Annotated in this window: 48 protein-coding genes (2 of these 48 running past the window's edge); 17 read left to right on the forward strand and 31 right to left on the reverse strand. The window is 53.0% G+C overall.

Annotated features, from left to right (window positions below; genetic code table 11):
• The 5 genes from AC07N2_RS13695 to fdxA form a co-directional block, all read right to left on the reverse strand.
• On the reverse strand, positions 1–162 hold the beginning of the coding sequence (locus AC07N2_RS13695; RefSeq protein ID WP_494778734.1) for an ABC transporter permease. The gene continues 600 nt to the left of window position 1, outside the view; only the first 162 of its 762 coding nucleotides appear in the window; the start codon lies at positions 160–162; the stop codon falls past the left edge of the window.
• Between the two features lie 10 nt (positions 163–172).
• Positions 173–1099 carry an ABC transporter ATP-binding protein gene (locus AC07N2_RS13700; RefSeq protein ID WP_494778735.1) on the reverse strand — a complete coding sequence of 309 codons (927 nt, stop codon included), beginning with the start codon at positions 1097–1099 and terminating at the stop codon, positions 173–175.
• A 90-nt stretch (positions 1100–1189) separates the two neighbouring features.
• Positions 1190–1849, reverse strand: a complete 660-nt coding sequence (locus AC07N2_RS13705; protein WP_494778736.1) for an NAD-dependent epimerase/dehydratase family protein — start codon at positions 1847–1849, stop codon at positions 1190–1192.
• 187 nt (positions 1850–2036) lie between these two features.
• Entirely contained in the window at positions 2037–2795 is a 759-nt protein-coding gene (gene fnr / locus AC07N2_RS13710) for a fumarate/nitrate reduction transcriptional regulator Fnr (protein ID WP_494778737.1), read from the reverse strand.
• A 90-nt stretch (positions 2796–2885) separates the two neighbouring features.
• A complete protein-coding gene (fdxA, locus tag AC07N2_RS13715; RefSeq protein WP_494779256.1) occupies positions 2886–3230 on the reverse strand; it encodes a ferredoxin FdxA in 345 nt (114 codons plus the stop codon).
• Between the two features lie 518 nt (positions 3231–3748).
• Here fdxA and AC07N2_RS13720 point away from each other — a divergent pair.
• The 4 genes from AC07N2_RS13720 (at position 3749) to AC07N2_RS13735 (ending at position 9045) form a co-directional block, all read left to right on the forward strand.
• The gene (locus tag AC07N2_RS13720; protein ID WP_494778738.1) at positions 3749–5482 is read left to right on the forward strand and encodes an ABC transporter permease; all 1734 of its coding nucleotides are present in this window, start codon (positions 3749–3751) and stop codon (positions 5480–5482) included.
• A gap of 10 nt (positions 5483–5492) precedes the next feature.
• Positions 5493–6794 carry an ABC transporter ATP-binding protein gene (locus AC07N2_RS13725; RefSeq protein ID WP_494778739.1) on the forward strand — a complete coding sequence of 434 codons (1302 nt, stop codon included), beginning with the start codon at positions 5493–5495 and terminating at the stop codon, positions 6792–6794.
• A 118-nt stretch (positions 6795–6912) separates the two neighbouring features.
• Positions 6913–7728 (forward strand): DODA-type extradiol aromatic ring-opening family dioxygenase, encoded by an 816-nt coding sequence (locus tag AC07N2_RS13730; RefSeq protein WP_494778740.1) that lies wholly within the window; start codon positions 6913–6915, stop codon positions 7726–7728.
• A gap of 66 nt (positions 7729–7794) precedes the next feature.
• The gene (locus AC07N2_RS13735; RefSeq protein ID WP_494778741.1) at positions 7795–9045 is read left to right on the forward strand and encodes a hypothetical protein; all 1251 of its coding nucleotides are present in this window, start codon (positions 7795–7797) and stop codon (positions 9043–9045) included.
• Positions 9046–9071: 26 nt separating this feature from the next.
• Here the strand turns inward: AC07N2_RS13735 and AC07N2_RS13740 are convergent, their stop codons facing one another.
• Together AC07N2_RS13740 and AC07N2_RS13745 are read right to left on the reverse strand one after the other, a co-directional pair.
• Positions 9072–9440 carry a DUF1304 domain-containing protein gene (locus tag AC07N2_RS13740; RefSeq protein ID WP_494778742.1) on the reverse strand — a complete coding sequence of 123 codons (369 nt, stop codon included), beginning with the start codon at positions 9438–9440 and terminating at the stop codon, positions 9072–9074.
• A gap of 111 nt (positions 9441–9551) precedes the next feature.
• Positions 9552–11054 (reverse strand): hypothetical protein, encoded by a 1503-nt coding sequence (locus tag AC07N2_RS13745; protein WP_494778743.1) that lies wholly within the window; start codon positions 11052–11054, stop codon positions 9552–9554.
• A gap of 424 nt (positions 11055–11478) precedes the next feature.
• On the opposite strand from AC07N2_RS13745, the gene AC07N2_RS13750 reads away from it, so the two are divergent.
• The 6 genes from AC07N2_RS13750 (at position 11479) to AC07N2_RS13775 (ending at position 16392) form a co-directional block, all read left to right on the forward strand.
• A complete protein-coding gene (locus AC07N2_RS13750) occupies positions 11479–11943 on the forward strand; it encodes an Rrf2 family transcriptional regulator (RefSeq protein ID WP_494778744.1) in 465 nt (154 codons plus the stop codon).
• Positions 11924–12823 carry an NAD(P)/FAD-dependent oxidoreductase gene (locus AC07N2_RS13755; protein ID WP_494778745.1) on the forward strand — a complete coding sequence of 300 codons (900 nt, stop codon included), beginning with the start codon at positions 11924–11926 and terminating at the stop codon, positions 12821–12823. The genes AC07N2_RS13750 and AC07N2_RS13755 overlap by 20 nt, the downstream gene beginning before the upstream one ends.
• A 241-nt stretch (positions 12824–13064) precedes the next feature.
• Positions 13065–13748, forward strand: coding sequence for a LuxR C-terminal-related transcriptional regulator (locus AC07N2_RS13760; protein WP_494779257.1), 684 nt, complete (start codon positions 13065–13067; stop codon positions 13746–13748).
• 23 nt (positions 13749–13771) lie between these two features.
• Positions 13772–15610: a sensor histidine kinase gene (locus tag AC07N2_RS13765; protein ID WP_494778746.1), complete on the forward strand. Its 1839-nt coding sequence runs from the start codon at positions 13772–13774 to the stop codon at positions 15608–15610.
• A gap of 332 nt (positions 15611–15942) precedes the next feature.
• Positions 15943–16167 (forward strand): YMGG-like glycine zipper-containing protein, encoded by a 225-nt coding sequence (locus AC07N2_RS13770; protein ID WP_494778747.1) that lies wholly within the window; start codon positions 15943–15945, stop codon positions 16165–16167.
• Between the two features lie 30 nt (positions 16168–16197).
• Positions 16198–16392 carry a hypothetical protein gene (locus tag AC07N2_RS13775; RefSeq protein ID WP_494778748.1) on the forward strand — a complete coding sequence of 65 codons (195 nt, stop codon included), beginning with the start codon at positions 16198–16200 and terminating at the stop codon, positions 16390–16392.
• A gap of 202 nt (positions 16393–16594) precedes the next feature.
• Here AC07N2_RS13775 and AC07N2_RS13780 read toward each other — a convergent pair whose 3' ends face one another.
• The 7 genes from AC07N2_RS13780 to AC07N2_RS13810 all read right to left on the reverse strand — a co-directional run bounded on the left by AC07N2_RS13780 (position 16595) and on the right by AC07N2_RS13810 (position 21712).
• Entirely contained in the window at positions 16595–16804 is a 210-nt protein-coding gene (locus tag AC07N2_RS13780) for a hypothetical protein (protein WP_494778749.1), read from the reverse strand.
• 47 nt (positions 16805–16851) lie between these two features.
• Positions 16852–17130 (reverse strand): hypothetical protein, encoded by a 279-nt coding sequence (locus tag AC07N2_RS13785; protein ID WP_494778750.1) that lies wholly within the window; start codon positions 17128–17130, stop codon positions 16852–16854.
• Positions 17131–17387: 257 nt separating this feature from the next.
• Positions 17388–18086, reverse strand: coding sequence for a hypothetical protein (locus AC07N2_RS13790; protein WP_494778751.1), 699 nt, complete (start codon positions 18084–18086; stop codon positions 17388–17390).
• Entirely contained in the window at positions 18083–19144 is a 1062-nt protein-coding gene (locus tag AC07N2_RS13795) for an LLM class flavin-dependent oxidoreductase (protein ID WP_494778752.1), read from the reverse strand. The genes AC07N2_RS13790 and AC07N2_RS13795 overlap by 4 nt, the downstream gene beginning before the upstream one ends.
• 3 nt (positions 19145–19147) lie before the next feature.
• Complete coding sequence (locus AC07N2_RS13800) at positions 19148–19627, reverse strand: nuclear transport factor 2 family protein (protein WP_494778753.1); 480 nt, start codon at positions 19625–19627, stop codon at positions 19148–19150.
• Positions 19628–19632: 5 nt separating this feature from the next.
• Positions 19633–20607, reverse strand: coding sequence for a nuclear transport factor 2 family protein (locus AC07N2_RS13805; protein ID WP_494778754.1), 975 nt, complete (start codon positions 20605–20607; stop codon positions 19633–19635).
• Positions 20597–21712 (reverse strand): alkene reductase, encoded by a 1116-nt coding sequence (locus AC07N2_RS13810; RefSeq protein WP_494778755.1) that lies wholly within the window; start codon positions 21710–21712, stop codon positions 20597–20599. The genes AC07N2_RS13805 and AC07N2_RS13810 overlap by 11 nt, the downstream gene beginning before the upstream one ends.
• A 154-nt stretch (positions 21713–21866) precedes the next feature.
• Here AC07N2_RS13810 and AC07N2_RS13815 point away from each other — a divergent pair, with 154 nt between their 5' ends.
• The 3 genes from AC07N2_RS13815 to AC07N2_RS13825 all read left to right on the forward strand — a co-directional run bounded on the left by AC07N2_RS13815 (position 21867) and on the right by AC07N2_RS13825 (position 25974).
• Positions 21867–22790, forward strand: coding sequence for a LysR family transcriptional regulator (locus AC07N2_RS13815; RefSeq protein WP_494778756.1), 924 nt, complete (start codon positions 21867–21869; stop codon positions 22788–22790).
• 287 nt (positions 22791–23077) lie between these two features.
• Positions 23078–23293, forward strand: coding sequence for a YMGG-like glycine zipper-containing protein (locus AC07N2_RS13820; RefSeq protein ID WP_494779258.1), 216 nt, complete (start codon positions 23078–23080; stop codon positions 23291–23293).
• 257 nt (positions 23294–23550) lie between these two features.
• Positions 23551–25974: a penicillin-binding protein 1A gene (locus AC07N2_RS13825; RefSeq protein ID WP_494778757.1), complete on the forward strand. Its 2424-nt coding sequence runs from the start codon at positions 23551–23553 to the stop codon at positions 25972–25974.
• A gap of 76 nt (positions 25975–26050) precedes the next feature.
• On the opposite strand, the gene AC07N2_RS13830 is transcribed toward AC07N2_RS13825, so the two are convergent.
• Entirely contained in the window at positions 26051–30415 is a 4365-nt protein-coding gene (locus AC07N2_RS13830; protein WP_494778758.1) for a GLUG motif-containing protein, read from the reverse strand.
• 15 nt (positions 30416–30430) lie between these two features.
• Positions 30431–32170 (reverse strand): ShlB/FhaC/HecB family hemolysin secretion/activation protein, encoded by a 1740-nt coding sequence (locus AC07N2_RS13835; protein WP_494778759.1) that lies wholly within the window; start codon positions 32168–32170, stop codon positions 30431–30433.
• Positions 32171–32184: 14 nt separating this feature from the next.
• Between AC07N2_RS13835 and AC07N2_RS13840 the strand changes: the two genes are divergently transcribed.
• Entirely contained in the window at positions 32185–34038 is a 1854-nt protein-coding gene (locus AC07N2_RS13840; protein WP_494778760.1) for an ATP-binding response regulator, read from the forward strand.
• A 30-nt stretch (positions 34039–34068) separates the two neighbouring features.
• On the opposite strand, the gene AC07N2_RS13845 is transcribed toward AC07N2_RS13840, so the two are convergent.
• The 3 genes from AC07N2_RS13845 to AC07N2_RS13855 are packed head-to-tail and all read right to left on the reverse strand — an operon-like array spanning position 34069 to position 37108.
• Entirely contained in the window at positions 34069–34716 is a 648-nt protein-coding gene (locus AC07N2_RS13845; protein WP_494778761.1) for a response regulator, read from the reverse strand.
• A gap of 12 nt (positions 34717–34728) precedes the next feature.
• The gene (locus AC07N2_RS13850; RefSeq protein WP_494778762.1) at positions 34729–35499 is read right to left on the reverse strand and encodes a PA4824 family protein; all 771 of its coding nucleotides are present in this window, start codon (positions 35497–35499) and stop codon (positions 34729–34731) included.
• Between the two features lie 43 nt (positions 35500–35542).
• Positions 35543–37108: a sensor domain-containing diguanylate cyclase gene (locus tag AC07N2_RS13855; protein ID WP_494778763.1), complete on the reverse strand. Its 1566-nt coding sequence runs from the start codon at positions 37106–37108 to the stop codon at positions 35543–35545.
• A 192-nt stretch (positions 37109–37300) separates the two neighbouring features.
• On the opposite strand from AC07N2_RS13855, the gene AC07N2_RS13860 reads away from it, so the two are divergent.
• Positions 37301–37642, forward strand: coding sequence for a hypothetical protein (locus AC07N2_RS13860; RefSeq protein WP_494778764.1), 342 nt, complete (start codon positions 37301–37303; stop codon positions 37640–37642).
• 86 nt (positions 37643–37728) lie between these two features.
• On the opposite strand, the gene AC07N2_RS13865 is transcribed toward AC07N2_RS13860, so the two are convergent.
• From AC07N2_RS13865 to AC07N2_RS13895, 7 genes are all read right to left on the reverse strand, one after another.
• Positions 37729–39231 carry an argininosuccinate lyase gene (locus AC07N2_RS13865; protein WP_494778765.1) on the reverse strand — a complete coding sequence of 501 codons (1503 nt, stop codon included), beginning with the start codon at positions 39229–39231 and terminating at the stop codon, positions 37729–37731.
• A 136-nt stretch (positions 39232–39367) separates the two neighbouring features.
• Positions 39368–40027: a dihydrofolate reductase family protein gene (locus tag AC07N2_RS13870; RefSeq protein WP_494778766.1), complete on the reverse strand. Its 660-nt coding sequence runs from the start codon at positions 40025–40027 to the stop codon at positions 39368–39370.
• A 26-nt stretch (positions 40028–40053) separates the two neighbouring features.
• Positions 40054–40566, reverse strand: a complete 513-nt coding sequence (def, locus tag AC07N2_RS13875; RefSeq protein ID WP_494778767.1) for a peptide deformylase — start codon at positions 40564–40566, stop codon at positions 40054–40056.
• A gap of 64 nt (positions 40567–40630) precedes the next feature.
• On the reverse strand, positions 40631–42058 hold the full coding sequence (locus AC07N2_RS13880; RefSeq protein ID WP_494778768.1) for an efflux transporter outer membrane subunit: 1428 nt from the start codon (positions 42056–42058) through the stop codon (positions 40631–40633).
• Between the two features lie 17 nt (positions 42059–42075).
• Positions 42076–45165 (reverse strand): multidrug efflux RND transporter permease subunit, encoded by a 3090-nt coding sequence (locus tag AC07N2_RS13885; protein WP_494778769.1) that lies wholly within the window; start codon positions 45163–45165, stop codon positions 42076–42078.
• A complete protein-coding gene (locus tag AC07N2_RS13890) occupies positions 45162–48338 on the reverse strand; it encodes an MdtB/MuxB family multidrug efflux RND transporter permease subunit (RefSeq protein ID WP_494778770.1) in 3177 nt (1058 codons plus the stop codon). Before AC07N2_RS13890 ends, AC07N2_RS13885 begins: the two co-directional genes overlap by 4 nt.
• Before the next feature lie 9 nt (positions 48339–48347).
• Positions 48348–49727 carry an MdtA/MuxA family multidrug efflux RND transporter periplasmic adaptor subunit gene (locus AC07N2_RS13895; protein ID WP_494778771.1) on the reverse strand — a complete coding sequence of 460 codons (1380 nt, stop codon included), beginning with the start codon at positions 49725–49727 and terminating at the stop codon, positions 48348–48350.
• 204 nt (positions 49728–49931) lie between these two features.
• Here AC07N2_RS13895 and AC07N2_RS13900 point away from each other — a divergent pair, with 204 nt between their 5' ends.
• Positions 49932–50303: a hypothetical protein gene (locus AC07N2_RS13900; protein WP_494778772.1), complete on the forward strand. Its 372-nt coding sequence runs from the start codon at positions 49932–49934 to the stop codon at positions 50301–50303.
• Positions 50304–50316: 13 nt separating this feature from the next.
• A complete protein-coding gene (locus AC07N2_RS13905; RefSeq protein WP_494778773.1) occupies positions 50317–50880 on the forward strand; it encodes an isochorismatase family protein in 564 nt (187 codons plus the stop codon).
• 35 nt (positions 50881–50915) lie between these two features.
• Here the strand turns inward: AC07N2_RS13905 and AC07N2_RS13910 are convergent, their stop codons facing one another.
• The 5 genes from AC07N2_RS13910 to AC07N2_RS13930 form a co-directional block, all read right to left on the reverse strand.
• Positions 50916–51263 carry an antibiotic biosynthesis monooxygenase family protein gene (locus tag AC07N2_RS13910; protein WP_494778774.1) on the reverse strand — a complete coding sequence of 116 codons (348 nt, stop codon included), beginning with the start codon at positions 51261–51263 and terminating at the stop codon, positions 50916–50918.
• Positions 51264–51297: 34 nt separating this feature from the next.
• Positions 51298–51945, reverse strand: coding sequence for a glutathione S-transferase family protein (locus AC07N2_RS13915; RefSeq protein WP_494778775.1), 648 nt, complete (start codon positions 51943–51945; stop codon positions 51298–51300).
• A 117-nt stretch (positions 51946–52062) separates the two neighbouring features.
• A complete protein-coding gene (locus AC07N2_RS13920) occupies positions 52063–55149 on the reverse strand; it encodes an efflux RND transporter permease subunit (RefSeq protein WP_494778776.1) in 3087 nt (1028 codons plus the stop codon).
• 10 nt (positions 55150–55159) lie between these two features.
• Positions 55160–56338, reverse strand: a complete 1179-nt coding sequence (locus AC07N2_RS13925; RefSeq protein WP_494778777.1) for an efflux RND transporter periplasmic adaptor subunit — start codon at positions 56336–56338, stop codon at positions 55160–55162.
• Between the two features lie 63 nt (positions 56339–56401).
• On the reverse strand, positions 56402–57671 hold the 3' portion of the coding sequence (locus tag AC07N2_RS13930) for an efflux transporter outer membrane subunit (protein WP_494778778.1). 287 nt of this gene lie beyond the right edge of the window; the window shows 1270 of its 1557 coding nt (coding positions 288–1557); its start codon lies off the right edge, out of view; it ends in the stop codon at positions 56402–56404.

The raw sequence follows: 57671 nt of genomic DNA on the forward strand, positions 1-57671 counted from the left end.
GCTGACGCCGTTGACTTCGACCATGCGCGAACCGATGGCCGCGCCAAACACGACGAAGTAGAGCGAGGTAGAAATAACCGGCGATGCAATACTTTGCATCAGCGTGCGCCAGGTACGCGCCAGTTCGAATTTATAAATAGCTTGGATTGCGTAAATGTTCATGGTTTCCTTCTCAATCCTTGCTGTGCACTAGGCTGACAAAAATCTCTTCCAGCGAGCTTTGGCTGGATTGCAGATCCTTGAAGTCGATGTTGTGCTCACTCAATTTCTTCAACAGTTCGGCGATGCCGGTTTGTTCACTCTGCGCATCGAAGGTGTATGTCAGTTCGTTACCGTCTGTCGAAAGCTCCAGTTGCAAATGAGAAAGCTCGGCAGGAATGATTTGCAAGGGATGCTGCAATTGCAGGCGTAATTGCTTCTTGCCCAGCTTGGCCATCAAAGCTGCCTTGTCTTCGACCAGGATCAGTTCGCCTTTGCGGATGACGCCGATACGGTCGGCCATCTCTTCGGCTTCTTCAATATAGTGCGTAGTCAAGATGATAGTCACGCCGCTCTCACGCAGGCCGCGCACCATTTCCCACATATCGCGGCGCAGCTCAACGTCGACGCCAGCCGTCGGTTCATCGAGGAAGAGTATCTGCGGTTCGTGCGAGAGTGCCTTGGCGATCATCACGCGTCGTTTCATGCCGCCGGACAAGGCAAAGATTTTCGAATCTTTTTTGTCCCACAGCGAAAGAGAGCGCAAGACTTTCTCGACGTACGCATGATCTTTCGGCTTGCCGAATATGCCGCGACTGAAATTGACTGTGGCCCATACCGTTTCAAATGCGTCGGTCGATAGCTCTTGCGGTACCAGTCCGATCTTGGTGCGGGCAGCGCGATAGTCGGTCACGATATTGTGACCATCGGCCAGTACGGTACCTTCACTCGGATTGACGATGCCGCAGATGATGCTGATCAATGTGGTTTTGCCGGCACCGTTCGGTCCGAGCAGGGCGAAGATTTCGCCGCGACGGATATCGAGATCGATGCCTTTGAGCGCCTGAAAGCCTGACGCATACTGCTTGGTCAGACCCTTGACGGAAATAATCGATTGCAAACTGCCTCCGTAATAGATGGATGATGCCAACTCGCGTATGTTGCGAGTGACTGTCAGTTTTTTAGAATGCAGAAATGCTGCAGATACGCATTATCGCAGCGTAGCGATATCCTTGCTTTCCAGTACGTGTTTATCTGCGCCATGCCTGGCAACAGTCAGCATCGCCTTGCCCAATGCTTCGGTGGTGGTGATCTGCTCGGGGAATATGGCGCGCAGAATCGGGAAAAGTGGTGCGGATAATGCGTAAAGCAGACGGTAAGACCTGGTTTTTGATTTTATTCCGTGTAATGGCTGTATCACGCCCGGACGGAACATATAAGCGTTGAAGGGCAGGCGCAGCAAGGCATTCTCTGTTTTTCCCTTTACGCGCGCCCACATCACGCGTCCCTGTTCCGAGCTGTCGGTACTGGCACCAGATACATAGATGAAGGTCATATTCGGATTGAGTCTGGCCAATGTTGTGGCTGCCGCCAGCGTCATGTCATAGCTGATACGGGTGTAGTCGGCTTCGGTCATTCCAACGGATGAAATGCCAAGACAGAAGAAACATGCATCGATATCTCTCAATTCATCTTCGATGGCCGTGTAATCAAACAAGTCGGAATGAACGATGTCCCGCAATTTTGGATGTTGTTGCCCAGTGCTGCTGCGGCCTATGGTTTTTATCAGCGTGACATCGGGATCGAGCAGGCATTCTCGCAATACGCCCTGGCCGACCATACCGGTCGCACCGAATATCAATATATTCATTTCATCCTCTTCGGTAAGCCCAACGTTAAACGCGCGAGTGCATCGTGCATGCGATCACTGAATAGCCAACGCATGAATAGAATCAGCTTCCTTACGCCAATTTTTTACTTGAATGGCTAAGTAAAAATGGCTAAGTCAGAACGTGTGCTCAAGGTAGGGGCGCCTTGAATAAAATCAATACCTGGATTTAACGGCAACTGGCGCTGCCAGCAGCCATTTCTTTCAAAATTGCGGGGTCGAGTAGCTCAATCTCGCGATTGCTCACTTTAAGCAAGCCTTCTTTCTTGAACTTGGAGAGCAAGCGGCTGATGCTTTCTATCGTCAGGCCGAGATAGTTGCCTATATCTTCACGCGACATACGCAGTTGGAAGTTGGTGGAGGAGTAGCCACGCGCTGTATAGCGTGAAGCCAGATTCAGCAAAAAGGCCGCAAAGCGTTGTTCAGCACGCATGTTGCCGAGCAGTAGCATGACGCTTTGCTCACGCGTGATTTCCTGGCTCATCATGCGATGGAAGTGACGCAGCAGCGTTGGCATGGTGCTGAATAACTCTTCCAGTCGTGGGAATGGGATTTCGCAGACTTCACTGTCTTCCAGCGCAATCGCATCACAGTGGTGGAGATCGGTGCTGATTGCATCCATGCCGAGCAATTCGCCCGTCATCTGGAAGCCGGTAATCTGCTGTTCGCCGCCAGCATTGATCTGGCAGGTTTTGAAGTGGCCTACGCGCACCGCATACAAGTTAACAAAGGGATCGCCCATGCGATACAGATACTCATCGCGCGACACTTTGCGCCGGCGGCCGATGATTTGATCCAGACGCTCCATATCGTTTTCGCCCAAGCCCATAGGCAGACACAACTGATGCATGCTGCAAGTGGAGCAACTGGCACGCAAGGCGTTGACGTTCAATGCTGTATCAACGGTAGGGGAAGAGGGCTGGCTCATATTCTTTGCTTAGTCGAACCGCAATGCGGCATGGGTGCGGTGACTGGTTTGATTAACGGTGAGAGGCTCAGTCTTGAAGACTGAGGCGACTCATGTGATCTTGTCATCAATCTGTAACAAGGGCAACTTATCCTTCACCTGCGCCCATTTTTCATGTTCAGGCATAGGTATCTTGGCCTGGCTGATACGTTTCCAGTCCGGGCGCGTGGATAGTTCACGATTCAATGCGACGAAATGCTGCTGTTCGGGCGAAATTTCAGCCGCGTTAACGATGGCATTGACGGGGCATTCCGGTACGCATACGGAACAATCGATGCATTCATCTTGATTGATCGCAAGAAAGTTGGGGCCTTCAAAAAAACAATCCATCGGGCAAACCACAACGCAATCGGTATATTTACATTGAATACATGCTTCAGTGACGACAAACGGCATTTTCCTTGTTCCATTTTTGCGATCAGATGCGCCATTGTAAACGCTGTCGCCGGAATTGCCTTTTTGAAGGTGCGCCGAAATGACGGCGCTCATTGCAAGATGGGAAGGCGAGTGGTAAAGTGCGTCGATTATTTTCCGATGGGGTTTTTGAATGGGCAGTTCCAGTTGTAGTTCTCATACCGATAGTATGCTGGCAAGGTAGCCCACGATTTCTCATCGCTACCTTGCCGCAATGGCGGGTAGTGGCTTTAAGGCAATCGGTCCTCGGTTGTTCTTTTTCTACTCCCTTAGTTTTTAAATTGATTGCATATATCGCTCTGGCGGTGTGATCTTGTGTCCACCTGCACGAGCTTGAGTGCGTTGTATCTTGCTGATGACTCGCAAGCATGGTCTGACTGTTGACGTCGCTTCATCGCGCCTTCATACACTCGGAGCAGCATGCGTATTCCTGCCGGCGAAGGTGATATGCCTTTTCCCGGTGTGCTCAGACTGGATAATCATGAATACAAGGTGTCACCATGTTTGAGTTGTTTGCCCCTCGTCGGGCAGATCAGTCCTTGCTTGCGATTTCTCCCAATCGCTGGGATTGGGCATTGTTGCCGCTGGTGCTGGCCGTGTTTGTTGCGGTGGGCTTTGGCGCGATGCAGATGACCAGGCCGTTTGTGGTCGGCGAAGTAACGCCGATCTCGCTTGATCCCTCCAATCTTCCTTATTACTTGCTGCGTACGATTTTGCGGATGTTCATAGCGCTGGCTTTTGCGCTGCTGTTCAGCTTTATCTTCGCTGCGATTGCGGCCAAATATCGCGCTGCCGAAAAGGTCATGATACCGATGCTGGATATCCTGCAATCGGTGCCGATTCTCGGCTTTCAGGCGATTGCGATTGCGCCGTTCATAGCATTCTTCCCCGGCAATCTGCTGGGCGTTGAGTGTGCGGCGATTTTTGCGATCTTTTCTTCGCAGGCGTGGAATATGGCGTTCAGCCTGTATCAATCGATACGAACTGTGCCGGCTGAACTGAGCGAAGCTTCGCGCGTGTTCCGTCAATCGGGTTGGCAGCGTTTCTGGCGTTTGGAATTGCCTTATGCGATGCCGGGCTTGTTGTGGAACATGATGATGTCCATGTCCGGCGGCTGGTTCTTCCTGGTGGCGGCAGAAGCGATTTCCGTTGCAGGACAAGATATCAAGCTGCCCGGCATAGGCGCTTATATCGCAGTCGCGATTGAAGCCAAGGATCTGCATGCGATCGGCTGGGCGATAGGTGCCATGTTGGCCGGGATCGTCTTGTATGACCAATTGTTCTTCCGGCCTTTGCTCGCATGGGCGGATAAATTCCGTTTTGAAGAGTCACAAGGCGAAACCGAACAGCGTTCGTGGTTATTGAATTGGGGACGCCGCAGCCGCTGGATGCGTGCATTTACGGATCGTGTCTGGACTATGTTGCGCAGCACCTTGGGTTGGTTCAGCGTGCGCTACGACGGTACCGCGCCGCAAGCCAGTGCGCGTGTCATTCATCCTTTATGGTCGCGTGCATGGAGCGTAGTGGTCTTGCTTGCTACCGCGCTGGCGATCTATCGATTAATTACTTTCGTACATAGCGATGTCGGTTGGCCTGAAGTAGTCCATGTGGTGTGGTTGGGCCTGATTACACTGACACGCGTGTTGGTGCTGATTGCCCTGGCATCGCTGATCTGGGTGCCGATTGCAGTCTGGATCGGTTTGCGTCCCAAGTATTCGCAACGTGTGCAAGGTGTTGCGCAATTCCTTGCTGCGTTCCCGGTTAACTTGATGTTTCCACTGGTGGTGTATGTGCTGCTGACGATGCAGCTCAATCCAAACATCTGGCTCAGTCCCTTGATGGTGTTTGGCACGCAGTGGTACATCCTGTTCAACGTGGTGGCTGGTGCCTCGACGATTCCAAATGAATTGCGTTTGGCATCCGACAATCTAGGTTTGAAGGGTTGGCTGAAATGGAAGCGTGTCTATCTGCCTGCCGTATTCCCTAGTTATGTGACGGGTGCGATTACGGCTAGCGGTGGTTCGTGGAATGCCAGCATTGTTGCCGAGTATGTGACCTGGGGCAAAACGACGCTGGTCGCTGAAGGATTGGGTAGTTACATCAAGCAAATGACCGATGCCGGCGACTTCCATCGCATTGCGCTCGGTATCGGCGTGATGTGCATATTTGTTATGTTGTTAAACAGATTTTTCTGGCGCAAATTGTATTTGCTGGCAGAAGACCGCAGCCATTGAGAGGGCCGTCATGAGCCAAAATGTATTGATTGAATTGACCGGTGTGGATAAATCCTTCCAGACCGCAGACGGCACACCTTGCAGCGTGTTGGAGAAAGTGGATTTCGCGTTGGCAGAAGGAGAGATTGTCGCCTTGCTGGGTAAATCCGGCTCGGGTAAGTCCACCTTGCTGCGCATCATGGCGGGCTTGATTCCCGCGGATGAGGGCAGTGCAAAGTATCGTGGTCAGGAAATCTATGGTCCGGTTGCCGGCATTGCGATGGTGTTCCAGTCATTCGCACTATTTCCATGGCTGACCGTGCAGCAGAACGTGGAACTCGGACTGGAAGCGCAGGGCGTACCACCAGATGAACGCGAGAAGCGTGCAGATGCCATGCTTGATCTGATTGGCTTGGCCGGCTTCGGTGGCGCATTGCCGCGCGAATTGTCAGGCGGGATGAAGCAGCGTGTCGGTATCGCACGCGGCCTGGTCACAGGGCCGGATGTCTTGCTGATGGATGAGGCGTTTTCTGCATTGGATGTGTTGACCGGCGAAACGCTGCGTGACGACATTTTGGAAATGTGGGAAGAGAAGCGTATTCCTACCAAAGGCATTTTGATCGTTTCTCACAATATTGAAGAAGCGGTCATGATGTCTGATCGCATCCTCGTTCTGTCCAGCAGCCCGGGACGCATACGCAGCGAGATCAAGATCAATCTGCCGCGACCACGCAATGTGGATTCTCCTGAAGTCAGAGCCTTGATCGATGAAGTGTACGCGTTGATGACGATGCGCACGCCGCAAGAAGCAACGACAGGTGCTGCGCTGCATGCCAACCTCAGTTACCGTTTGCCGGAAACCGACGTTGCGCATATCGAAGGTGTGCTCGATCTCTTGGCTGCGCCACCATTCAACGGCCGTGCCGATTTGCCGGAGTTGACCGAAGAAGCCAAGTTGCCGGACGAAGAACTGTTCCCGACTTACGAAGCACTCGGCTTGCTGGGATTGGCACAGGTAGAGAAGGGCGATATCACGCTGACTGCGTTAGGACACAGCTATGCGCAAGCAGCGCACATGCGCAGAAAAGAAATTTTCGGCCAGCAGTTGTTGACGCATGTGCCATTGGCCGCGCATATCCGCAACAGTCTGGAGCAGGAAGCAGCGGGTTCGCTGTCGGAAAAAGGTTTCCTCGATACGCTGGAAGAATTCTTGAAAGAAGAAGAGGCCAAGCGCGTGCTGGAAGTGGTGGTTGAGTGGGGCCGTTATGGTGAAGTCTATGAATACGACTACCACACCGGACAACTCAAATTGCCGGAAAACGAAACCGAGTAAGCGTGTCTTGCGAGCGGCGCAGTGATGTCAAAAAAACCATTGCACAGCTCGCCAGCAAGAATTTCGCCGCGGCAGCACAATAGTGTCTTGAAAAATTCAATCGCTAATGGATAGCATCATGGCCAACTCTACTCGTCTTCCTACCTTCTTCATTCCGCACGGCGGCGGCCCTTGTTTTTTCATGGACTGGCCGGGCGATCCACACATGTGGGATCGCATGGCAGACTTTTTGCGGAATATGCATACCTATGTCGGCGAAAAGCCGAAGGCGGTTCTCGTCATCTCCGGTCATTGGATGGAAGATGAGTTCACCGTCATGACAGGTGCGCATCCACCGCTGATCTATGACTACTACGGTTTTCCTCCACACACTTACGAACTGACGTATCCGGCACCGGGCGCGCCGGCATTGGCAAAGCGCATAGTCGATCTGCTGGGTGCGGTGAATATTCCCGTCAAGACGGATGCAAAGCGCGGCTTCGATCACGGTGTCTTCATCCCGTTCAAACTGATTTATCCGGATGCTGACATCCCGATTCTGCAACTCTCAATGAAAACCGATCTTGATCCGGCTGAGCATCTGCGCGCTGGCGCAGCTTTGCAGGCATTGCGCGATGAAGGCGTGTTGATCGTCGGCAGCGGCATGAGCTTTCACAATATGCGTGGTTTCAGTCCGGCATTTACTGAAGCGTCCAAACGTTTTGATACATGGTTGAGCGACAGCATTTCCGCTCCGGTAGAAGAACGCGATGCATTGTTAACAGCATGGGCGGAGGCGCCAGATGCCAAGCTGACTCAGCCATATCCGGATCACTTGCTGCCATTGATGGTTGCAGCTGGCGCGGCGGGTGATGATCTGGGACGCAAAATATTTGAAGACAAGGTGATGGAAGTTGTGGTGTCAGGTTATGTATTCGGTGATAAAGCTGTCTGATGTTTTAGGTGCGCCAAGTTATCTCGCAGGGATGAGCATTGTTACTAGAAAAAACGGAGATGGTTCGTGCCACCTTCAGCCTATGAACAAATAACAATAAATAACATGATGATCTACAAATCTATTTGCGGTCGATTCTCTCTGCTTGTTAGTTTGGCGCTCATTGCCTCGATATTAGGTGGATGTGCACATGCTCCGGCATCGGTAGCATTGGACGACGATCATCGAAAAGCAATAAAGAAAATAGCGATACTCACGATCGAACAACCCAAGCAGATAAAAATAAGCAGTGCATCTGGAGCTGGCGTGATAGCTAGCTCTATACCTGGATTGGGTGTGCTCGGTGCGGCATTGGTAGCAGGGACAACTGCAGCAGTAGGGCAAGCTGCAGATGGCACGCTGATCGGCGAAAAGCAAACAGAGTACAACGAGCTGTTTGCTAAAAATCCTTATGATTTCGCAGCAAAACTCCGGAGCGAATTAAAAACGCAGATGGAGTCGAAGGGCTATGAAGTTATTTTCATCGACGATCCAAAGATAGCAATTCCAAATGCTCAGGGTGAATTCGATTTTGGGAAAAATGATATCCATGCAGATGCAGTCTTGCATGTGAAATACACCGTATTTGGCTATACGTCAGCAGCGTTTTCTACCACCTTCAAGCCGCAGATAGTACTGACTGCCAAATTGATGGATGCCAAGAACAATGCTTTGTTGTTCTCCATGCCAGTTCGCATTCCTGTGCCCTCAAAAAATGGAGAAGAAGTGGTGGGCTTTGACGGCTTTGAGTCACTCAAGACTGAATATAGAGAGTCCTATAGTGTTTTGCTCAATTACCAGGCATTGATGGCGAAGCTGCTAGCAAAACAACTTGCAGGAGAAAAAGACACCGCGATTTCAGTAGCAAATCAAAATGATGCGCTAGCCAAAGTGCAAAACAAGCAAGCGCTGGTCGACGAGAACGCTGAGAAGTGGAATGGTCTGATGTCATGCGGCGCGCGTCAAGATAAAAGTACACGCAAGGCATATCAAGCTAAATTCGCTATGGAAGTCAAAGGCAGTTCGGTGAATGTCCATCGGCAGTTGCCACAGGTAGCGGAAACGTTAGCCGGTCAGATCGCCGAAAACATGCTGGTCTTGCTTGGTGAGGGATATCTAACGAATACCCCGAATCAGAAATGGCAATTCAGAATCAGTGGTGATTTTCAGCCTGGCGTGCCGACTTATTCTGGTAAGGGCAATATGCTTGCAAACGGACATGCAATTCGCGCTTGCGAATTGACGATGACGCGCGCCGCTCTTGCACCAAATCGATAATGGCTAGCTAGATAAACTCGATCGGCTCACACCTGAGATTTAGCCAAGAGCACCAATGCTAAAGCGATGGCACCGGGAAGTGCTTGAACAAACAATATCTTTTTGCTTGATGTAATCGCACCGTAGATGCCCGCCACAACAACGCAGGCCAGGAAGAAGACTTTGACTGAGTCACCGGCTGCGCCTAGCCAGATGCCCCAGATGAGGCCGGCAGCCAGAAAGCCGTTGTACAGACCTTGATTGGCAGCCAGGACTTTCGAGGCAGCTGAAAATTCCTTTGTCAGGCCAAAAGCTTTTCTGCCCTTGGGCGTATCCCACAAAAACATTTCCAAATACAAGATATAGACGTGTAGTGCAGCCACAAGTCCTGTCGCAACGGTCGCTATGGTATGCATGTCTTGGCTCCTCTTGTGCCGGTCTATAGTGCGCTGATCAATTTGATGACCGCATTTGCTCAATAGTAGACCGATTGCTTGCAAGCCGGGTAGCGGTGAGAGTTCTCTTCGTCAAGACACGAGAAGCGCCAAGTCTTTTTCCCTTGATTGCTCTTCTAATTGCGTCGGATTGGGCTGCAAGAACACCAGATCATTGATGGTCGATAGTGCCTGTTGTCCAAGATAACTATCCAGCCAGGCTTTAGCATCGTTGCCCTGGCTGCTCGCTTTGAACAGCGCCAGAAAATCTTCTGATTGTGACGCTTGGCGTGACGTCGTTTTGTCTTCTGTGAGCTTGCCTGCTACGAATTTTTGTAACTGCGCAGATTGGCTCGCTGACTGGATAAGTGATGCATGGACCACTGCTCCCTTTTCATAACTGATGGCGGCGGCGCTACTGGCCTCATCTTTTATCTGGTGATAGTAGTAGTTCTGCGACTTGATTTCAGTTGATAGTTCCAATTTTTGATTGGCTGTCAGCGGTTCGTGATAGCTGGCAGTCAGATTCGATTGCTGCTTTTGCGTGATCGAACGGTCCAACTGGTTGCGTCCCTTGATGCTGCTGTCCTGCGATAGCTGATAGGAAAATGCATCCCGTTCGTTTGGACGATACGGATTGCTTAATTCTGAATTTTGCGTGACCGATGCAGAGAAATCAGCGAGTCCCGTCAATACGCTGCGATCGAGTTGGTTGAGTTGTATCGTCGGCGTCGTAACTGCTTCCGCACGCTGTTGCGCCGTTAGTGCAGGGTAGTTACTGTTGAGTCCGACAAACGCATCCTTGAACATGGTCATCAGCGTAGCGTCGCCATGTCCACGTTTTTGTGCAGCGTCAAATTGCTTCAGATAATTATCGACGGCTTTCGCCTGTTGCTTGGTGTTACCAATAATAGTGGGATTGCTCAGATCGACGTTGACCTTCATGCTGCCGATAGGACCACTGGTGCTGACGCTACGCTGCTTGCTGTCGGCATGAAAATCAAGGATTTGATTTTCGCCCTTAACCGTTGTTAGGCTTGTATGCAGACTCACCGATGACAGCACGGTCGAATCGAACTGCATCAGTCCGGTGAGATTAAGCCGTGGTGGATTACTCGCAAGTCCATCGATGGCATCCTGAAATGCGCCTGACAGCTTGGCCAATGCATTGCGATCAGCCTCGGTGAGAGTGCCACCAGTCACTTGTACTTGCACTGCCATGCCATTTTCTTGCGAGCCTAGCGTCAACTCGACTTGTGCGCCGCCTACGGTTTGGATTTTCAGAGAAACTTGATTGTCAGCCCGCGTATGCAGTTGCGACCGCGTAATGGTTTCAAGAATTTCGCTAGGTTCGCTGTCCGGTGCGAATTGAATTATCGATTGCGAGAAATTATCGCTATCTTCGGTACTGTTCTTGAAACGCTCCAACAACGCGGCACCAAGATCCTTGAATCCAAACGATGACGAGCGCGAGGCAAAATTCGTCGCCATCAGCGTGGTCAATGCATCGGTAGAAGCGCGCTCCCATATCTGTATGGGCTTCAACACGGATAGCAGTGAACCGCTCGGAGAATACATCTGATCAATTGCCGTCATACCCGTTTGGCCAAGTGTGACAGACGTCACTGATTGTGGCGCGATAGAGCTGATCGAAGTTGTGCCAGACGATACAACGCTCTTGCTTGAGGATGGCGAGGCGGGAAGGCTTGTTGATCCAACGGTTGCTAAGGTCACCATGGCAGCAATATCACTTGGATGAATTAAAAGGTGCAAGCCACGAGAAATCAACGATGTCTCGTAGGCCAAAAAATTTGTAGTACTTGTTATTGATGTAACGGCTGATTGCCGGGAATCTTTAAAGAATGGGCGGGCGCGCTATCAATCTCGCTTTTGTTCTGCTTTTAGTTCTTGGCAGACTGACTACTTTCGATTCAAAGCTGACATGCGAAGCATCGGCGAGTAAAGGTAGTTGTAATTCTGAAGCTTGATATGTTTCGCATCATGCACTATCATTAGTTACATGAGACAAGACAGCAAACTTTCTTCCGTGTTGCATGTGCTTTTGCACATGGCACACATCGAACGACCCCTTACCTCGGAAGAGCTCGCGGGATACCTGCACACGAATGCAGTACTGGTAAGGCGTGTGTTGGCGGGTCTGCGGACTCGCGGTTATGTCGCATCAGATAAGGGGCATGGTGGTGGCTGGTCTTTAGTCTGTGACCTTCAAAAGGTAACTCTACGAGACATCTACGAGGCAGTAGGCGCACCTACTGTCTTTGCAATGGGAAACCGAAATGAAAACCCTGCATGCCTAGTAGAACAAGCGGTCAACAATGCTTTGAGCGACGCATTTCGTGAAGCGGAGCAGTTACTCATTAGCCGACTCGGTGATGTCACTCTAGCGGATTTGTCAGCGGACTTTAGTCTTCGCTACGCAAAGCATAAACATTCAAAGGATATACATGAACATCATGACTTATGACGTCATTGTTGTCGGAGGAAGCTACGCAGGACTATCCGCCGCTACTCAAATAGCGCGCACAAGACGCCCTGTGTTAGTCATTGATAGCGAACAGCGTCGCAATCGTTTTGCTACACATTCACATGGTTTTTTGGGACAGGACGGACGTGCGGCTGCGGATATTGCCGCCGACGGTAAAGCGCAATTGCTTCGCTATCCAAATGCTGCTTGGTTAGCTGCAAAGGCACTTAATATCGAGGGCGAAGAAGGTGCGTTCTTGATTCAAGCCGACAATGAACTGGTGCGTGGTAAGCGCGTTATTCTCGCGACCGGTGTCGTCGATGAGTTACTTGCAATCGAAGGACTGAAGGAGCGCTGGGGCCAAAGTGTCTTTCACTGTCCTTATTGTCATGGCTATGAATTAAACGCAGGTCGCATTGGCGTTATAGCAAGCAGTGAACTTTCGATGCACCATGCTCAGATGCTGCCTGATTGGGGGACTGTCACTTTGTTCACCAACCAAAGCTTCGTTCCGGATGAACCTCAACGTAAATCTCTGTTCGACCGGGGTGTCACGATAGATGAAAATCGCATTCGTCGTATTAGCGGTCAAGCGGACGTGGAACTGGAAGACGGCTCTACGAAACAGATGAATGGTTTATTTACGCTTTCCCGCACGCACATGGCCAGCCCATTGGCCGAACAGGCGGGATGCGTTTTTGATGCAGGACCGCTTGGGGAATATATACAGGTCGACCCAATGACCAAGAAGACCAGCGTCCCAGGCATTTATGCCTGTGGAGATGCGGCACGAGCAATGGGCAATGTAGCGATAGCCGTTGCAGACGGCGCGCAAGCTGGCGTAGGTGCTCATTTTTCTTTGCTCTTTCCAGAGCATTGATCGCCTTGGTTGCCTAGCTTCCAAGGTCTTGCCGATAATAAAGGCGACCTTTGGGTCGTCTTTATTTTTTCATAAAATGTCTGCTTTTGACCAATTGCGGACACATACAGTGAGTAGCTACCTGACTCTTTACTTGCTGTAGACACCTCTTCACCGCAAAATACCAGTTTTCAAGGATGTTCAATTGCACCTTGTTCGTGCACAGTACGGCCTGGATAATCCTGTCATGATGTTTTCTCCTATGCCTGCTAACACTCTTTCTCCCGAACCTATTCTGCCTGCGCCAGTTTTGCTGGTTGAGGACGAACCTCTGATTTGCCGTCGGCTGGAGGGATTGTTGCTGCAGTTGGGCTATACATCTGATGCCTTGGTGATTGTTGGCTCACTTGCCGAGGCGAGGGCGCGCCTTGCGGATCAGCCGATCGCGCTTGCTTTGGTTGATCTGGGCTTGCCCGATGGTAGCGGGATCGATTTGATCGCCGAGATGCATACTGCCGATCCAGGTTTGGCTATTCTCGTCATTTCGGCGTGGTGTACCGAGGATGCGATTCTTGCCGCATTGCGTGCGGGTGCCACTGGTTATGTGCTCAAGGAGCGTGACGATCTGGAAGTCTTGCTCTCGATACGCAGTGTTTTGCGCGGCGGCGCACCGATTGATCCATTTGTTGCTCGACGCATCATCGAAGAATTGCGACCTAAGACAGCGCAGTTGGAAGACAACACAAATAACGAGAGCTTGAGTCCTCGTGAAAATGAGATTCTCGGTTTAGTGGCGCAAGGCATGGGCAATCGCGAAATCGCCGAGCAACTGTTTATCTCACGCTCCACCGTCGAATGCCATGTTAAACACATTTACCGCAAACTCGCCGTCTCCTCACGGATGCGTGCAATTAATGAGGCCCGCGCGCGTGGTTTGATCGCTTGAAGTGGCTCGCGGTTCTATGCTGGATGGCACTGCTAGTGCCTGCTTGGGCACAATCAGTTGAGCCTGCGGCTTGCACTGTGCGTGTGTTGAGCGTTCATTCTGCACAAGGCGATGACGATGGTGTCAGACCCGATGCAAGCCAGTGGCAACGCGTCACACTTCCCGATAATTGGAGCGCACGATGGCCCGGTTATAGCGGCACAGCTTGGTACCGAGTTGACTGGCAGCGCGATTGCACGCACGCAAATACAATGGACGTTGCGCTGATGCTTGAGTCAGTAGTTATGGCGGGGGAGATCTACGTCAACGACAACTTGATCTGGCGCGATGCGCATCTAACTGAGCCGCTATCGCGCAGTTGGAATATGCCGCGCTACTGGCGTCTTCCCGAAGCGATATTAAAAGATGGCGTCAATACATTGTGGGTGCGCGTTGTCGGCGTTGCAGGACAAAGCCCTGGACTGGGCCCTGTGCATTTGGGCGAAGCGCAAGCCATGCTGCAGCAGTACGACGATTTGTGGTGGCGCAATAGAACTCTGTTCGTCGTGAACATCGTTGTTTCTGCCGTCATGGGCGGTTTGTTCTTCTGCATCTGGCTAAGTAACCGCAAACAGAGCGCCTATGGCTGGTATGCATTGATGGTCCTGTTCTGGGTGCTGTTCATTTCCAACGTATTGGCTACCAGCCCATGGCCATTCTCCAACAGTGTGATGGTCGCAAGAGCCAACATCATGGCGCTGGTGCTGTATGTCGCTTGTTTTTGCATTTTCACGTGGCGCTTTGGCGAACAATCGTTGCCGCGCATCGAAAAAGCATTGTGGCTGGTATCGGCAGCATTGTTGATCATGCTGGCATGTGCACCTGATGCGCTGCTGGCAGAAACGCTGGCAGTTGGTGCGCTGGTTTCCGCTGCCATCTTTTTCCTCAATTGCTTGCAGTTCCCGATACATGCGCTGCGTACTCGCCAAGTCGAGCAGCTCATTTTGGCAGGCGGCTTGTTGATCTTTTTTGCGGTCGCACTTTACGATCTATTGCTGATGCAGAAGATGGTGAGCGGCACACGTACTTACACTTCATTGAGCAGCGTGGTGGCCATGCTGTGCATGTCCGGCGTACTAGGCCTTAGGCATGCACGCAATATGCGGCGTATTGAGGACTTCAATCGGGAATTGGCACAAGGCATAGAACAAGCGCGTACGGAGCTCGGCGACACGATGGCACGTGAGCACGCGTTGGTACTGGCGAATATGCGTTTGCAGGATCGCTTGCAGATATCCCACGATCTGCATGACGGCTTGGGCGGTTCTCTGGTGCGCATGATGGCCATGGTGGAGCAGGCTGACGCGCCACTACAGAACCAGCAATTTCTCTCACTGCTCAAACTCATCCGTGACGATTTGCGTCAGACCATCGATAGTGGCTCCAGCGCAGGTGTCAAAGTACCAGCGACGCCGAAGGAATGGATTGCGCCATTGCGTCACCGCTTCATGCAACTGTTCGACGAACTCGATATTGAAGCCACGTGGCAATTTCCTCCTGAATGGCATATCCCTCCCAACGCCATGCAATGTCTGGCGCTGACGCGTCTTGTGGAAGAGTCGCTGGTCAACATCATCAAGCACAGTCGCGCACGGCATGTACAGATCAGCTTGCAGCAACCATCGGCCAATCGTCTGATATTAAGCATCGAAGATAACGGTGTTGGCTTCGACGTGGCAGCGGTGCGGCAGGCTGGCATCAGTGTCGGCATGCGTAGCATGCATGCGCGCATTGCCGCAGTGAACGGCATGTTGTTTGTGAGTTCTGTACTGGGACAAACAGTATTAAAAGCCACTCTTCAGTTGCAAGCAACGCAGCAATAAATCGAAGCGGCTGGCAGCACATTCTGCCAGCCCGCCTTCCTACATATTTTTCCTCGCCAAGTGCTGAATACCAGTTTTCAGTGATATGCAAAATTGGTTGCGTCCTATCTAAAGATGTGGATACACATTTAAGTGCACTTGCACTTTCTTCCCGTTACTAGAGTGGTTAGAAGAAAGAAAAATCTACGTGCGGCGCATTAATACATTCTGAATGTAAATGTTTCTGCTGCTTACGTGCGTCATCGCACGGACGGAATCGAATTTGAGGACTATCTTTAACAACGGTTGCAGGTATTTCCCTGTAATCGCTCGTGTAAAAAGAGGGCCTTTCAATGAAAACGATACAAAAATGTGTGTTCGCTGTCATGGCTGCTGCAGTGTTGTTGAGTACAGTTGGTTGTGAAAACATGTCCAGACGCGACAAGAATATGGCCGTTGGTGCCGGTGTAGGTGCCGTCGGTGGTGCAGTTCTTACAGGCGGTAGCGCACTTGGCACCGTTGGTGGCGCTGCTGTTGGTGGCGTTATCGGTAACGAAGTTGGCAAGGGTAATCGGTAAGAATTCGATAATCGGTTTTAAGGAGATGGAATGATTAAATATAAAAGTAGTGCAGTTGCCGTACTGGCGATCGGGATGTTGGCTTTGACTTTGTCAGCATGCCAAAAAGAAGGTCCGGCCGAGAAAGCCGGGAAAGAAGTTGATCAGACGATGAATAAAGCCGGTCAGCAAATTGAAAAAGCGGGCGACAAAATTCAAGACGCCGCAAAAGATGCTCAAAAATAGAGCGTCAAAGCGATATTTGCGAGTGTAATTGGCTGCTGCCTAGATCGATGATCAGTATGGTGAAATACATACTCGTCATCAGTCTCTGCTTATTAGGTAGCATCGAATTGCACCGAAGCAAGTCCATTTATTGAGTAAATCCCTGGGCTGAGGATGAGTGCAACTCAATAAATTGGACAGTTGCTGATGCGAGGATTGCAGCTTAATGCTGCGATGCAGATTTTGACGTACGGGTGTCGGATTGGTCATTGCCAATGCCGAGAGCCATCAGTGCCTGGATTTCAGGGCTTTTTGAGTGATCTGCGGACTGCTTGCTATATGTCTTTGCAAAAGCTTCTTCAGCATCGCTACGTTTAATACCATTGTGTATCAAAGCACCGATCCAACGGTTACGCCAATAATTTGCACTCATGCCTTCCATTTTCCTTTCTAAAGATAGCTAGTTAAATATGCAGTCGCTTATGTTCTGCGATCAATAAAATCCCGCGCGATGGCTATGCCGCCTTGCAAGCATTGCTTAGCTGTCGAAAAACAGCGCTCAGTCGGCACCTGCAGTTCTCTGAATCCGATGGAAAGCTGCTCTGTCGCGACGATGCGGGGCGCATAAACGCAAGCACCATCATCAAAGCGCGAGCTTCCGGAAATTTCGACCAATATCTTCCAGCCTTTATAGGCCTCACGATGTGATTCCATGATCGTTTGATCTGTAGGTGTCGGTAGATAGTGTGTGGTGTTCATGACGCCAATTCGAAAGCGGTGATGGAGGAAGATTATATCTCGCTATATTTAATGAGATACAGCGAAATTACATTTCCTGATGGAATTGTTCGTAATACATCAGCGCAAATGTGTACTTTCCCCTCGGTTCCTAAGCAAAGTGTCCGTATCGTTCTGATAGAAGTGGCTAACGTGTCCTTCCAGGATAAGGACTCTAAGGCATACACGTTGCGGTACAAACTAACAATTCTTCCCGTGTTAGTTCGGAGTGAACAGCTCTATCTGCTCGATCGTCGGCATGGGTGTCTTACCATCATCTGCGAGATTAAGACGCACAACTCGTATGCCAACAGGATTACCACCGATGGCGGTGACAAATGCTTGGTAGGCCGACTTCCCTCGGGAGCCGTTGTCTGTGCATGCACCTGTCGCACGTTCTTTCCGAGCGCGGCGCGTAATTGATCGTTCGATTCAGTAATTCTGCCAAGCTCGGCGTGCACCCGCGCCAACACGCGATTGGTCGACCAGGATGTTTCGTAGTCGAGCCTTGTATTGCCAAGGATAGGCGTCTTGTCTAACGAGACAAACCGCGCGCCATCCGGCGTAAATTCGATCCGCGTTTCATAACTGATGATCGACCCATGCATACCGGGATCGCCCGGTGATTGATACGCCACGACCATGTTCAGTAAACCGTTGCCGCCGTCGGCGGTCAAATAGTTGGAATGAATAATATGGTGTGAGCTTATGGCGTCGGGAATGGAAGCAAACCATGCCGCCAAGCTCTCGTGGTCGCGCGCGAACAGGTGACGACCACCGTGACCGGAGAGTATTACCTGTGGGTTAAACATCGTCAGATGCGCATCAAGATCCCCACCGGGTGCCTCCAGGAAGGCGAACCATCGGTGAGCAAGGTGAAGCGCGATATGGTGTCGATCGGCTATCGCTGGCACAGCAGCAATGTGTGTGTCTGTCATGCGGGTACTCCTGTTCTTGCTGCTTCTGCGTCCAAAGATGTCGCAGTCACGCTGTCCATCGCTGCACTGATAGCCTCGATGGCGTTCAATCGCGCGGCTTCACCCGGCATCATGAGGTTGATCATGACCTCGTCGGTTTCGTAGCTATCTGCGAGGTCCCGTAGTTGGGCAACGACTTGGGTTCCGGTACCTGAGATAAGCCGGCCCTCGTTGCGCGCACGAACGGCTAGTTCCTGAGGCGTCCAGCGGTGGGTTCGCGTGGTCTCAAGCGAAGGTACTCGCTTGAACGGGCTCGCACTCTCGGCATAGGCAAGCCAGAGGTGGAAGGCATCGGCGAATTCCTTGGCCTCTGCTTTGGTGTCGCCAACCGCCACGAAGACCGCAACGATCGCAGATGGTTGCGCAGAAAAGTCTGTTGATTGGAACGCAGCGCGGTACGCCTTGGCTGCCCGTGGGCCGTCGCCACGAGGATTGATGAAGTGTGCAAAGGTGAAGCCAAGACCAGCCTGCGCTGCAATCTCCGCTGTCGAGCCTGAGGCACCGAGCACGTAGGGCTGTGGCGTGTCTCGTGTCTCTGGATGAGCGCGCATTCCGGCATATTCCGAGCCCGAGGTATGGTGTCCGGTCAGGAAGCCGAGTAGGTCAGCGACCTTCCGAGGATAGGGGATCGACCCTGCCTTCTCATCGTTGAGCGCCGCATTGGTACGGGCATCACCGCCGGGAGCTCGGCCAAAGCCTAGATCAATCCGACCGGGAAAGAGCGCACCCAGCAGTTGGTAGTTTTCTGCAATCTTCAAGCTGCTGTAGTTTGGCAGCAGTACGCCGCCAGAGCCGACACGGATGGTGTTCGTTGCCGAGGCTATGCGCGCCATGAGGATTTCCGGCGAATTGCTTGCCGTGGCTGGCATGCCGTGATGCTCCGATACCCAGAAACGGGTGAACCCCTTGGCTTCCACTTGCTGTGCCAGGCGCACGGTTGATTCCAGGGCATCACTTGCCAGAAGGCCTTCATCAACAGGAGAGTAATCCAGGATGCTTAGTCGTAATGCAGTTGTCATGACTTAGTCCTCTTTCAGTTGGGGAGCAGGATGTTCGCTGGCACCGCTGCGTTGTGGCCAAACGACTTCCAGACGAGTGTGGGTTATGCGCCATTGGCCATCGATACGCCGGTATTTGTCGGCATACAGGCCGAGCAGCAACAAGGGATTGGGATCCGGCTTCGACGCGGTTTCAAAATCAATCAGGTAGCAGCGGCCTTCAGCAGTATCTGGCCCGGTGAGTTTTACCCAATGGTTGGTGATCGCGTGCAGGAAGGGATAGCTACCCTGATGGTCGCGATCGAATTGTTTGAAGGCATCGTTCAGACCCGCTCGTATGGCGTCGATCCCCTCCATTTTTCCAACGGTCACTTCAACTGCGGCATCGTCCGAAAAGACTTGATCGAGTGCTGCGACATTATTGCTATCGAGATGGTGTGCGTAGAGAGTGCGGAGATTACGAATTTCTTCGCGATCGAACAGCGCTTTGATTTCTTCGTTCATGGTATTTATCCTTGGTGTTGAGTTTGGGTGACGCCGATTTCGAATGCCGGTATATCTGCGGCAGTGAACCAGCCAGGCCGGTAATCGCTCCAGCATATGCGCCACTGGCCGTCATCTTCCTGGCGCACGCGGATCTGGTAATGGGCGCCATACACTGCGTGTCCTGCGGTATCGACGGAGCGTTCCGGGATAATGCGTGCCACGATCATGCGTGCATGTTGGCCATCGGCTTCGAACTCGATCCGCACCACGTCGGCAAAGTGCTGCATCCACGGCCAAAGCCGACGGAAATTTTTGAGTTGGCCGACGATTGCGTGCCGCCCCTGTAGTGCCCCGATGGGGGTAAAGCCACCGGCAGCATCTTCGGTATAACAATCACTTAACAAGGCAATGTCACCCTGGTCGATCGCCCAGGAATACTTGCTGTAAAGCTCGCGGACTGCATCTTCCTTGCTGCCTAACGGCAGCCCCGCACCGATCAATGCCCATGGCGAATCCAGTTCGCTGACGATTACCGGTGCCGAGTCGCCCAACTGCCAACCCGCATCGCTGGGCGGTATGCGCCAATGTGACACCAGTGCCAAATCACCTCTGCACCAGTTCACATTGATGCGGGCGTGCATCAGCAACCAGCGACTTTGGATCTCGTGAAACTGAAACTGGAGTACCACGCTGGCTCCGAACAGAAGATGCCTCTGCCCGTCATTGAATAGCCCGATGACATAGCTGCTGCAAGCGGCTTGCCCACGCTCGTCAATCAGAGTGGCGTGATTGCTGGTGCGCATCCATGCCAGGTTGGGCACATCGGCGGCCAGCAAGTGCTGCCAGTCAGTGACGCCTCGAACTTCGCCATGCTGGTTACTGGTCAGTATGGTTTCGCCGGTCAGAATCGGTGTCAGTCCTTGCCACTTTCCTTGTGACCAGGCTTCGACAAAATTCTCCCGCAAGGTGGCCAGTATGGCGCGCGCGTTAGCGTTCATTACGGACCTCTTGATTGGAATAGCGTGGGTAGTCGATGTAACCGCGGGCGCCGTGCAGGCCATACAGGGTGTCACGCTGGGCCTGTGCTAATGGCCAGCCATTGGCCATGCGCTCCACCAGATCAGGATTGGCGACGAATGGCTGGCCGAAACCGATCAGATCCGCCTTGCCGGCCTTTAATGTTGCTTCTGCGCTGTCTTGGTCGAAACCACCAGCAACAATCAGCGTGCCGGGATAGGCTTTGCGGAAATTGACAAAGAAATCGGTCTCGACATTGGCGCCCAGGATGTATTGATCACTCAAGTGGAGGTAAGAGAGGTCGTACTGACTCAGTTTAGCCGCGAGCGTAAGCCAGGTTTTAGCCTCGTTATCGTAGGCATGCATGTCGTACAAGCGACCGAACGGCGAAATGCGTACGCCGACGTGCCGTGCTCCAATTGCAGCACTGAGGCTATCAATGGTTTCAAGCAGCAGGCGCAGGCGATTTTCAATACTGCCACCGTAGCGGTCGTTACGAGTGTTCAATTCGCCATTGATGAACTGCTCAAACAAATAACCATTAGCCCCGTGTATCTCTACGCCATCAAAGCCGGCCTGCATGGCGCGCTGGCCAGCGGCGACAAAATCGCTCACGATCGCTGTCACTTCGTCGGTACCCAGCGCCCGTGGTTCGCTCGTTGCGACATGACCCGGCACACCGGGAGTGGTCCAGGCGTAGGTCTGCACAGCATGAGCGCGGCGTGCCACCGGCGATACCGGAGCACCACCTGCTTTTTGCAGCGAAACATGGGAGTTGCGGCCTACGTGCCACAGTTGGGCGAAAATCCGTCCACCTGCGGCGTGGACCGCATCGGTGACACGTCGCCATGCTTCGCCTTGATCCTCGGTGTACAGCCCCGGCGTAAAAAGATACCCGGTGCCTTCCTGCGAAACGGCGATGCCCTCACTGACGATCAAGCCAGCCGAGGCACGCTGGCTGTAGTAGCGCTCCGTCAGCACATCGGGTACGCCGTTGGCGGCGCGCGAGCGGGTCATTGGTGCCATCACGATGCGGTTTGACAAGTTCATGCCTGCCAAGTCGTACGGACTGAAAAGCTTATTCATGGTTTTCCTTATTCAAAGGAGATGAGAGAGGGCCTTATTGGTAGCTTCCAAACAGGCCATGACAGCTCCGAATCAATGAAGTATTGATTCTATTCCCGTTCAAATAAAATATAATCATGGTTAAATTCCAAAGATTTGAGAGTGGAGGGCATAAATGAAGGGACCCAGTGATCGTTTCGCCGGAATCGACGCGTTCGTGGCCGCAGCCAATGCGGGCAGCTTTACCACTGCAGCTCAGGCGCTCGGCTTGACGCCTTCTGGCGTAGCCAAGAGCGTGACCAGGCTCGAAGCTCGTGTCAGCTTGAAGTTGCTGCACCGGACTACACGCAAAATCACTCTCACGCCGGAGGGAGAGGCTTACCTAGCGGCCTGCACACGCGCCATCGACGAACTTGATGCAGCCGAAACCCATCTGGTACCAAAAGACTGGGTGCCACAAGGTCGTATCAACGTCGGGCTTCCAGGTGCGTTTGGTCGTCGTCACGTCTTGTCAGGGCTGCTTGAAATGGCTGCGCGCTTCGATAAGCTCGACCTAACGGTTTCATTCACCGAGCGCACGGTTGACCTGGTTCAGGAAGGCTATGATCTTTCAGTCCGGATCGGCGAACTGGGGGATGATGCGAATTTGGTGGCAAAACGACTCGGCACCCAGCGCCTAGTCATTTGTGCCTCCCCAGCCTATCTGGAAAAGCATGGTCCCATCCATACTCCAGAAGAGCTACGCCACCGTGATTGCATCATTGGCTCGCGTCGGCAACAGAAGCAGACCTGGCTGCTGCGCACCCGGGAAGGCCGTTTAATCCAGCAGGAAATTCACGCCCGCCATGAGTTTAGCGATGGCGAGGCCATGCTTGCCGCCGGTCGAGCTGGTTGCGGCATCATGCAGATGCCGACCTGGTTAGTCAGCGACGACCTGAACCGGGGTGCGCTGGTGCCGCTTTTAGAAGATTTTGCTGGTGGCGAGATGCCGATCCACGTGGTCTGGCCAAAATCTCACTACCTGCAGCCCAAGGTCCGAGCCGTCATCGACATGCTTCAGGCATTGGCGGCCAAACAAGATTCAGGCTTTGTGCCATAGGCAAATTCACGTGCCTGCCAATCCGACCAATACCAATTTATGATGGATTGAAGGCCATCTTTGCCAAACCAGTGGCTACTTTCATGCGAATACTCACATGGCAACGGAAAACAAGATTTCCGGTGGCGGAAGAAAGTCAGGCTCAGGCCGTCGCAGTCATTAGCTGACTTGTTTTCTGCAGGCAACGATTTGTATTTGACACAAATTGTCGGGAATTTTTCTACCCTCTTTACGGTCAGTGGCAGGTATCCCGCTATTAACCAAGAGAGGTAGTTGTAATGAAAATGATGCAAAGAGTTGCGTGCACAGCGATGATCACAGCGGTACTGTTAAGTGTCGCCGGTTGTGGAGGTATGAGCAGACGCGATAAGAATATGGCTGTTGGCGCTGGTATAGGCGCGGTCGGCGGCGCGATTCTGACAGGCGGCAGCACACTGGGTACTGTTGGTGGTGCTGCGGTTGGCGGCATTATCGGCAATGAAGTGGGCAGAGGTAGGCGGTAAGGCTCAAAACGGTGAGCGACATATATAAACTGCATGTCGATCGCCGTTTTCATTCTGCAGGGCAAGAACGCATGTTTCTGAAAAGAACCATGATATTTGCCAATTTCAGAGAGTTTTCGCTAGGTTGTGGCAATAAAATCCGATAAAAACGAGCATGCATAAAAGAAATGCATTTATAGCAAGATAACAATTGGTTTCAACTCAAAAGCGCAATGCCTGCTAAAGTTGCGACGCACAAGACTTCATAGGGGATCGCGTTGCGGTTTTTCTCGTACATTTCGTCACACATAGTTGCCTGGTCCGAACGACCTACCAATATCAAGCTCCGGCAAGCGGCCATCGCTGCCTTCATCGCTTCCATCTTCGTAGCCATCCTGGGTGTCGCTTACACGCTGCTGTTTATCGTGCCGAATCTGCCATCCATTGATGCGCTGACTGATTACAAGCCCAAGATTCCTTTGCGCGTCTATACCGCGGATAACGTATTGATCGGTGAGTACGGCGAAGAGCGCCGTGACTTCGTCTCGGTGGCGGATATTCCTGCCAGCATGAAGAACGCGATCATCGCGATTGAAGACAATAACTTCTATGAGCATGGCGGCGTCGATATTCTCGGCGTGGTTCGTGCTGGTTTGGCCAATATGATCCGCAGCCGCTCGCAAGGCGCATCGACTATCACGATGCAGGTTGCGCGTACCTTCCTGCTGACACGCCAAAAGACTTACAGCCGTAAATTGCAGGAAGTCATCCTGGCATATCGCATCGAGCAGAATCTGACCAAAGACCAGATTCTTGAGCTGTACATGAATCAGATTTATCTGGGACAGCGCGCCTACGGCTTCGGCAGTGCTTCACGTATTTACTTCGGCAAGCCGATCAAGGATTTGACGATTGCAGAATCGGCGATGCTGGCCGGCATACCGAAGGCACCTGCCAGCGCCAATCCCGTTGTGAACATCAAGCGCGCAACCGAGCGTCAGCAATACATCCTCAAGCGCATGCACGAACTTAAATTCATCACCGATGCGCAGTACAAACAGGCTGCGGCTGAGAAGCTCAATGTGCTGCCGGACGGCAATCGCTTCCGTACGCATGCAGAACATGCTGCAGAAACCGTGCGCCAGTTCATGTACGCACAATATAAAGACGAGATTTATACCAGCGGCTTTAGCGTCTACACCACGCTCACCAAGGCCGATCAAGATGCTGCTTACGATGCAGTTCGACGCGGTGTGCTCGACTACGATAAACGCCACGGTTATCGCGGTCCGGAAGCAATGATCGATTTGCCGAGCGATGCAGAAGATCGCCAGCAAGCGATTGACGACACGCTGGTCAAATATCCCGATAGTGACGATTTGCGCGCTGCGGTTGTGACGGACGCTTCCGCCAAGTCGGTGCGCGCAGAATTGCTCTCTGGTGAAAATATAGAAATCACCGGTGACGGTTTGCGTTTTGCTGCAGCTTATTTGTCCGACAAGGCAGCTGCACAAAAAAAACTGAAGCCGGGCGCAGTCATCCGCGTAGTGCAAGATACCAAGAAGAAATGGGCTATCTCGCAATTGCCTGAAGTCGCTGCGGCCTTCGTCGCCGTGAACGCGCAGGACGGTTCAATACGCGCATTGGTTGGTGGCTTCGACTTTGCGATGAATCAGTTTGATCACGTCACACAAGCATGGCGTCAACCTGGTTCGACGATCAAACCTTTCGTCTATTCTGCCGCGCTGGAAAAAGGTTTCTCGCCAGGCACCATGATCAACGATGCGCCTTTGGCTGAAGACAGTGATTCAGAGCAGGGCAGCAAGGCATGGAATCCTGGTAACGATAACGGCAAATACGACGGCCCTGTCACCATGCGTACCGGTTTGAAGCGGTCGAAGAATCTGGTCTCTATTCGCATCCTGCGCAAGATCACACCAGCGTATGCCAAAGAGCATTTGGCGCACTTTGGTTTTGATCCAGACAAGCAACCGTCGAATCTGACCTTAACGCTCGGTACTGGCTCGGTTACACCGATGGGAATGGCCGGTGCCTATTCGGTATTTGCCAATGGCGGCTTCAAGGTCACGCCTTATCTGATCCAGAAAGTCGTCGATGCACGTGGCAAGGTCTTGATGGAAGCAGAGCATCCGCAAGCAGGGGATGAAACCGCACGCGCAATCGATCCGCGCAATGCCTTCCTCACCGATTCGATGTTGCGCGATGTCGTACGCTCCGGCACCGGTTATATGGCGAGCCAGAAGTTGGGTCGCAGCGATTTGGCAGGTAAAACAGGTACTACCGATAACGCAATGGATGGTTGGTTTGCCGGTTACGGCCGTGACATCGTCGCAGTTGCATGGATGGGCTACGACAAGCCGCGCTCGCTAGGCACACGCGAATTCGGCGGCACGCTCGCTTTACCTATCTGGATCGACTACATGCGTACCGCCTTGCGCGGCAAGCCTGAGTTGGCACCTATTGTTCCACCGGGCGTGACGCAGGTTGATGGTGATTGGATGTATGACGAATACGTCAATGGCGATTCCGTCAAATCACTGGATATCGATGAGCAGAAGAGCTTCTGGGAGCGGATGTTCAATACCGCTCCGAACACAGAACCGCAACTGCAAACGCCACCAGCGAACATCACGCCGGAAGACAAAGATAAAAAACGTCTGGACGATTTATATCGCGGCTAACAGATAAGCTCGCCATCCTTGGTCGCAAGAAATTGCAAACCCTGGATGGCGATGCTGTAGTGAGTTATTGCATTATTTAATGTCCCAATCCCGCTGGTAAACGCATGCCGCCATCGACTATCGTCAAAACCTCTTTCTGTTCTGCAATCTGCACCGCTTCATCATTGTTGAGTGCACTATTGAGTGCAGCTTGATATGTCGGCAGATTGTTTGTGTTGCCAGAAGGTGTGGCAGGACTCACAGATGCATAGCTAATGTCATATCCTTGCTGCCCCGAATACAAGCCGGAAAATACCAGTGCATTACCGACTGCGTTGTAGTTCAGTTGCCCCGACAACGTCGCAGTCGGATCGGATAGGGTGTAAGGAAGGTTGCTACCCGTCGTAGCGCCGTTGTAAGTACCGTCCATTGTCACGGTGACGGATTTCAGGAAGCTGCGCAGAAGCGGCGTGCTGCTGCCTTCATAGATGCGCCAGACAGAACCGGTGCCGCCTTGTGCATCAATATCATTGCCCCATGATGCGAAGGTGGAAAGCTGCATCAGTTCGGTAAAGGTTTTTGCCGTGCCAAAAATATTCCCAATCAGCCCGGAGTTGATCGTATTGCCGTTTGCATCGGTGCTGGCGTAGAAGCTGTTGTTGATGGTGCCGATGTTGATACTGACCAGCCCGCCGAAGTAGTCGCCAGTGCCGTTCACGCTGCCGGTGGCATAGGCGTTGTTAATGCTACCGATGCTGATGCCGACCAGCCCGCCGACGAAGTCATGGCCGCTTACACTACCAGTGGCATAGGCGTTGCTGATGCTGCCGTTGTTGTTACCGACCAGCCCACCGACGTTGTTGCCAGTGCCAGTCACGCTGCCGGTGGCATAGGCATTGCTGATGTTGCCGTTGTTGTTTAGGCCGACCAGCCCACCGACTTGGTTGTTGCCGGTTACGCTGCCGGTGGCATAGGCGTTGCTGATGCTGCCGCTGTCGCTGATGCCGGCCAGCCCGCCGACGTAGTCATTGCCGGTTACGCTGCCGGTGGCATAGGCATTGCGGATGTTGCCATTGTTGTTGATGCCGGCCAGCCCGCCGACGTAGTCATTGCCGGTTACGCTGCCAGTGGCATAGGCGTTGCTGATGCTACCGTTGTTGTTGTTGGAGCCGACCAGTCCGCCGACGTTGTTGCCAGTGCCAGTCACACTACCGGTGGCATAGGCGTTGCTGATGTTGCTGATGTTGCCATCGTTGGAGCCGACCAGTCCGCCGACGTTGTTATTGCCAGTCACACTGCCAACGGCATAGGCGTTGCTGATGTTGCCGCTGTTGATACCGACCAGCCCGCCTACGTAGTCATTGCCGCTTACACTACCGGCAGCATAGGCGTTGCCGATGCTGCCCCAGTTGTAGCCGACTAGCCCGCCGACGTAGTCGCCAGTCACACTGCCAACGGCATAGGCGTTGCTGATGTTGCCGATGTTGATACCGACCAGCCCGCCTACGTAGTCATTGCCGCTTACACTAGCGATGGCATAGGCGTTGCTGATGCTGCCAACGTTGGCGCCGACCAGCCCACCGACGTTGCTGCTACCGGTTACGCTGCCGCTCAGCAAGCCGATATTACTGATCACGCTACCGATGCCGGTCAATCCAAACAAACCTACATAGTTTGTTGATGGTCGATCGATGAACAGGTTGCCGATGGTGTGGTTTTGTCCATCGAAGGCACCGCTGAACTGACTAACGCCGTTACCAATCGATGAGAAACCAGCCGTAGTCCACATGCCGCTAATATTGCTGCCATTGGTTTCTGTCGCATCGATATTGCCGGACAAGGTATAGCTTGCGCCCAGATTCAGTGCCATCAACTGCAACTGATGCGTGTTATTGACGGTGGTGGAATATTCGCTGTAGAGGAAGGGTCGAGTAGAACCTTCTATCATGACCCACTGCGGATTGCCGCTGCCATCCTTGGCTACCCATACACCCGAGCCGCTGGCTGTTTCGCTCCAGGTGCCCAGATTGGTGTAGTTGGCGTAACTGTAAGCGCTAGTGCTGTTGACTGCGGCGATGTTGATGCTGCTGCTACCAGTGTCCTGACCAATGGCATTGATCTGGCCTGTACTGTTTTGATCCCAGTATGAGTTGCTGGCATTGCCCTCGCCATCGATGTTGTCGTTTCTGCCGATCAAACCACCAACTCTCATGTTGCCATTCACGCGTCCAGTCGCATAACTGTAGTCGAGGTTACCGATGTTATGTCCGACCAGACCGCCGACCCGGTCAGAGCCGTTCACACTGCCGGTGGCATAGGTATAGCTGATATCCCCTCTGTTTTGGCCGACCAGTCCGCCAGCGGAATAATCAGTGCTGGTCACGGTACCCGTGGCATAGCTTTGTCTGATGCTTCCATCATTACCGCCCACCAAGCCACCGATGACTTGATAACCAGTTACGTTGCCGCTGGCATAAGCGTTATTGATGCTGCCCAGATTCCAGCCCACCAGCCCACCGACGCTTGGGCCAGTGCTGGTCACGTTGCCGGTAGCATAGGCGTTACTAATGTTGCCCACGTTGTAGCCGACCAGTCCACTGACTTGGATGTTGCCTGTCACGTTACCAGTAGCATAGACGTTACCAATATCGCCTTCGTTCCTGCCGACGAGACCGCCGACGTTGGTGTCGCCGCTCACGTTACTGGTGGCATATGCATTGTTGATGCTGCCGTGGTTCCTGCCGACCAGCGCGCCAACTTGGATGTTACCGATCATGCTGCCACCCAGCAAACCAATATCGCGAATCATACTGTTGCTATCGGCAAAGCGGAATAGACCAATATTATTGGCAGTACTGTTGATAGTGAGATTGCTGATGGTGTGCCCCAATCCTGCAAAACTTCCATTGAAGTTATTGTTGAGACTGCCGATCAAGGCATCGGTATAAGTCGTGCCGGCAGCATCAAGATTCTGCGCCAGCGCATATTTTCCGTTCAATCCTGAGTTGACGCCGATGAGATCCGCCATGCTGTGAATCAGCGTGTAGTTGTCGCCATTGATTGCCAAGGTTGTATTAGCACCGCTCAGCGTAATCGGTGCCTTGACGTAGTAATCGGTATTGGCTGTTGCTGTTCCTGCCGTCGCGTAATTGCCGTAATTGAGCACCAAGCCTGCTGAAGTACCGGTAGCAGTGATGCTCTGATTGATATTGATATTGCGTTCAGCCGTCAGCGTTAATGTGTTGTCGCTGCTCCAGCTAATGGCGTCGTTGACGTGGATGTCACCGTTACCACTAGTTGCACCGTAGATACTTTGAATTTCAAAGTTGTTGTTCTGCACCGCATTGGATACGGCTGCACCCGTCATGTCGCCACCGCTGGCGGCAATCGTGAAGTCATTCGGATCGATCAGCCAGGTTCCGGTCTGGCCGTTGGCGGCTTTGGTCGTGACTTTAGAGTCATCGGCAATCTTGACCTTGGCAGCACTGGTTTCAATAAAGCCGCCATTACCATTCTGTGCGCTGGCATCCAAGGTGCCGCTGACTTTAGTCAGACCATTCTGCATATCGCCCATCAGCATGATGGTGCCGTTGCGGTTGTCCACTGTTCTGGCTTCGATCACGCCTTCATTGTTCACCACCGCTTGAATCAGACTGTCTGCCGCTTTAGCTGTCAGCAAGACGTGACCGCCATCGGCTTGTATGAGTTGCTTGTTCTCGGCCAAGGCATTTAAGGTGCCTTGATTGACGGTGACGCTTAACAAGCCATCGCCGACAAAGTCCAGCGTCATGTCGCTACCGGCCGCCAGCGTGACATTACCGAGCTTGGCAGCGAGCGTGCCTTGATTGCTGACTTGTGCACCGAGCAGGGCGATGTAACCGCCATCGGTGGCGGTGATGCTGCCCTGATTGGTGATCTTGCCGGCATTGTTTGCGTTACTGGTGAAACGATAGTTGCCTGCATTGAAATCGGTATCACTCAGATTGAGTGTGGTCGCGACTAAGCCGCCGACATTGACGCTGGCGCCGGCACCGAAGAGCACGCCGTTCGGATTCAACAGAAAGACCTGACCATTGGCATTGAGCTTGCCGTAGATCTCGGTCGCACCGCTGCCGAGGATGCGGTTCAGTGCAATCGAATTACTGCCGGGCTGGATGAAGTTGACGGTCTCGTTGCTGGCGATATTGAAGCTGCCCCAGTTGAGCGAGAGCTTGTCGCTGTTCTGCGTAATGGTAGTGACTGCACCGTTAGTCGCGATGTGGCCGCTGCCGTTGGTGACAACGCCATCGCTCGGTGCGGCGAGGGCGCTTGCAGCAAAGCTTGCCAGTAAAGTTGTGCCGAGCAGGACTGCTAGTGATCGGGTTTTGCGCCTATTACTTTTGCTCTTGCCGCGTGCATTCTCGGGCGCAACGACGTAGGCGCGTTGTAGTTCGTTCCAGACCAGACGGTAGCAGTGGTTCATGATGGTGTTCCTTTATTAGAAGCTCTTGGTGAATTGCAGCCAGACTCTGGGTAATTTGTCTTTGTCGGAAGTTGGTTCGTCATCGGTGCGCCATGCGACGGTCGTTTGCAGGCTGTAGCCATCCTGATTGGCCCATTTGATACCTGCACCGACGCCGGATAAAGTGCGGCGGTTGTTGCCATCGGCAGCTATCGGCTTGTGATTGACGCGACCTTGCGCCGCGTCGTAGAACAGCATGGCTTGCCATTGCGCTGCAAAGGTGTAACGCAGTTCCAGATTGAGGAGCCATGCATCGTCGGCTGGTGCTTCGCCTTGCGGATAGGCGCGTACGCCGTAGGAGCCGCCGAGCGACATCTTCTCTGCCGAGTCCAGATTGTCACCGGCCAGTTGCGCCGTTAATTGTCCGTACAGGCTGAGTTGTTCTGTCAGTTTTTGCAAGCGCAGGGCTTGCAGATTGGTTTTCATGAAACGACCTTGCGTGCGATGTCCGACTGCATCGAATGCCGCGCTTGTGCTGTCGAGCTGCAGATCACCAACGGTCATGCTGAGGCTGGCTTGATTGATGCCGCCGCCGTTGTATTGATCGTTGCTGTCGCCGGAGAGGCCGAAGGTGAGGTTGTTGAGTTTCTTGTTGCTCTCCGTTCCGATCAAGTCGATACGGTCGTTGAGTACTTTGTGATCAAGATTGATCTGACCATTGAGGTTGATGGCGCGGCTGCGTATGAATGGATGTGTGAGGAAGAGGCTGGCGATATTCGCCGTGCCGTGTGCATCCAGACGTTTAAAGTCTTCGCCCAGTTTGTACTGCATTGCTGCGTAGGCCACGCCCAGTCGGGTGCCGCGATCATTGAGCGGGAGTTGGTAGCTTACGCGTGCGTAATTGAATTTTTCTCCTGCGGTGGTGGCGCGTACTTGCAATGCGTCGCCCAATCCGAAGGGATTGTTGAGGCTCAGATTGCCGTTCAGACGATATTCGCCGGAGTAGCGATTGCCGAAGTTATCGACGCTGAGATCGGCATCGAACGGTTTTCCATCCTTGATCAGAATATCGAGATCGGTGGTGCCGACCGATGCGCCGGGACGCAGGCTGGAGCGTACGTCTATGCCGGGCGTATCGCTGAGCAGCAGTAAGTTTTTTTCCACTTCATCGCTTTTGAGGGCGCGGCCGCTGCTGATGCCCGTTAGCTTGTTGTTGATGCCGGCATCGTCAATGCGTGACTGATTATTGAGTTTGATCTTGTCGAGGCGGCCTTCCAGAATATGGATTTCTACCTTGCCGTCCTTGATGGCCTGTGCCGGTAGATAGGCGCGTGCCAGCATATAACCTTGCTGCCGGTAGTACTGCGTGATGCGTTGCGCGGCCTGTTCCAGCTCGGCCAGACTATGTTCGCCACCGATCAGATCAGCGACCAGAGGCTGTAGTTGTTGTTCGCTCAAGGCTAGCGCGCCCGTGATCTGGATGGCGCTGATCTTGATGCGAATATCTGTCGGCAAGGAGAGCGGTGCGCGTACGGCTTCTTCAACTGGCAGGGCTTCGATGCTGGTGTTAGGCAGCGTGACGGGCGGCTTGATCTCTTCGAGCAGGCGTCCGGCATTGGGTATGCCTTGTGCCAGTGCAGGGATGGCGAAAAGGCCGCCAAGCAAGGCGGCTGTGAGTGGCTGCAGGCTGCGAATGATGGGTTGATGCTTCACTGGTTCTTCCTGAGTTTGCATAGTTGATGCAAATATCTTAGGAATATTGTTCGGATTGCGCATACGACTAAAGTCCTATGTACAGAACTTTATTTTGTGTAAAACTCGGCCACATGATGCAAACCTATAAAGACCAGAACGCGCATGCAGATGCCATTTTTATCGCTCAAATGGCGATATTGCGGCGCAATTTTCCTTTTGCGTTGCTAGGGTCTTTGCTGACGGTTGGATTGATCGTGATCGCGCTGTGGAACGTTCTGCCTCAAGGCGAGTTGATCATCTGGCTGGTGGTGAATGTGCTTGTGCTGAGCATGCGTGTAGTTGTCATGCGTGGCTACAAGGTTGCACAAAGCGAGATTGCCGTACTACGTCGCTGGGCGCGCGCAATGCTGTGGTGTACTGCCATGGCGGGAGCCGTGTGGGGATTGCCTTATGCCTACTGGCTGTTCCAGGCACCGTTTGAGTATCAAATGTTCATGATCATCGGCCTGCTTACATTAGGGACAGGCGCGACTTACGCTTATTGCATTTATCTGCCGCTGCTGTTTGCGTTTGAAGTCCCTTATTTTCTCCCTCCTTTCCTCGCGTTGGCGATGCAGCCTGGCACTTTGCATCATGTGCTGGGTGCGGCCGGCATACTTTATTTACTGGTGACGCTGGCCTTTGCGCAGCGCATGTACCGTACTCAACGCGATTCCCTGCAAATGCGTTTTGAAAATCGTGATCTGCTCGAACGACTGGCGATCGAGAAAGAGGCAGCAGAGCGCAGCAAGGAAGATGCTGACCGCAGCAATCAGGCGAAATCACAATTCCTCGCCGCTGCCAGCCACGATTTACGCCAACCGGTGCATGCACTGAGCTTGTACGTTGGTGTTCTGCGCGAACAAACTCTGAATGCAAAAAGCCGCCAACTGGTCGATCACATCGGGCGTGCTACCGCTGCGATGGGCAGCTTGTTTGATGGCTTGTTGAATATTTCGCGCCTGGATGCCGGCGTGATTCGACCGCGTTTGCGTCATTGTTCGCTGACGGCCTTGTTCAATCAATTGCAACTGGAATACGCACCACAGGCAGCGGCCAAATCCTTGATCCTGCGATTGCATCAGGCTTCGGTGCCGGCGGTGTATTCCGATCCGGTTCTGCTGGATCGCATACTGCGCAATCTGGTCGATAACGCCATACGCCACACGCAACGTGGTGGCGTATTGATCGGTTGCCGTCGTCGCGGCCAGTTCCTGCAAGTGGAAGTGTGGGATACCGGCGTGGGAATTGCGCCGGCAGATCAAGAGAAAATTTTTATGGAGTTTCATCAGATCGGCAATCCCGAGCGCAACCAGAACAAAGGTTTGGGGCTGGGATTGGCGATTGTGCGACGTACTGCGGATTTGCTCGGGCACCGTCTGACTCTGCGTTCAAGACCAGGCCGCGGCAGCGTCTTTACACTGACCTTGCCTTTGTTCGACGAAAAGGGTGTGCACGCCTTGTCTGCAATTACGCCGTCCATCAGTCACCATGACGATGCACCACAAGGAAAAACCATCTTCGTGATTGAAGATGATGAAGACAATCTGCAAGGTGTGCGCCTGCTGCTTGAAGCCTGGGGTTATCAGGTGGTCGCGGGTGTCAGCGGTGACGAGATCGTGCAAGCCGCCGCCAATTGCACTGATACGCCTGCATTGATACTGAGCGACTTCCGTTTACGTGATCATGAAACCGGCATCGCCGTGATTGATCGCCTGCATGATGAATATGCCGACGACACGATCCCTGCGATCCTGATGACCGGTGATACCGATCCACAACGCTTGGCGGAAGCTTCGGCACGCGCATGGCCTTTACTGCATAAACCGGTGGATGCCGCGCATCTGCGCCAGGTGATTGCAGAAACGATTGCGCAAGCCAGACGTTCGGCTGATCGCGCAGTGCAATAAGCGATCCGCGTATCGCCAGATTCTTTGCTGTTATTTTGGTTTGCCGAGCAAGCCACCGCGTCGCGCAATCAATGCCGCTTGCGTGCGGTTGCGGACATTCAAGGCAGCGAAAATGGCGGAGAGATGCACCTTGACGGTTTTCTCCGTCATGCCGAGTCGGGTGGCGATGTCGCTATTCGGGCAACCTTCGCACACCAGCAGCAAGACTTCACGCTGTCTGGGAGTAAGACTGCTTAACAAGGCCGCATCGTCAGATTGTTCTGCCGGTGGCGTCGATAGTCCGTAAGCCGTTGGTACATAGCGTCCACCGGACATCACGGTAGACAAGGCTTCCAGCAAAGTGTGGCTGTCTGCAGATTTATGTATGAAGCCGTTTGCACCAGCTGCCAGCGCATGATGCACGTCATCCGAATCTTCCGACGCAGACAAAACCAGTATGCGCATGCCGGGACGTGCCTGACGCAGACTGTGCAATAAAGCGCCGCCAGCTATGTCGGGCAGATAGTAGTCCATCACAACGGCACTGATTGCTGCATGCGTTTCCAGTGCTGCAATGGCTTCCATGCCGTTGGACGCTGCGAGTATCTGCAAGTGGGGAGCAACCTGTGCCAACGCCAACACCATGCCTTCTCGGAACATGGTGTGATCGTCGATTAACAGGATGGTTGATTCAGGCATGGCGTTTCTTTGTTACGGCAGGAAGGGCAAGGATAGCAGACGCAAGCCGATGGAGAACCAGCGTTCCTCGCTTCCGCTGCCAAGACGATTACCGTAAGTGGTGTCGATCTGCACATGATTCGGCACCAGCCAATGGCGCACGCCTATCTGGAAGAAAGGCCGTCCGGCGCTTTGATCAAAGGTTTCTGCAATCAGCCATGTGCGATCAGTGAGTTGCGTTTCTGAACCCAATCCCCATGTCGCGCGATCACGATTATTCGGTTTATCATGCAGCCAGCCGACGTTGGTGTGCAGTACAAAACGGTCATCCTTGAACGAGAAGCTGGCCGGTATGTAAGCGTAAGGCGAGCTGATCAAATGACGATCGGTATTTGATACTGGTTGAAACGAGTTGCCGAAGGCGAGGCCGATGCCCCAGCCATTTGGCTCCAGCGTTTTGAACAAGGTTTTACCTTGCACCACCATGCTTTGTGTTTGTGTCCCTAAGGTGTCGTGTATCCGCGATCCGCCCAGACTCACTTCCAGATTGCCTGTGAAGTTGCAGGCGGGAATGGCCCAGTATTCTGTGCTGTCACGGTTGCGCTTGACCCAGCTTTCCACCTGGCAGGCTTTGGCATCGACGATGCGTGCATCATCGGTAATCATAGGTCGAGCGGCGTATGCGCTTGTGCCACTGAATCCGATAGTGAACAAACCCAGCGCAAACAGTGTGTATGAAAGCAATGGAGAGGTATTGCCGGTAGATAGCAGCTTGCGGATAAAAGGCATCTCTTTTGTTTTCATTCTTCGATTACCTTCCAGGTAAATATTTTTCTTGTCGATTGAATCAGCCTGTCGTGGCTATCGCTACGCGTCGCCGTCCCAGACTCTTGGCCTTATACATGGCGCCATCCGCACGATGCAGTAATGCTTCGCTAGTCGTACCCGAATCAGGGTAGGCCGCAACGCCGATACTGGCGGAGATATGTGCCGTCAGTGCATCCTTGATGACGTAAGGTGCTGACACGCTCTCAACCAGTTTTTCTGCAACGATGCGTGCGTCGTCCATACGTGTACCGACCATCACCATCGCAAATTCATCACCACCCAAACGCGCCACGACATCAGAATGACGGCTGCCGGCCTTGAGGCGAGCGGCGACGGTACGCAATACGTTGTCACCGGTTTCATGGCCGTATTTGTCATTCACCGCCTTGAATCCATCCAGATCAATATAAAGGATAGATAAGACAGCATTATTACGTTCGCACAATGTCAGTTGCTGGCCGACGATTTCATGGAACAAAGTGCGATTCGCCAAGCCAGTCAATTCATCATGATTGGCTTGGTGCTGGGCTTGATGCAGCATTTCTGACGCGCGAACCAGCGATGCGCCAACTTCATCTGCTTCTCGTAAATGTAGCGGCGGAACGGTGACAATTTCGCCTGTACCTAGCGCCAGTGCCGGGCCGGTCAAGCCATGAATGGAATCGGCGATACGTCCGCCTATCAACCATGCGGCGGTTACGCTGCTCGCCAGGAGAGCGATGGTGGCAAAAATCAGCCAGAACAAGGTATAGCGCAATTCGTGCACGATGTTCTTGGTCGGAATCCCGATCGCCAGCGACCAATGGGAAAGCTTGGAACGGCTGAAGATAGTTTGCACTGCTACGCCGTCGTAAGTCACGCTTTCAAACATGTCTTCTTTGCTGGCTTGCAGGTGCTTGACTACCTCAGGCACGCCTTTTTTTCCTATCAGGTGTGGACTATTGCCAGTTCTGGCGACGATGGTGCCTGTGCCGTCAAAAATCGCAGCGATCCAGCCTTCAGGCATTTCTTGTTGTCGCAGTAGTTTGTCAAAGCGTTCTGGGAAGATGCCTGCGCTGAGGCTGTAGCGCGTCTTTCCTTGATTTAAAACAGGGACGCCTATGGCGAACATATTCCGCTGCGTGATATCGCCGCGGAATAAATCGGAAATCACAGGCTTCCCCGTTTTGAACAATGTTTCCAGCTGAATGAATCTTCTTTTTCCGTCCAGTGGATCACCGAAGGTGCGACGCGTATTGAGCAGCTGCTTCCCTGTAACGTCGGCAAGAGCAATGTTGATATCGGACTGATCCCGCTGATTTCTCAACACTTCTTGCGCCTGCATGTAGAAGTCGCTCAAATCATCGGAGTCCAGGTAAGGGGACGTCGCGAGTGCTGTCAGTGAGGATTCGATGCTGGCGAAATCGCGATCAACGGCCGACATCATTGCGCGTGCCGTGCCTAGCGAGTTGAGTAGTAATTGATCGCGGGCGCGCTGATAATCATGTGCAATCAGCAGGACGGCCATTAACGCCGCGGGCACTACGCATGCCATTACGAGTAAAACCAGCTTTGAGCGGATAGTTGGCGCGAGCTTGGTTTTCATTCTCTACGGCAATAAGAGGCAAGAGGTGGTGAAAGAGCAGGGAAGCGCGAATTCTATAACAACTCCTCTCTTAGTCCGGGGTTTTCTTGTCAAAAATAGAATTTACTATCGGCAAGATTTTGTTAAACGGCAACGGGCAGCAGATAATACGGTTTCTGTATTGTTGTCGGCGCCATCGTCATTGAAGGAAAAATGAAAACATTAATTGAAGTTTCGGGTTGCTTCCCGGTATTGAATGCCTTGAATGAGCAGCAATTCATCAACGCGATAGAGCCGCGCTTTATCGATATTCGTAATCCGATCACCGGCCTGCAAATTGATTTATTCGGCAAAGTGACTGCGCTCACAATTTCTCGGGAGCAGGGAACAGTGACTGCGGAAATAGAAGTCCCGGATTCATTCCTGGTGCAGCACAAACTAGAACAGGATCAGTTACGGGAGGTGTTGGTCGGGCGTATCAGCAAGCTCAGACACCCGGCAACTGGCGCAATGGCCAAGGTGGAAGCGCGTTTGGCACAGGATAATGCAGGTTAAATTTCTTGATATTTAAATTCAAATAGACTTTATATCTATTTGAATTTAAACGAAATAGTATTAATTAACAATTGCTTCCTGACTACTTATTTGTTGCTCTTCGGAAGCTTGTCAAAATCCTGATCAAGTTTGGCTAATGAGGAGTTGATGCGGGCCTGCTTTTCCTTAATCCATGCATCCTGCTGAGCAAGCTTTTGTTTTGCTGCTTTCAGCATGCGATCCATTTCAGCTGGTTGAGGACCGCCAGCAGTTGCGCGGTTCTTGATGATAGTGATTGGGTTTAGCGTTGCGCGAAACTCTTCCTCGCTCATCGGCAATTCGCCGTCACCGTGTCCCTTAAGAGCTTCTGCATAAATCCGTTTTGCCTCGCCATATGGGAATTCGCTAGGCTTGATATTGTTTGCTTTCGCATAATCAACGATCTCTGAAGCGAAATGATGGCCGGCACGAAACGGTAATTTGTACTTCCGCATCAAGACGTCGGCCAGTTCCTGTGAAGCCGTCCAGTCGCTATTCAACTCTTCCAGTGCGCGTTCAGGACTGATGACCAAGGCGTTCAGGATATTGTCCCAATTCTGCAATACCTTGATGGCGCTGTTGATCATCGCGCTATTCGTCTTGGCATCTTTCGCATCCATCATGCCGGGAGGAATGTTGTGAGCCTGCAAGATGGGTCCCATAGCCAGAGTGATGACGGTTGATGCATTTTGTCTGGTTGAATTGAGCAAGCCCGGATTGCGTTTTTGCGGCATTGCGCTCGAGACGTACGTATTTCCACCACCTTCTTGCAGCAGTATCCAGGGACGCGGCTGGGCATACTGGGTCATCATGTCTTCAATGAAACTGCCTGTGTGCAGCGCGATGCTGGTCACTATCGAACTTGCTTCTACCGGGTAATCCACTGACGCAATCTGGCCAGCGTCATAGGCGTTGTCCACGATGGTGGAGAAGCCAAGGTAATCCGCCATCCGGCTACGGTTCAGCGGCCAGCTGCTGCCATTCAAAACAGTCGTACCCATCGGCGAGCGGTCGAGGCGTGTATAGGCTTCGCGTATGCGTTGTGCATCCCGATCTAACCCGGCGGCGTATCCAAGCAGGTAGTGACCATAACTATTGGGCTGGGCTGCCACACCATTCGTGTAATTCGGGACGATGGTATTAACGTGTCGTTCGGCCAACTTGACGATGGTGCTGGACGTCTTGTTAAGCTGGCTGGCCAATCTAAGCATATCTTCCCGCATGATTGCTGCGCGCGCGGTGGCATGCATATCCTGGCTGGAGCGGCCGGCATGGAGCAGGGTGACTTCCACGCCAGCAGCTTCAATCAATAGCGGCTCAAACTCGATCACCCTGGCCGGGCGCTTGCCACCTGGCTGGTTGCCGTCCTTGAGAACTTTGCTTATACCGGAGGTAATGCGTGGCACCATCGATTTGTCCAGCAATCCTTCTTCGGAGTTGATGACAGTCGTGGCTTTGTTGATCTCGCCTAACCAGAAGAACTCGTCGCGAGGGCCTGTTTGTTGGGCAAATGCCGTCACTGCTTGAGTGGAAACGATGAAGGCAAGGGCGGAAATGGTGGTTTTCAGCATGGAGGAAGTGTCTCGTAATTGTTATCAATGGCACTGGTAGTTTCCAATGCTCGGGATCTGCATTTATAGCAGATTTGATTAACGTGGAGATTTTTCGCGCTGCCATTCTGCGCCGCAGGCGTGTAGTGAATATTTGTCAGGCCTCATTGACCTTCTGGCGCCGGAGTACAACATGGGTTGCCTTCTCCGATCCCGCGAACTCGACGCATTCATATCCTAGAACCCGCAGGTCCGCCCCGTCGAACAAGCGCTCGCCCCGACCGAGCAGGATCGGCGAGATCGCGATATGCAGTTCATCAATGAGAGCCTCTTGAAGATACTGTCGAATCACGTTGGCTCCACCTCCTATGCGTACATCCATGCCGTTCGCGGCTTCGCGGGCGCGGTCTAGTGCTTCGTGTATGCCACCCGTGATGAAGTGAAATGTCGTGCCGCCTTCCATCTGGATAGATGGGCGCGCATGATGCGTCAAGACGAAGACTGGAACGTGATAGGGCGGGTTGTCTCCCCACCAGCCTTTCCAGTTCATGTCAGGCCAAGGGCCCCGGATCGGGCCGAACATGTTCCGCCCCAGTATCCACGCTCCGACGTTCTTGAATCCGCGTGCGGCAAAATCGTCGTCGACACCGGTCGTGCCTTCACCCGCACCATGGATCCGCTGGAACGTGCGTGTTGGGATGAACCACTGGTGCAAGTCCGTCCCACCCACACCGAGCGGATTATTGATATCTTGATCCGGCCCCGCTCCATATCCATCTATAGAGATCGTGAAGCTTTCAACTCGAACTTGTGTCATTTTGATTCCTTCATTTGAACTGATGTTCAGCGAATAGGAGTCCGGTGCGATTTGGCCGATTGGGCACGGGAGAGTATGCGTCGTTGATTCAGTGGTGACAAATGTTCGACAAAGACCATGCCTTGCAGATGATCCATCTCGTGTTGTATGCACATGGCTTTTAAACCATCAGCCTGAACCTCTATTGTTTTGCCGTTCAAGTCGAGTCCGCGCACGCGTATCCAGGCAGAGCGTTTTACTGTTTCGTACACATCGGGAACAGATAGGCATCCCTCTTCAAACTCGGCGCTGCCGCCCATTTTGATCACAGTCGGGTTGATCAATACCAGTAGCTGGTTTTGTTTTTCGGAAATATCGACCAGGATGATGCGCAGGTGCACGTTCACCTGTGTTGCCGCCAAGCCTATGCCATCAACCGCATACATGGTCTGAGCCATGTCGGCGACCAGACGGCGGATATCCTGATTGATCTGCTGCACCGGCTGTGCGACGGTGTGCAGACGCTCGTCAGGATATTGCAGGATGGATAATCTGGTCATGATTTACTTTAGCTAATTTACATTCGAATATTATTGCAAGTATTTGAATTTATTCAATTTTTGTTTATTTTTTGACTTTGCTAGCATTAGGGTTATCGACTTCCCAGCGACCGGCGATGTTCTTCAGCAATATATTTACTGCGGCCAATTGTCGGTTCTGCGTGCTAAGCAAACTGTTCTCGCTCGTCAACGCAGTGTTTTGCGCGATGACTACATTCAAATAGCTGACGGTGCCGGCGCGGTATTGGTCCAGCGTAATTTCCAGCGTGCGTTGCGCGGCTTCCAAGCTTTCTTGCTGTAACAGGGCTTCTTGCTGCAGTTGCGCTGCAAGGATCAGATTATCTTCCACTTCCTGCAAAGCAGTCAGCACGGTTTGACGGTAAGTCGATGTAGCCTGATCCGCGGCACTTTGTGCCTGTGCACTGGCCAACTGTCTTTGCCCGCCATCGAAAATGGCTTGTGCCACGGATGCACCTAACGACCAGAACAGGTTAGGCGCGCTGATCAGATTATTCAGCGAGCTATTCTGATAACCACCACCAGCGGACAGTACCAGCGACGGGAAGTAGGCGGCATGCGCAACACCAATCTGGGCATAGGCTGCGGCGACGCGTCTTTGCGCAGCGGCTATATCCGGCCGACGCTCCAGCAAAGTGGTCGGCAGCATTTGAGGTACCAGTGGTGCTTGCGGCAAGGCGGCATTGCGCTCCAGTGCCAGCGCCGAAGGTGGTACGCCCAGCAATACGGCAATTGCGTGCTCGAGTATAGCGCGCTGTGCGACGGCTTCAGCCAGTTGCGCTTGCGCTGTCTTGAGCTGAGTTTGTGCTTGCAAGACATCCACTCGTGCAGCTACACCACCACCATAGCGGAACTGCGTCAGGTCCAGCGAGCGCTGATAAGCAGTAACACTGCGTTCCAGCACGACCATCTGTGCATCTGCGGTGCGTAATGAGAAATAGGTTTGGGCCAGCGTAGCCTGGGCTGATAAACGTGCAGCCGCAAGATCGTCAACACTGGCTTGCAAACTGGCTTGCGCTCCGGTCGTGGCTTGTGCCAGACGGCCCCACAGATCGACTTCCCAGCTCGCATTGCCGGACAGTGACACGTTATTGCTTGGATTTTGTACCGACGTTGTACGAGTGGTACTGGTTGCAACGCTGTCGCGTGTGCCAGATAAACCAACTGATAAGGTCGGAAGACGTGCGCTATAACTGGCAGCGACTGCGGCGCGGGCGGCGGCAACTTGCGCTACCAGCGACTTCAGGTTTTCATTGCCGACCACTAGCCGACCTTCCAGATCGTTCAGAACTGGGTCCTGGAACAAAGTCCACCAATCATCCGGCACGTTCGGTGCGCTATTGGCAGTTCCTTCTTGCCACAGTCCGGCTTCCTTGTACTGTGTCGGAGCGGCTGCCACAGGCGGTGGAGTCGGTGCGGTGGCGCAAGCCGCCAGCAGCAAAGTGGGCGCGATTAATAATAAGTAGGGGCGCATAAAAAATCCTTTAAAACTCAGGCTGTCGCCAATTGTGTAGCCGGGCTGTGCTTATGCTTGTCGCGGCGCAGCTTATCCATCAGCACAAAGACGACAGGTGTCGTGTAAAGCGTCAGTAACTGGCTCAGAATCAGGCCGCCAACGATGGCAATGCCCAGCGGTTGGCGTAATTCCGCACCGTCGCCGCTACCCAAAGCCAGCGGCAGTGCGCCGAAGATGGCGGCAAAGGTGGTCATCAAAATGGGGCGTACGCGTAATAACGCGGCACGATAAATCGCAGGACCGGCACCAACTGTGCCGTGGCGCTGTCGCGTAATCGCAAAGTCGATCATCATGATCGCGTTCTTCTTGACGATACCGATCAGCAGGATCACGCCGATCAACGCAATGATGGAAAACTCGGTATTGAACATCTTAAGCGCGAGCAGGGCGCCTACACCGGCGGATGGCAAGGTCGAAAGAATGGTGATTGGATGGATCAGGCTTTCATACAAGATGCCCAGCACCAGATAAATCACGATGATGGCTGCACCTATCAGCAATGGTTGTGAAGACAGCGATTCCTGGAAGGCATTCGCCGTACCCTGGAAGCCGCCGCGTACCGAGACTGGTACGCCCAGTTTGCCTATCGCATTATTGATAGCGACCGTAGCGTCCGATAGCGATACACCCAAAGGTAAATTGAAGCTGATGGTGGAAGCCGGCGTGCCGCTTTGGTGGCTGACGGCCAATGGCGTGTTCGTGGTTTCCACGCGGGTGAAGGCGGACAGCGGCACTTGCGCGCCGCTACTACTGGTCACGTACAGGCGTTTCAGGGTTTCCGGTCCTTGCAGGAATTCGGGCGCCAGTTCCATCACCACCCGGTATTGATTGAGCGGGTTATAGATGACGCCGACCTGGCGCTGGCCGAAAGCATTATTAAGCGTGTTGTCTATGGTGCTGACACTGATGCCAAGACGGGCAGCTGCATCGCGATCAATGATCAGCGAAGTCTGCATGCCTTTGTCTTGTTGATCGGAATTGACGTCCGTCAGCTCAGGTATTTGTGACAAGGCATTGCGTATCAGCGGATCCCAGGTGCGCAGATCTTCGATGGTATCTGCCTGCAAGGTGTACTGGTACTGCGCGTTGGATTGGCGGCCACCGATACGGATATCCTGCACCGGCACCATGAACAGGTTGGCACCAGGCTCATGCGCCAGTTGCTTGCGCAGTCGGGCAATGATGACATCCGCCGAAACCTTGCGTTCGGCCAGCGGCTTGAGCGTGATGTAAAACATCGCGGAGTTACTCTGACCGCCGCCAGTGTTGCCACTGACGTTGGCAACTGCCGGATCGGAACGGATGATGGTCGAAAAGGTATCCAACCGTTTTTGCATCATCTGAAAAGAGCTGCCTTGATCGGCTTGCACGCCACCTACCAGCACGCCGGTATCCTGCTGCGGGAAGAAGGTTTTCGGAATCGTAACGTAGAGGTGGACGTTCAGCGCCACTACCGCCAGCAAGACCAGAATGGCCAGCGGTTGATGTCGCAAGGTCCAGATCAGCGTATGTCGGTAGCCGCGCAGAACGGCGCGGTTGAAACGATTAAACCATTGCATGACACGTCCCGGCTTGCGCTTTACAGTGTTTTGCTTGAGCAGGGTGGCGGCCATCATAGGCGTGGTGGTGAGTGACACGACCATCGATACGAGAATTGCCGCGGTTAGCACCACCGCAAATTCGCGGAACAGACGACCGACTACGCCGCCCATCATCAGCAAAGGGATGAAGACGGCAATCAGTGACAAGCTGATCGACACCACGGTAAAGCCGATTTCACGCGCACCTTTTAGCGCAGCTTCGCGTGGCGTTAAACCTTGTTCTATATAGCGCGTGATGTTTTCCAGCACCACGATCGCATCATCGACGACGAAGCCGGTCGCCACCGTCAGTGCCATAGCGGATAGGTTATCCAGACTATAACCACATAGATACATGACGCCGAAGGTGCCGGCCAGCGAGACCGGTACCGCGACTGCAGGGATCAGCGTGGCACGCCAGTTGCGCAGGAACAGCAGCACGACCAAAATCACCAGCCCCACCGCGATGCCCATCGAACGTTCGACTTCACGCAGCGAGGCCTTGATGGTCGGCGTGCGGTCGGTGATGACGTTCATCTGTATTGCCTGCGGGATAGAAGCTTGCAGGCGCGGCAGAATGTCTCGTACGTTTTGTACAGTTTCTATGATGTTGGCGCCCGGTTCCTTTAGCAGGAACATGACGATCGCCGGTTTGCCATTGGCAAGACCGTAGTTGCGCACGTCTTGCACGGAATCGACAACATTCGCGACATCACGTAAGCGCACCGAAGCGCCATCGCGATAGCTGATCACGACCGGTGCATATTCAGCCGCAGTACGGGCCTGATCGTTCGCGCCTATCTGCCAATACTGATCATCCAGTTCGACCGAACCTTTGGGGCGATTCGCATTGGTGTTGGTAATGGCGGTGCGGACATTGTCGAGCGAGATGCCGATGGCCGCGAGCTTGTCTGGATTCAATTCCACCCGCACTGCAGGTAAGGCGCCACCGCCTACATTGACCTGACCTACCCCTTCAACCTGCGATAGACGCTGCGCCAATATGGTCGAGGCTGCGTCATACATCTGACCGCGCGTCAGCGTATCCGAGGTCAGCGAAATGATCATGATAGGTGCGGCAGCCGGATTCACCTTGCGGTAAGTCGGGTTGCTTGGCATGCCGGTTGGCAGCAGCGTACGCGCCGCATTGATCGCCGCTTGCACATCACGCGCCGCGCCATCGATATCGCGGTCAAGGTCGAATTGCAGCACCACATTGGTCGAACCCAGCGATGAGCGTGAAGTAATCTCGTTGACGCCGGCAATGCTGCCGAGCGCACGTTCCAATGGCGTCGCGACGGTGGCCGCCATCGTATCGGGGCTGGCACCTGGCAGCGAAGCACTGACCGAAATGGTCGGGAAGTCGACTTGCGGCAAAGGTGCAATCGGCAACAACCCGAAGCCCAGCATGCCGGCCAGGGCGATACCTATCGTGATCAGCGTCGTCGCGACCGGCCGCGCAATAAAGGGCGCAGAAATATTCACGTAGCGCTTCCACCTGCGGCACGTGCTGCAGCGCGACGGTCTTGCCAGTCTTTCAGGCGTTGCGCCTGTTTGGCAAAGCCGAGGTAAATCACCGGAGTTGTAAATAGAGTCAGCAACTGGCTGACGATCAAGCCACCAACCATGGTCACGCCCAATGGATGACGCAATTCATGCCCGGCACCGGTACCCAGCATCAACGGCAAAGCACCGAGTAAAGCGGCCATGGTCGTCATCAGAATAGGGCGGAAGCGCAACAGGCAAGCTTTGTAAATTGCTTCGCGCGGCGGCAGATGTTCTTCACGTTCTGCATACAAGGCGAAGTCGATCATCATGATCGCATTCTTCTTCACGATACCGATCAGCAGCACGATACCGATGATGCCGACGATGCCCAGATCCTGACCGGCGACCAACAAAGCCAGCAAAGCACCGAGGCCGGCTGAAGGTAGCGTAGACAGGATGGTGATCGGATGAATATAGCTTTCATACAGCACGCCCAGCACGATATACATGGTGACTACCGCCGCCAGAATCAGCATCAGCGTGCTGCTGAGCGATGCGCGGAAGGCTTCAGCCGCACCCTGGAAGCTGGTTTCCACGCTAGGTGGCAAATTCAGCTTGGCTTCTTCCGCCTTGATCGCATCGACTGCCTTGCCGAGCGAAGCGCCCGGTGCCAGATTGAACGAGATCGTGGCGGAAGGGAATTGCGCTACATGGTTAATGGCGAGTGCAGTCGGGCGCTCTATGATTTCCGCGACCGAAGTCAGCGGTACTTGTCCGGTAGCGTTGAAAACGACCGTGGCACTCGTGCCGCCGGTGCCATTCAAACTATTATTATTGTTGTTCGTCACCGGCACATACAAACCTTCCAGTGAAACCGGGCCGCGACGACGTCCAGCTTCCGCTTCCAGCACCACACGGTATTGGCTGGATTGTGTATAGATGGTGGAAATCAAGCGCTGGCCAAAGGCGTTGTACAAGGCCGTATCAATGGCGGCGACCGTCACACCAAGACGCCCTGCAGCTTCGCGGTCTATCTGTACATAAGTTTGCAGACCTTGATTCTGCAAATCGCTGGCCACATCGACCAACTCAGGAATGTTTTTCAGACTTGCCAGCAATAAGTCATTGGACTTGGCCAAGTCGTTGGAATCCGGCGAACTGAGCAGGAACTGATATTGAGTCTTGGAGACGCGGTCTTCAATCGTCAAATCCTGCACCGGTTGCATATAAGCAGTAATACCGGGCAGGCGCGACGTCGATTCATTCAGACGGCGAATAATGTCCGAGGCAGAGTCACTACGTTCGGCAAACGGCTTGAGCGTGATCTGCATGCGCCCGGTACTGAGTGTCGGATTCGCACCATCGACGCCGATGAAGGAAGCGAGATGATCGACATCCTTGTCTTTCAAAATGACATCGGCCAGTGCTTGCTGCTTACGTGACATCGCTTCAAATGAACTGGTTTGCGTGGCTTCGGTAATCACCTGAATCAAACCAGTATCTTGTACCGGGAAAAATCCTTTCGGCACAACGACATAAAGCAAGGCCGTCAGCACCAGCGTCAGGCCAAACACGCCCAGCGTGGCGCGCGGTCTATCCAGTACCCACACCAGCGCACGACCATAAGCAGCGACCATGCGATTGAATTGTTCTTCGCTCCATTTGCCGATGCGAGTCGGTTTGTTTTCATGTTCAGGACGCAGCAGACGGGCGCTCATCATAGGCGTCAGCGTCAGAGATACCACTGCAGAAATCAGGATGGCGACGGCCATCGTAATCGCGAATTCGTGGAATAAACGACCGACCACATCGCCCATGAACAGCAGCGGAATCAATACCGCGATCAGTGATACCGTCAGCGAAATAATCGTGAAACCGATTTGCTTGGAACCCTTGAGCGCGGCTTCCATCGGGGAGTCGCCTTCTTCGACAAAGCGCGCAATATTCTCGATCATCACAATCGCATCATCGACCACGAAGCCGGTCGAGATGGTTAGTGCCATGAGCGTCAGGTTATTGATGGAGAAGCCGGCGAGGTAAATCACGCCGAAGGTACCGATCAATGACAGCGGCACGGCTACGCTCGGAATAATCGTGGCGGATGCACTGCGCAGGAACAGGAAGATGACCATCACCACCAATGCGATCGCGAGCAGCAACTCAAACTGCGTATCGTTAACCGAGGCGCGGATGGTGGTAGTGCGGTCGGCAATTACCTGCACATCGACTGAGCCAGGCAATGAGGCCTGCAACTTGGGTAACAAGGCTGTGACGCGATCCACGGTCTCAATCACGTTCGCGCCAGGTTGGCGCTGTACATTCAGGATCACGCCTGGCGTGCGATCTACCCATGCGGCCAGACGCAGGTTTTCTGCATCATCGACTATGGTCGCGACGTCGCTCAGGCGTAGCGGGTTGCCGTTCTTCCACGCGATGATCAGATTTTGATATTCGGCAGCGGACTTCAGTTGATCGTTCGCATCGATGGTTGACGCGCGTTGCGCACCGTCGAAGCTACCTTTGGCCTGATTGACGTTGGCGGCAACGATGGCCGTACGAATATCGTCCAGCGATAAACCGAGCGAAGCCAAAGCTTGCGGATTACCTTGGATGCGCACCGCAGGGCGCTGGCCACCGGCAATGCTGACCAGACCGACGCCATCGACTTGCGACAATTTCGGTGCCAGGCGGTTTTCCACCAGATCGTGCACTTTGATGATGGGTAAGGTCGGCGAAGTGATCGCTATCGTCAGAACTGGCGCATCGGCCGGATTGACCTTGCTATAAATAGGAGGCATCGGCAAATCGCTAGGCAGCAAATTGCTGCCTGCGTTGATCGCTGCCTGTACTTCCTGTTCAGCTACATCAAGTGACAGACCCAACGAAAAACGCAATGTGATGACCGAAGCGCCGCCGGAGCTGGTCGAGGTCATTTGGTTCAGGCCCGGCATTTGGCCGAACTGACGTTCCAATGGCGCGGTGACTGTCGTTGAGATGACGTCCGGGCTGGCGCCCGGATAGAGCGTGGTGACTTGTATTGTCGGGTAATCGACTTCCGGCAAGGCCGATAAAGGCAGCAGCCGGTAGGCCAGCAAGCCGGCCAGCAGGATCGCGAGCATCAAGAGCGAAGTGGCAACCGGACGCTCGATAAAGATGCGTGATGGATTCATGATGCTGGCTTAGTTGGTTGAGGCCGCTGGCTTGTCTTTCTTGCCGCCGTTTTGCTGGAACCAGGCGCGGCGTTCTTCCGGGCTCATATTCTTCAACTTCTCTGCCATCTCAGGCGGAATATTGCGACGCTTGCTATCGGCTGGCGGTGCTGCGGCACCGGCACGTTGTTTTGGATCGGCGGCGATGACTTCGACCTTGCCACCTTCACGCAGGCGGTCGGTGCCATCAATGACGACTTTCTCACCCGGTTCCAGTTTGGCTTCGATTGCCATCCAGCCACTGTCGATTGCGCCAGGTTTGACGACACGTGTGTTCACCGTATTGTCGGCATTCACGACATATACATAGAAACCTTGCGAACCGCGCAAGACGGCGGCTTGCGGTACTGCCAGCGCATCTTTCAGGGTATTGAGCTGCATGACGACACTGACTGCCTGGTTAGGGAAGAGTGCATCGTCCAGATTCGGGAATAGAGCTTTGACCTTGATGGTGTCTGTCGTCACGTCAATGGCGTTATCAACAGTCGCCAGTTGACCCGTTGCTAGCTTGGTTTTACCGGTGCGATCCCAGGCTTCGACCGGAACAATCTCGTTGGCACGCAAGCGCGTGGTAATCAATGGCACATTAGCTGATGGCACCGAGAATACGAGTGCGATAGGGCGGGTTTGCGTAATGATGACGATGCCGTTGGTGTCTGAAGGCTGCACCACATTGCCGAGATCGGATTGTTTCAAGCCGACGCGTCCGGCGATAGGCGCGGTAACGCGTGTATATGACAACTGCAATTTGGCGCTATCGACCGTACCTTGGTCAGACTTGACCGTACCTTCGAGCTGGCGCACCAGTGCTTCCTGCGTATCCAGCTGTTGCTTGGCAATGGCGTCTTTAGACAGCAAATCCTTGTAGCGTGTGAGGTCGATACGGGCATTGTCCAGTTGCGCCTTGTCGCGCGCGAGCACACCTTCGGCTTGTCCCAGCGTAGCCTGAAAGGCGCGCGGATCGATTTGCGCCAGAAGTTGACCGGCTTGTACTTGCTGGCCTTCCTTGAAATTGATTTGCTGCAGTACGCCGGTGACTTGTGTATGAACAATCGCGGTGTTGGCTGCATTAATACTGCCGATTGCATTCACGGTCACGCGTATATCTTGTCGCCGTGCTTCCTGCACAGACACTGGTTGCACCATATTCGGGCCGCCGAAACGACCGCCGCCATTGGCTTGCGCGGCTTTATCGGCAGAAGAAGGGCTCTTCCACCACCATAGTCCGGCACCTACTGCCAATAATGCGATAAGAACCCAGATGATCGTTCGGCGGAACTTGCCTTTAGGCAAGCGCGTAGAGCGGGGTGGAGAAGTATTGTCAGTATTAGTGTCGGGGTGGTTTGTCATGTGCGGCAAGTGGTATCTGCGCGATTTGGAAAATTAATTATATGGCGCATTTGCATAAAAAAGTTGCGCAATGAATTACTTTACAAAACGTATTGAAATCGAAGGAATTTCTTTACATTCGCATGCTTAAATAAGGCAATACATCAGGCATTATTTGTGTATGAAGACCGAGCAGTGCGCTCGTAAAGAAGAGGTGAATTGCAAATGGTTGATTCTGTATTCGTTGAAATTCAGTTTTTTTTGCTCATTTTCTCGACATTCATCATCCCCATCGGGATCTACAGCTACATGATGTGGAAACGATCCATTTCCCGCAAGGTGGTGCTGCTATTCGGTATTATCCTGATTCTTGTCTCTGGCGCGAACATTTTTCTTTTGCAACTGCTCAGGGTAATGGCCAGGCATTCACCATCCTTGCTGGATGACAGAATTTTTGCGTCAGAGATGTCTGTAGCGCTTTATCTGATTCCTGCCATTTTTGCAGGTATTGGTGTCAATATCATTTCGCATATATTGATCGCTCATCTCGGTGATGCTGAGAAAAAATTCGATAGAGAACATAAAGAACGCAGGTGAGAAGGAGTTCATCATGGCAGTCAGTACACTTGATCCAACGAGCGCACTCATACTCATCGACTTGCAAAAGGGCATCGTCTCACTTCCAACCGTGCATCCGAGCAGCGAAATTGTGAAGCACGCCAGCGCTTTGGCTGAGGCATTTCGTCGCCATGGCTTGCCCGTTGTACTGGTTAATGTTGCTGGTGCAGCCATGGGACGAACGGAACAGATTCGCAGTCGTGCAGAGCTGCCGGCAGATTGGGCTGATCTCGTTCCTGAGCTTAAACAGCAGCCGGAAGATTTTGTCGTGACGAAGCGAACGTGGGGCGCGTTCACCAACACCAACCTTGAAGAACACCTGAAAAAGCTAGGTGTTACGCAAGTCGTTATTGCCGGTATCTCTACCAGTATCGGTGTTGAGTCAACAGCTCGTCATGCACATGAGCGTGGATTCAATGTCGTTCTTGTGATCGACGCGATGACAGATACGAATGCGGATGCCCACATCAATAGCATTACGCGGATTTTTCCACGCCTGGGCGAAACCGGCACAACTCAGGAAATTATCAAGCTACTCAATAACACCTTTGCTTAGCTAGCAAGGTTGATCTGTAGAAGTAGAAGAGCGGTTTATGCCTGATGCACCTTGCGTGAATCAGTTGGTGCTTCTGCTCTTTCATTCAAACCATAATCACGCAGCACATGTGCCACGCGCAAACGGTAATCGGCAAAGATAGTTGCTCTACCGGCAGACTGCGCCTGGCGATGGACTTCCAGATTGCGCCAGTTTTGCACGGCTTCTTCATCGCGCCAGTAAGACAGCGACAGAATTTTGGCTGGATCGATCAGACTCTGGAAGCGCTCTATCGAAATAAAACCGTCAATTTTCTCCAGATACGGACGTAATGCAGCCGCAGTATCCAGATAATCCTGCTTATGGTCAGCGTGTGGGATGACTTCAAAAATAACGGCGATCATTTAGTGTGTATTCCTTTATTAGACGACTTGTAGATTAAAAGCTCAGCTTTCCGCGTAATTCATCGAAGGGAAGCATGACATGTTCTCGATACGTTGGATGAAGCTGCAGGCGCTCATACCAAGCCGTTACGTTTGGAACGTCAGGGTGTGGAATGTCTAGCTCAAAGTAACGATAGAGCAAGGTACCTGCAGGAATATCCGCTAGCGTCAGGCTGTCACCGGCAAGAAATGGACTCTTGGATAAAACGCGATCAAGCAATTGAAAGTATTGCGTACAGAGTGCAATATTTTCTTCTATTTTGTTCACGTCGTGCAAGGCTACTGGCGTGCGATAAAAATTCCAGAACACGCCTGCGATAAAGGCCGGTTGCAAACTGCTCTGCGACCAATCCATCCAGCGATCTGCCTGCGAGCGTCGACCCGCATCCTCATCCCAAAAACGGGAGCCCCCATACTGCGCGGCCAGATATCTCAAGATGCTATGCGATTCCCACACAACCGTATCGCCATCTTTGATGAGCGGAACATGTCCATGCGGATTCATGGCGAGAAATTCGGGCGTATCCCGGATGCCAAATTTTCCTCCAGCGGGAATATGTTCATGCGGCAAACCAAGCTCGCCGATTAGCCACAAGACTTTTTGCACATTAATCGAGTTACGTCGCCCCCAAACCTGCAGCATGAAATTCTCCTGATGTTTGCAGCAATTGTACGGTGCTTACACGCAAAGGCGTTCATGTATGCATGAGGAAAGCCAGTCGTACATCATTGATGTACGACTGGCTTAAAGGGTTTTAACTCATTCAGCCGGCGTTGCTGCTGGTGCAGGAGTATCTGGATGCGCCAGTTTTTCCTTGGCAATTTGTTTGCTGTGATCTGTGCCTATGAAGACGTACATGGCAGGAACAACAAACAAGGTGAAGAGCGTACCGATAGACAAACCGGTGAAAATCACCAGACCCATCGCGTGTCGTCCGGCTGCACCAGCGCCTGAGGCAATCACCAACGGTACAACACCGAACACCATAGCCGCAGTTGTCATCAAGATAGGACGCAAGCGGATGCTGGCGGCTTCTTCTATGGATTCGCGCTTGCTCTTGCCGGTTTTTTGCAATTGATTCGCAACCTCGACTATCAAGATGCCGTGTTTACTAATCAGGCCCATGAGTGTCACCAACCCGACCTCGGTGTAAATATTCATTGAGGCGAAGCCCAGGAAGATAAAGATCATTGCGCCAAACAATGCCAATGGGACTGAAACCAGAATCACAATAGGATCGCGGAAACTCTCGAACTGTGCAGCCAGTGCCAGAAAGACGATGATCACTGCAAATATCATCGTTACAAGGAAACCACCTGATTCCTTGATGAACTGGCGTGACTGCCCCGAGTAATCGACGTAGTAACCGCTAGGTGCCACTTCCTTGACTGCGTCACGCAATATCTGCAGCGCATCTCCTTGTGATGCGCCGGAGACGCCGGAGATCGTTGCAGAGTTAAGTTGCTGGAAGCGATTAATTGATTCCGGAACGACGTCGTATCGTATGCTGGCGATGGTGCTGGCGAGTATCAAGCCCGCACTTGGCGTCTTGATGTAAAAGTCGAGCACATCGTCAGGATTCAAACGATCAACTTGCAGCACTTGCGGGATCACCTTGTATGAGCGTCCGGCAATTGAGAAGTAGTTAACGTAACCACCGCCCAGACCGGCACCGAGTGCGGCACCCACATCTTGTTGCGTCATGCCCAAGGCTGCGACCATATCGCGATTCACCACGACTGTTGCTTGTGGTTGATCGATCTTCAAGTCGGTATCAAGAAAGTAGAATTTTCCCGAGGCTTGTGCTTTTGCAAGTACCTGCTGCGCAACGGTATTCAAGTTCTGGAACGGTTCAGTACTACTGATAACAAACTGTACCGGCAGACCTGAAGCACCAGGCAAGGCAGGGAACTGGAAGGCCGCGACACGTGCGCCAGCAATTTTATTCCATTGATCTTGCAAGTCGAGTTGGACCTCATGCGCGCTGCGCGTGCGTTGATCCCATGGCTTCAACAGCACACCACCAATCCCGGAATTAATAGAAGGAACACCGGTTAACTGGAACATCTGGCTGTATTCAGGCGCGCTTTTGGCAACCTTGAAAACCTGTTCCGCATAGGTTTGCATTTGGTTGGACGTCGCTGTCGGCGGCCCGACCACTTGTGACAAGACAATGCCTTGATCTTCTTCCGGCGCCAGTTCGGATTGTGCCATCTTGAACATCACAATCAGCAAGACGCTTAATATCGCTCCCATCAAAATCAGCACGACCCAGGTATCCAGCAAGGTGTGCAATAAGCGGCGATAGCTGCCTTGTACGCGCTCAAAGATGTGATTAATCTTCTTCGCAAACTTGCCTTCATCCTGACTAGGTTTGAAGAAGCGTGAGCACATCATTGGCGACAAGGTCAGAGCAACTATGCCTGATACCGCTACCGCACCCGCAAGCGTAAAGGCGAATTCAGTGAATAGCGCACCAGTTAAGCCACCTTGAAAGCCAATAGGAACGTACACCGCAATGAGCACGATGGTCATCGCGATAATCGGACTGCCTAGTTCTCGTGCCGCAATGAGCGACGCCTCCCACGGCGTCTTGTGTTCTTCCATCATGTGTCGGTCTACGTTCTCGACGACGATAATCGCGTCATCGACCACTAGCCCGATCGCCAGCACAAGCGCTAGTAGCGTGAGTAAATTGATCGAATAACCGAACATCAACATCACGAAGAAGGTGCCGATCAGCGATAGCGGCATCGCAATCACCGGCACTGCAACCGCGCGGAAGCTGCCAAGGAAGAGATAAATGACGACGGTCACAATGAGCAGTGCTTCCACCAGGGTCTTGATCACCTCTGTAATAGAGGTGCTGATGAACTCGGTAGAGTCGTAGACTATCTCGCCAGTCACACCTGCCGGTAGTTGATCGCGTAGTTCGGGGAATGCCTCACGTACGCGTTTGGCAACGTCGAGTACATTGGCTTCAGGTGCGACTTTGATACCGACGAAGACGGAACGTACGCCGCTGAAGGCAACGTTGAAGTCGTAGTTTTCAGAGCCTAGCGTTACCGTCGCAACATCTTCCAGACGTACGATGGAATCGCCATTGCGCGAGACGATGAGTTTTTTGAATTCCTCCACGGAATGCAAATCAGTGCCGGCTGTCAGTGGCACAGTCACCATCTGACCTTTAGACACACCGAGCGCAGCCAGATAGTTATTGCTCGCCAGCGATGCACTGATATCGGCTGGCGTCAAACCATGACCTGCCAATTTTTTCGTATCCAGCCAGGCACGTAATGCGAAGAGCCGTGCACCGAGCAGTTCGGCATTCTGTACGCCTTGTATGGAATTGAGTTTAGGCGTAACCACGCGTGACAAAAAGTCCGTCACGTTATTGGTCGGCAAGGTATCGCTATAAAAGCCGATATACATGGCATCCGTCGTTTGACCTGTGGCCACCGTCAACACTGGTGCTTGTGCTTGTACCGGCAATTGATTCTTGACGGAATTGACCTGACTACTGATCTCGGTCAATGCGCGGTTGGCATCATAATTCAAACGCAAGGTAGCCGTAATCGTGGAGACACCGCTGGTGCTGGATGACGATAAATAGTCGATACCTTGTGCCTGCGCGATTGCGCCTTCCAGCGGTTGCGTGATGAAGCCGGCTATGGTTTGTGCATCCGCGCCGAAGTAAGTGGTCGAAATCGTGACCACCGCGTTCTGTGTTTTCGGATACTGATTGATAGGCAGACTGAAGAGCGAGCGCATGCCGAGTACGACAAGCAAGAGGCTCACGACGATGGCAAGGACCGGCCGGCGAATAAAGATGTCGGTGAAGTTCATGGCGCTGGCCTCACTTCTCTTGCGGAGCAGGATTCGGATTGTTCGCCGGCTGTACGGTGTTATCAATCACCACCGACGTGCCGTTTTTCAATTTAACCTGACCGCTGGTGACAACTTGCTGGCCTTCCTTCAGACCTTGCAGAATCGCGACCTGATCACCACGCGTTTCACCGGTAGTTACGAAGACTTGTTGTACAACCAAGCCACTAGTGGCTGCGGGTGCTGCTGGTGCAGGCGCAGGCGCTTTCTTGTCGTCAGTTTTACCTTCAGGCGCTTTTTCGCCAGCATCTTTCAATATGAAAACCGTCGAGCCGTATGGGTTGTAGGTGATCGCTGTTTGCGGCAAGGTCAGATAGCTTTTCTTCTCGCCGACATCGACATTGGCACTGGCAAACATGCCAGGCAATAATTGGCGCTCGGCATTCGTCAGCGTGGCTTGTATCTGCAAATTACTGGTTGTTGTATCTACCTTGGGACTGATGGCCGTGATTTGGCCTGGGAACAGCTGATCGGGGAAGCCGTCCGTGGTGACGTTAACCTTTTGTCCCAGGGTCAATTTGCTGACTTGTTTTTGCGGTAGGTTAAAAGTGACGTAGATAGGATTAATACGCTGCAGGGTCACAACCTTGTCGCCGGGATTCAGATACTGGCCAGGGTTGATGGTCGTGATGCCGAGCTTGCCAGCGAACGGCGCGCGTATCGTCTTTTTCGCTATCAGCGCAGCTTGTTGTGCTGCCAATGCGCGTTTGCCTTTCAGATCAGCGACATCACCATCCAATTGCGCTTGGCTGATGGCTTGAACAGCGAACTGTTGCTTGTCGCGTGCCAGCACGCTGGCCGACAGTTCTGCGGCTGCTTGCAGCGATTGTAGTTGTGCGATGTCGGCATCGGCATTCAATTGCACCAGCACGGCACCAGCTTCGACTTCCTGGCCCGATTTGAAATTTACGTTGGTCACCAAACCGGCTATCTCTGTCGTGACATCCACGCCGCGTACTGCGCTGAGTGTGCCGACTGCTGCCAGTTGTGGCTGCCATTCAAGCAATTGCACCTTCATTGCTGTTACCGTCTGCGGGCCAGCTTTAGGCGCGGAAGCGATCAATTTTTGAATATGCAGATAGAAGCCCAAAGCCAGCACGGCCACCAATACCAGCACAGCGACCAACATGATGATTATTCGTTTTTTCATGGTCATCTTTCAAGACGGTTCATGCATCGATTTTTTCAAACTATGTGCAGCTTTTAGCCAGCGTTACGGGGAGGGCGGCTTGGCGTCAGGTATCGTGCCATCCACAGTGGTCGTGGCTGGCACTTGGGACAGTTCGGGACGATTCCACCAACCGCCGCCAAGCGCCTGGAACAGGGCTGCCGTATCTGAGTAACGCGCTGCCTGTGCTTGCGCCAGAGATATCTGCGTTTGCTGGTAAGTGCGTTGTGCATCCAGCAGGGACAGGTAGCTGATTGCGCCTAGCTTGTATTGACCTGAGACCAGATCAAGCTGCTGACGCGCAAGAGATGCAGCTTCGGCTTGCGCTTGCAAAGTTTGTGCATCGCTATCCAGAGCTTGCAGGGTGTTCGACACGTTCAGGAATGCGTTGAGGACTGTCTGTTGATACTGCGCTTGTGCCTGTTCAAAAGCAGCGACCGCACCGCGTTTTTGTGCGCGTAGAGCGCCGCCATTGAAGATCGGCTGTAACAAACTTCCGCCTATGCTCCAGACTCCGCTACCTGCTGTAAACAAGTTACCGAATGTCAGACTCTGCGAACCAACGCTGCCACTCAATGTGATTTGCGGATACATATTGGCCGTGGCGACACCGACTTGTGCGCTGGCTTGATGCAGTAAAGCTTCGCTGGCACGTATGTCCGGACGCTGACGTACCAGTGAGGATGGCAGGCTCACTGGTAACTCTCGCGGCAGTTGTAGCGACGCAAGTGAAAATTCAGGCAATCCATCATCGTTAGGCAAGCGGCCTGCATACACGGCAAGTTGATTCCGTGTCTGTGCCAAGGCGCTTTCAAGAGCTGGTAGCGTTGCCAGCGTTTGCGCTAATTGCGTGCGCTGCGCCAATAAGGTCGAGCGAGCGATGGCACCAAGTTTTGCCTGATTCTCGACGATGGTGAGCGATTGAGATTGCGCATCGATCACTTCGCGCGTGGCTTGTATTTGCGCACGTAATGACGCTTCCTGTACTGCCGTTGTGACCAGATTCGCGGTCAAGCTCAAATAGGCTGCTTCGACTTGATAGCGCTGATAGTCAATTGCTGCTTGCAAGCCTTCGAGGTCACGCCGTGTAGCGCCGAAGACATCGATGTTGTAGGAGACATTTACCGAGGCGTTATACAAGGTATATATTCCGCCAGTCGTTGTGCCGCTGGTAATCGGAGAGACTTTTTGCCGTGTCGGGCCGATCTGAGCGGAGACACTAGGGAAAAGCTTGTTGCCGACTGTAGCTTCATACGACGCCTGTGCCTGCCGTAATGCTGCCTGGGCCGACGCAAGCGTTGGACTGCGCGTCAAT

This window comes from Herminiimonas sp. GW821-FHT09C12, from assembly GCF_059416385.1.

Excerpts from the sequence above, each read along its gene's own strand:
- AC07N2_RS13705 (WP_494778736.1), bottom strand. The coding sequence starts at position 1,849 with ATGAATATATTGATATTCGGTGCGACCGGTATGGTCGGCCAGGGCGTA.
- fnr (WP_494778737.1), bottom strand. The coding sequence starts at position 2,795 with ATGAGCCAGCCCTCTTCCCCTACCGTTGATACAGCATTGAACGTCAAC.
- fdxA (WP_494779256.1), bottom strand. The coding sequence starts at position 3,230 with ATGCCGTTTGTCGTCACTGAAGCATGTATTCAATGTAAATATACCGAT.
- AC07N2_RS13720 (WP_494778738.1), top strand. The coding sequence starts at position 3,749 with ATGTTTGAGTTGTTTGCCCCTCGTCGGGCAGATCAGTCCTTGCTTGCG.
- AC07N2_RS13725 (WP_494778739.1), top strand. The coding sequence starts at position 5,493 with ATGAGCCAAAATGTATTGATTGAATTGACCGGTGTGGATAAATCCTTC.
- AC07N2_RS13730 (WP_494778740.1), top strand. The coding sequence starts at position 6,913 with ATGGCCAACTCTACTCGTCTTCCTACCTTCTTCATTCCGCACGGCGGC.
- AC07N2_RS13740 (WP_494778742.1), bottom strand. The coding sequence starts at position 9,440 with ATGCATACCATAGCGACCGTTGCGACAGGACTTGTGGCTGCACTACAC.
- AC07N2_RS13745 (WP_494778743.1), bottom strand. The coding sequence starts at position 11,054 with ATGACGGCAATTGATCAGATGTATTCTCCGAGCGGTTCACTGCTATCC.
- AC07N2_RS13750 (WP_494778744.1), top strand. The coding sequence starts at position 11,479 with ATGAGACAAGACAGCAAACTTTCTTCCGTGTTGCATGTGCTTTTGCAC.
- AC07N2_RS13755 (WP_494778745.1), top strand. The coding sequence starts at position 11,924 with ATGAACATCATGACTTATGACGTCATTGTTGTCGGAGGAAGCTACGCA.
- AC07N2_RS13760 (WP_494779257.1), top strand. The coding sequence starts at position 13,065 with ATGCCTGCTAACACTCTTTCTCCCGAACCTATTCTGCCTGCGCCAGTT.
- AC07N2_RS13765 (WP_494778746.1), top strand. The coding sequence starts at position 13,772 with ATGGCACTGCTAGTGCCTGCTTGGGCACAATCAGTTGAGCCTGCGGCT.
- AC07N2_RS13770 (WP_494778747.1), top strand. The coding sequence starts at position 15,943 with ATGAAAACGATACAAAAATGTGTGTTCGCTGTCATGGCTGCTGCAGTG.
- AC07N2_RS13775 (WP_494778748.1), top strand. The coding sequence starts at position 16,198 with ATGATTAAATATAAAAGTAGTGCAGTTGCCGTACTGGCGATCGGGATG.
- AC07N2_RS13780 (WP_494778749.1), bottom strand. The coding sequence starts at position 16,804 with ATGAGTGCAAATTATTGGCGTAACCGTTGGATCGGTGCTTTGATACAC.
- AC07N2_RS13785 (WP_494778750.1), bottom strand. The coding sequence starts at position 17,130 with ATGAACACCACACACTATCTACCGACACCTACAGATCAAACGATCATG.
- AC07N2_RS13790 (WP_494778751.1), bottom strand. The coding sequence starts at position 18,086 with ATGACAGACACACACATTGCTGCTGTGCCAGCGATAGCCGATCGACAC.
- AC07N2_RS13795 (WP_494778752.1), bottom strand. The coding sequence starts at position 19,144 with ATGACAACTGCATTACGACTAAGCATCCTGGATTACTCTCCTGTTGAT.
- AC07N2_RS13800 (WP_494778753.1), bottom strand. The coding sequence starts at position 19,627 with ATGAACGAAGAAATCAAAGCGCTGTTCGATCGCGAAGAAATTCGTAAT.
- AC07N2_RS13805 (WP_494778754.1), bottom strand. The coding sequence starts at position 20,607 with ATGAACGCTAACGCGCGCGCCATACTGGCCACCTTGCGGGAGAATTTT.
- AC07N2_RS13810 (WP_494778755.1), bottom strand. The coding sequence starts at position 21,712 with ATGAATAAGCTTTTCAGTCCGTACGACTTGGCAGGCATGAACTTGTCA.
- AC07N2_RS13815 (WP_494778756.1), top strand. The coding sequence starts at position 21,867 with ATGAAGGGACCCAGTGATCGTTTCGCCGGAATCGACGCGTTCGTGGCC.
- AC07N2_RS13820 (WP_494779258.1), top strand. The coding sequence starts at position 23,078 with ATGCAAAGAGTTGCGTGCACAGCGATGATCACAGCGGTACTGTTAAGT.
- AC07N2_RS13830 (WP_494778758.1), bottom strand. The coding sequence starts at position 30,415 with ATGAACCACTGCTACCGTCTGGTCTGGAACGAACTACAACGCGCCTAC.
- AC07N2_RS13835 (WP_494778759.1), bottom strand. The coding sequence starts at position 32,170 with ATGCGCAATCCGAACAATATTCCTAAGATATTTGCATCAACTATGCAA.
- AC07N2_RS13840 (WP_494778760.1), top strand. The coding sequence starts at position 32,185 with ATGTACAGAACTTTATTTTGTGTAAAACTCGGCCACATGATGCAAACC.
- AC07N2_RS13845 (WP_494778761.1), bottom strand. The coding sequence starts at position 34,716 with ATGCCTGAATCAACCATCCTGTTAATCGACGATCACACCATGTTCCGA.
- AC07N2_RS13850 (WP_494778762.1), bottom strand. The coding sequence starts at position 35,499 with ATGAAAACAAAAGAGATGCCTTTTATCCGCAAGCTGCTATCTACCGGC.
- AC07N2_RS13855 (WP_494778763.1), bottom strand. The coding sequence starts at position 37,108 with ATGAAAACCAAGCTCGCGCCAACTATCCGCTCAAAGCTGGTTTTACTC.
- AC07N2_RS13860 (WP_494778764.1), top strand. The coding sequence starts at position 37,301 with ATGAAAACATTAATTGAAGTTTCGGGTTGCTTCCCGGTATTGAATGCC.
- AC07N2_RS13865 (WP_494778765.1), bottom strand. The coding sequence starts at position 39,231 with ATGCTGAAAACCACCATTTCCGCCCTTGCCTTCATCGTTTCCACTCAA.
- AC07N2_RS13870 (WP_494778766.1), bottom strand. The coding sequence starts at position 40,027 with ATGACACAAGTTCGAGTTGAAAGCTTCACGATCTCTATAGATGGATAT.
- def (WP_494778767.1), bottom strand. The coding sequence starts at position 40,566 with ATGACCAGATTATCCATCCTGCAATATCCTGACGAGCGTCTGCACACC.
- AC07N2_RS13880 (WP_494778768.1), bottom strand. The coding sequence starts at position 42,058 with ATGCGCCCCTACTTATTATTAATCGCGCCCACTTTGCTGCTGGCGGCT.
- AC07N2_RS13890 (WP_494778770.1), bottom strand. The coding sequence starts at position 48,338 with ATGAATCCATCACGCATCTTTATCGAGCGTCCGGTTGCCACTTCGCTC.
- AC07N2_RS13895 (WP_494778771.1), bottom strand. The coding sequence starts at position 49,727 with ATGACAAACCACCCCGACACTAATACTGACAATACTTCTCCACCCCGC.
- AC07N2_RS13900 (WP_494778772.1), top strand. The coding sequence starts at position 49,932 with ATGGTTGATTCTGTATTCGTTGAAATTCAGTTTTTTTTGCTCATTTTC.
- AC07N2_RS13905 (WP_494778773.1), top strand. The coding sequence starts at position 50,317 with ATGGCAGTCAGTACACTTGATCCAACGAGCGCACTCATACTCATCGAC.
- AC07N2_RS13910 (WP_494778774.1), bottom strand. The coding sequence starts at position 51,263 with ATGATCGCCGTTATTTTTGAAGTCATCCCACACGCTGACCATAAGCAG.
- AC07N2_RS13915 (WP_494778775.1), bottom strand. The coding sequence starts at position 51,945 with ATGCTGCAGGTTTGGGGGCGACGTAACTCGATTAATGTGCAAAAAGTC.
- AC07N2_RS13920 (WP_494778776.1), bottom strand. The coding sequence starts at position 55,149 with ATGAACTTCACCGACATCTTTATTCGCCGGCCGGTCCTTGCCATCGTC.
- AC07N2_RS13925 (WP_494778777.1), bottom strand. The coding sequence starts at position 56,338 with ATGAAAAAACGAATAATCATCATGTTGGTCGCTGTGCTGGTATTGGTG.